The 48,205-nt window shown below is 69.9% G+C and carries 37 protein-coding genes, 1 tRNA gene and 1 pseudogene; 20 read left to right on the forward strand and 19 right to left on the reverse strand.

Annotated features, from left to right (window positions below; all coding sequences use genetic code 11):
- Positions 1-125: 125 nt before the first annotated feature.
- The 3 genes from VM681_04690 to VM681_04700 are packed head-to-tail and all read right to left on the reverse strand — an operon-like array spanning position 126 to position 2,826.
- A complete protein-coding gene (locus VM681_04690) occupies positions 126-1,091 on the reverse strand; it encodes a lysylphosphatidylglycerol synthase transmembrane domain-containing protein (GenBank protein ID HVL87294.1) in 966 nt (321 codons plus the stop codon).
- 26 nt (positions 1,092-1,117) lie between these two features.
- Entirely contained in the window at positions 1,118-1,897 is a 780-nt protein-coding gene (locus VM681_04695) for a glycosyltransferase family 2 protein (protein ID HVL87295.1), read from the reverse strand.
- Complete coding sequence (locus VM681_04700; GenBank protein HVL87296.1) at positions 1,894-2,826, reverse strand: GDP-mannose 4,6-dehydratase; 933 nt, start codon at positions 2,824-2,826, stop codon at positions 1,894-1,896. Before VM681_04700 ends, VM681_04695 begins: the two co-directional genes overlap by 4 nt.
- A 55-nt stretch (positions 2,827-2,881) precedes the next feature.
- On the opposite strand from VM681_04700, the gene VM681_04705 reads away from it, so the two are divergent.
- The 7 genes and pseudogenes from VM681_04705 (at position 2,882) to VM681_04735 (ending at position 10,155) form a co-directional block, all read left to right on the forward strand.
- Positions 2,882-4,039: a glycosyltransferase family 4 protein gene (locus tag VM681_04705; GenBank protein ID HVL87297.1), complete on the forward strand. Its 1,158-nt coding sequence runs from the start codon at positions 2,882-2,884 to the stop codon at positions 4,037-4,039.
- Positions 4,040-4,073: 34 nt separating this feature from the next.
- Positions 4,074-5,180: a glycosyltransferase family 4 protein gene (locus tag VM681_04710; protein HVL87298.1), complete on the forward strand. Its 1,107-nt coding sequence runs from the start codon at positions 4,074-4,076 to the stop codon at positions 5,178-5,180.
- A gap of 34 nt (positions 5,181-5,214) precedes the next feature.
- Positions 5,215-6,249, forward strand: coding sequence for a GHMP kinase (locus VM681_04715; protein HVL87299.1), 1,035 nt, complete (start codon positions 5,215-5,217; stop codon positions 6,247-6,249).
- Positions 6,242-6,814, forward strand: a complete 573-nt coding sequence (locus VM681_04720) for a D-sedoheptulose 7-phosphate isomerase (protein HVL87300.1) — start codon at positions 6,242-6,244, stop codon at positions 6,812-6,814. Before VM681_04715 ends, VM681_04720 begins: the two co-directional genes overlap by 8 nt.
- Positions 6,807-7,370, forward strand: a pseudogene (locus VM681_04725) (HAD family hydrolase). The gene VM681_04720 and the pseudogene VM681_04725 overlap by 8 nt, the downstream one beginning before the upstream one ends.
- Positions 7,349-8,560, forward strand: a complete 1,212-nt coding sequence (locus tag VM681_04730) for a glycosyltransferase family 4 protein (GenBank protein HVL87301.1) — start codon at positions 7,349-7,351, stop codon at positions 8,558-8,560. The pseudogene VM681_04725 and the gene VM681_04730 overlap by 22 nt, the downstream one beginning before the upstream one ends.
- Positions 8,557-10,155 carry an oligosaccharide flippase family protein gene (locus VM681_04735; GenBank protein HVL87302.1) on the forward strand — a complete coding sequence of 533 codons (1,599 nt, stop codon included), beginning with the start codon at positions 8,557-8,559 and terminating at the stop codon, positions 10,153-10,155. The genes VM681_04730 and VM681_04735 overlap by 4 nt, the downstream gene beginning before the upstream one ends.
- Positions 10,156-10,158: 3 nt before the next feature.
- Here the strand turns inward: VM681_04735 and asnB are convergent, their stop codons facing one another.
- Positions 10,159-12,087 carry an asparagine synthase (glutamine-hydrolyzing) gene (gene asnB / locus VM681_04740; GenBank protein ID HVL87303.1) on the reverse strand — a complete coding sequence of 643 codons (1,929 nt, stop codon included), beginning with the start codon at positions 12,085-12,087 and terminating at the stop codon, positions 10,159-10,161.
- 6 nt (positions 12,088-12,093) lie between these two features.
- The gene (locus VM681_04745) at positions 12,094-13,053 is read right to left on the reverse strand and encodes an NAD-dependent epimerase/dehydratase family protein (GenBank protein HVL87304.1); all 960 of its coding nucleotides are present in this window, start codon (positions 13,051-13,053) and stop codon (positions 12,094-12,096) included.
- A gap of 31 nt (positions 13,054-13,084) precedes the next feature.
- On the opposite strand from VM681_04745, the gene VM681_04750 reads away from it, so the two are divergent.
- The 7 genes from VM681_04750 to glmU all read left to right on the forward strand — a co-directional run bounded on the left by VM681_04750 (position 13,085) and on the right by glmU (position 21,352).
- Positions 13,085-14,149, forward strand: coding sequence for a glycosyltransferase (locus VM681_04750; GenBank protein ID HVL87305.1), 1,065 nt, complete (start codon positions 13,085-13,087; stop codon positions 14,147-14,149).
- 24 nt (positions 14,150-14,173) lie between these two features.
- Positions 14,174-15,046, forward strand: a complete 873-nt coding sequence (locus VM681_04755; GenBank protein ID HVL87306.1) for an SDR family oxidoreductase — start codon at positions 14,174-14,176, stop codon at positions 15,044-15,046.
- A 53-nt stretch (positions 15,047-15,099) separates the two neighbouring features.
- Positions 15,100-15,882, forward strand: a complete 783-nt coding sequence (locus VM681_04760) for a hypothetical protein (GenBank protein HVL87307.1) — start codon at positions 15,100-15,102, stop codon at positions 15,880-15,882.
- On the forward strand, positions 15,879-16,901 hold the full coding sequence (locus tag VM681_04765) for a formyltransferase family protein (GenBank protein ID HVL87308.1): 1,023 nt from the start codon (positions 15,879-15,881) through the stop codon (positions 16,899-16,901). Before VM681_04760 ends, VM681_04765 begins: the two co-directional genes overlap by 4 nt.
- Positions 16,902-16,999: 98 nt before the next feature.
- Positions 17,000-18,820: a glutamine--fructose-6-phosphate transaminase (isomerizing) gene (glmS, locus tag VM681_04770; protein ID HVL87309.1), complete on the forward strand. Its 1,821-nt coding sequence runs from the start codon at positions 17,000-17,002 to the stop codon at positions 18,818-18,820.
- Positions 18,817-20,118, forward strand: coding sequence for a phosphoglucosamine mutase (glmM, locus tag VM681_04775; GenBank protein ID HVL87310.1), 1,302 nt, complete (start codon positions 18,817-18,819; stop codon positions 20,116-20,118). The genes glmS and glmM overlap by 4 nt, the downstream gene beginning before the upstream one ends.
- 40 nt (positions 20,119-20,158) lie before the next feature.
- Entirely contained in the window at positions 20,159-21,352 is a 1,194-nt protein-coding gene (gene glmU, locus VM681_04780; GenBank protein HVL87311.1) for a bifunctional sugar-1-phosphate nucleotidylyltransferase/acetyltransferase, read from the forward strand.
- On the opposite strand, the gene VM681_04785 is transcribed toward glmU, so the two are convergent.
- Genes VM681_04785 through smc form a run of 5 tightly spaced genes read right to left on the reverse strand, consistent with a single transcriptional unit; the run spans position 21,349 to position 27,509 of the window.
- The gene (locus tag VM681_04785; protein ID HVL87312.1) at positions 21,349-21,573 is read right to left on the reverse strand and encodes a type II toxin-antitoxin system HicA family toxin; all 225 of its coding nucleotides are present in this window, start codon (positions 21,571-21,573) and stop codon (positions 21,349-21,351) included. The two genes, glmU and VM681_04785, sit on opposite strands and share 4 nt — an antisense overlap.
- Positions 21,570-21,782, reverse strand: a complete 213-nt coding sequence (locus VM681_04790; GenBank protein HVL87313.1) for a type II toxin-antitoxin system HicB family antitoxin — start codon at positions 21,780-21,782, stop codon at positions 21,570-21,572. Before VM681_04790 ends, VM681_04785 begins: the two co-directional genes overlap by 4 nt.
- 53 nt (positions 21,783-21,835) lie before the next feature.
- Positions 21,836-22,534 carry an SMC-Scp complex subunit ScpB gene (locus tag VM681_04795; GenBank protein ID HVL87314.1) on the reverse strand — a complete coding sequence of 233 codons (699 nt, stop codon included), beginning with the start codon at positions 22,532-22,534 and terminating at the stop codon, positions 21,836-21,838.
- Entirely contained in the window at positions 22,531-23,898 is a 1,368-nt protein-coding gene (locus tag VM681_04800) for a hypothetical protein (GenBank protein ID HVL87315.1), read from the reverse strand. Before VM681_04800 ends, VM681_04795 begins: the two co-directional genes overlap by 4 nt.
- Positions 23,895-27,509, reverse strand: a complete 3,615-nt coding sequence (smc, locus tag VM681_04805) for a chromosome segregation protein SMC (GenBank protein HVL87316.1) — start codon at positions 27,507-27,509, stop codon at positions 23,895-23,897. The genes VM681_04800 and smc overlap by 4 nt, the downstream gene beginning before the upstream one ends.
- Positions 27,510-28,000: 491 nt before the next feature.
- Between smc and VM681_04810 the strand changes: the two genes are divergently transcribed.
- Positions 28,001-29,173, forward strand: a complete 1,173-nt coding sequence (locus VM681_04810) for a helix-turn-helix domain-containing protein (protein ID HVL87317.1) — start codon at positions 28,001-28,003, stop codon at positions 29,171-29,173.
- Here VM681_04810 and VM681_04815 read toward each other — a convergent pair.
- The 5 genes from VM681_04815 to gatD form a co-directional block, all read right to left on the reverse strand.
- Positions 29,152-29,661, reverse strand: coding sequence for a hypothetical protein (locus VM681_04815; protein ID HVL87318.1), 510 nt, complete (start codon positions 29,659-29,661; stop codon positions 29,152-29,154). The two genes, VM681_04810 and VM681_04815, sit on opposite strands and share 22 nt — an antisense overlap.
- A 233-nt stretch (positions 29,662-29,894) precedes the next feature.
- Positions 29,895-29,968: transfer RNA gene (locus tag VM681_04820), tRNA-Phe, on the reverse strand.
- A gap of 63 nt (positions 29,969-30,031) precedes the next feature.
- Positions 30,032-30,478: a hypothetical protein gene (locus VM681_04825; protein ID HVL87319.1), complete on the reverse strand. Its 447-nt coding sequence runs from the start codon at positions 30,476-30,478 to the stop codon at positions 30,032-30,034.
- A 64-nt stretch (positions 30,479-30,542) separates the two neighbouring features.
- A complete protein-coding gene (gatE, locus tag VM681_04830) occupies positions 30,543-32,438 on the reverse strand; it encodes a Glu-tRNA(Gln) amidotransferase subunit GatE (protein ID HVL87320.1) in 1,896 nt (631 codons plus the stop codon).
- Positions 32,439-33,761, reverse strand: a complete 1,323-nt coding sequence (gene gatD, locus VM681_04835; protein HVL87321.1) for a Glu-tRNA(Gln) amidotransferase subunit GatD — start codon at positions 33,759-33,761, stop codon at positions 32,439-32,441.
- Between the two features lie 54 nt (positions 33,762-33,815).
- Between gatD and VM681_04840 the strand changes: the two genes are divergently transcribed.
- Together VM681_04840 and nth are read left to right on the forward strand one after the other, a co-directional pair.
- On the forward strand, positions 33,816-34,916 hold the full coding sequence (locus tag VM681_04840; GenBank protein ID HVL87322.1) for a hypothetical protein: 1,101 nt from the start codon (positions 33,816-33,818) through the stop codon (positions 34,914-34,916).
- Between the two features lie 5 nt (positions 34,917-34,921).
- The gene (gene nth / locus VM681_04845; GenBank protein HVL87323.1) at positions 34,922-35,608 is read left to right on the forward strand and encodes an endonuclease III; all 687 of its coding nucleotides are present in this window, start codon (positions 34,922-34,924) and stop codon (positions 35,606-35,608) included.
- A 114-nt stretch (positions 35,609-35,722) separates the two neighbouring features.
- On the opposite strand, the gene VM681_04850 is transcribed toward nth, so the two are convergent.
- Together VM681_04850 and VM681_04855 are read right to left on the reverse strand one after the other, a co-directional pair.
- Positions 35,723-37,066 (reverse strand): S8/S53 family peptidase, encoded by a 1,344-nt coding sequence (locus tag VM681_04850; protein ID HVL87324.1) that lies wholly within the window; start codon positions 37,064-37,066, stop codon positions 35,723-35,725.
- Between the two features lie 95 nt (positions 37,067-37,161).
- Positions 37,162-38,757 (reverse strand): tRNA uridine(34) 5-carboxymethylaminomethyl modification radical SAM/GNAT enzyme Elp3, encoded by a 1,596-nt coding sequence (locus VM681_04855; GenBank protein HVL87325.1) that lies wholly within the window; start codon positions 38,755-38,757, stop codon positions 37,162-37,164.
- 266 nt (positions 38,758-39,023) lie between these two features.
- Between VM681_04855 and VM681_04860 the strand changes: the two genes are divergently transcribed.
- Entirely contained in the window at positions 39,024-43,055 is a 4,032-nt protein-coding gene (locus tag VM681_04860; protein ID HVL87326.1) for an STT3 domain-containing protein, read from the forward strand.
- On the opposite strand, the gene VM681_04865 is transcribed toward VM681_04860, so the two are convergent.
- Together VM681_04865 and VM681_04870 are read right to left on the reverse strand one after the other, a co-directional pair.
- Entirely contained in the window at positions 43,052-44,218 is a 1,167-nt protein-coding gene (locus VM681_04865) for a glycosyltransferase family 4 protein (GenBank protein ID HVL87327.1), read from the reverse strand. The two genes, VM681_04860 and VM681_04865, sit on opposite strands and share 4 nt — an antisense overlap.
- A gap of 7 nt (positions 44,219-44,225) precedes the next feature.
- Entirely contained in the window at positions 44,226-45,350 is a 1,125-nt protein-coding gene (locus tag VM681_04870) for an aminotransferase class I/II-fold pyridoxal phosphate-dependent enzyme (protein ID HVL87328.1), read from the reverse strand.
- A 117-nt stretch (positions 45,351-45,467) separates the two neighbouring features.
- Between VM681_04870 and VM681_04875 the strand changes: the two genes are divergently transcribed.
- Together VM681_04875 and VM681_04880 are read left to right on the forward strand one after the other, a co-directional pair.
- Positions 45,468-46,016 (forward strand): NUDIX domain-containing protein, encoded by a 549-nt coding sequence (locus VM681_04875; GenBank protein HVL87329.1) that lies wholly within the window; start codon positions 45,468-45,470, stop codon positions 46,014-46,016.
- A 24-nt stretch (positions 46,017-46,040) separates the two neighbouring features.
- Positions 46,041-48,205: DNA polymerase domain-containing protein (locus VM681_04880; GenBank protein HVL87330.1), on the forward strand; the 2,165-nt coding region annotated here is incomplete at its 3' end.

Raw genomic sequence — 48,205 nt, forward strand, 5'->3', positions numbered from 1 at the left:
CCCGACGCGACCGAGGTCTACCCGTTCTGGGTCCAGCTCGCCTTCACGGCGGCCTTCGCGCTTCTTGCTTGGGAGGCGTACCGCGCGCTGCGGGAAGAGGAGCCGGCGAAGCCGGCAGCGACGCTTCAGGTTACCGCCGGCGCGTAGGAGCCCGCCGCGCGGTGCACGACGACGTAGGCGCCCGGAAGGTCTGCGAGAACGGTCGTCACGCGGGCCAACAGCGCAAAGGCGAGCGCAAGCGGCAGCGGGGCGCCCAGAAGCGCGAGCACGAGCGTAAGTCCGCTCTCCTGGATGCCAAGGCCGGCCACGCCGACGGGAACGAACGAGAGGGCCGTCACGAGCGGATGGAGGAGGACGAAGACGAGGAAGGGAAGCTCGAGACCCACGGCCTGCCCCACGAGCCACCATTGCGCGCCAGCCAAGAAAAGCCCCGCCACGGACACGGCGAAGATGAGCGGGATCTCCCGCCGGAGCGCGCGCGCCTCCGCCGACATGCCGGCGAAGCGCTCGGCAAGCCCGGAGCCAAGGGGCAGGAACGACAGCACGCGCTTGACCGTTGCCGTGCGGCCGCCCCAGACAAACGCCGTGCCCACGAGCGTCACCGAGGCCAACGCGAGGACGCCGGCCACAAGCGCGGTGCGAAGGCCCGGCTCGACGGGCAAGGTCCAGACTAGGAACGCAACGGCAAGCGCGCCCACCATGACCTTGAGGATGAGCTCGATGGCCTGCGTGCCCGCGACGATCGCAAAGGACTTCTTGGCCGGGACGCCCTCGCGCGCCAGAAGCGGCAGCACGGCGAAGTACCCCACGCGGCCGGGGGTCACGTCGGAGAGGATGAGGCCGGCGAGGTTCACGCCCACGGCGCGGGAAAGCGTGAGGCGGTGGCCCGCGCGGGCGAGCAGGTGCCAAAGCCGAGTCGCGAGCAGGAGACCCACGCACGCCCACGCGCCGATGGCCGCCAGCAGCGGCAGGCCCCTTGCGTCCCCGATCGTGGAGAGGACCTCGGCCGAGCCGATGAGAAGCGCGGCCCACGCCAGGACCACGACCCCAAGGGCCGCCTGCAAGCCCTTCCACAGGAGGTCGCGACGCACGCGGCGCCGAGCGCGCGCACCGGGCTTCAACCCTTCGGGGCGTCGCGGCGCGAGGAAGCGCCGGCGGGCGGGTCGAACTCGCCCGCCTGCATGGCACGGCGGATGCGCCACACGGCGGCAAGCATCCGCGGCCCGTCCCGAAGGACCGAGAAGCCCGAGTCGCGTCCGTGCCGGTAGCCGATGGGGATCTCGCGCAGCCGGAGACCCGCGCGGCGGGCCCGAGCCAGCATCTCGAGGTCCATCTCGTAGCCGAGGAACCGTCGGGGACGCACGAGGTCGAAAACGTCGCGCGGAAATCCCTTGACGCCGCACTGCGTGTCGGCGATGGAGAGCCCGAGGAGGAGATTCACGACGACGTTGAACAGCTTGCTCGGAAGGCGCCGGGTGACCGGAATCCGCTCCACCTGGCTTCGCGGATGCCGCCGCGAGGGAAGGACGACCTGGGTCCCCCCGTCGAGCTCCTTCAGGATCCGGGCGAGCGTGGAGGTGTCGAGGGGAACGTCTGCGTCCAGCATGACGAGGTACCGTCCGCGCGCGCTTGCCGCCGCGGCGGACAAGGCCCCTCCCTTGCCCTTGCGCGCGGGCTCGGCAAAGCCGCGCACGCGGGGGTCGGAGGCGGCAAAGTCCGCGATCACCGCGGGCGTCTCGTCCGTCGAGCCGTCGCCCTGAAGGATCGCTTCCGCGGGGTGACCTTCCTTGGCCGCGCGGTCCAGAAGCTCGAGCAGCCGGTCGCGGTTGTTGAGCAGGTTGCGGCCCTCGTTGCGGCACAGCACCAGCAGCGAGACGGAAGGCTCCCGAACCGTCATGGCGTCCGCGTCCGCTCGTACTCGAGGGTGTCCAGCGCGGTCTGCGCAAGCGGGATGCGGGGCGCGTACCCCGCGTCTCGCGCAAGCTTGCCTGGATCGCCCACGATCACCGACTCGTCGGCCGCGCGCAGGAGCGACGGGTCCTTGCGCGCGGCGATGGGAACGCGGGCTTCCTTGCAGAGAAGGTCCAGCACGTCGCCCACGCGGGTCGCGCGGCCCGTGCACACGTTGTACGCCTCGCCCGGGCGGCCCTTCTCCATCGCCAGGAAGAGCGCCCGCGCCGCGTCGCGCACGTCCGAGAAGTCGCGCCGCGCGTCGAGGTTGCCCACGGCAAGCTCGCCCCCTCCCTCGCGCTCCAGGGCCGCGATCCTCCGGGCGAACTCCGAGAAGACCTGCCAGGCGCCGCCGGGGCCGTTGGCGTTGAACACGCGCGCGCGCACGGTCTCGATGCGGTCCGTGCGCCAGGCCGCGTAGGCCAGGAGGTCCGCGGCGACCTTCGAGACGCCGTACGCCCGCACGGGCGTCTGCGGCCGGTCCTCGCGAAGCGGCATCTCCGACGCCGGCGCCTCGCCGTACTGTGCGCTCGATCCCGCGACGAGGACGCGGGCGGCAACGCCCGTCCGGCGCACCGCGTCGAGCACGTGGACGGTTCCCACGACGTTCACCTGCATCATGCGCGATGGATCCTGCGCCCAAAGCCGGGGGCTCGATTGTCCCGCCAGGTGGTAGATGCGTTCGGGCGCGATGCGGCCGACGAGCGTCTCCACGGCGCCGGCGTCGAGGATCTCCAACGGATGGACCGCGACGCGCGGATCGGGGGAGGGCTTGCTCGACGCCGAGGTCGCGTGGACCTCGTAGCCCTCTTCGGCGAGGCGGCGGCACAGGTGGCTCCCGACGAAACCCGTGCCGCCCGTCACGAGCGCCCGCATGCGGGCGTCGAACGACGGGGGACTTATAAAGGGTTGGCGGGGTAGTCCGGTCTTGATGCGCGTCGTGCACGTCGCCGCCCGATTTCCGCCCGCCGAAGGGGGCGGCGAGCGCCACGTTGCGCGGCTCACAAGCGAGCTTGCGAAGCTTGGCAACGACGTGACGGTCGTCACGACGAAGATGCGGACCGAGGTCCCGCAGGTCCTCGACCCTCGCCTGCCCGACGAGGAATCGGTGGAGGGCGTGCGCGTCGTGCGCGTGCCCATCCGGTCCACGGGAATCCCCGCGTGGGGGTACGGCTTCGAGATCCCGAACCTGCGCGCCCTCGTCGATCGCTTCGTACCCGACGTCGTGCATCTCCATGGCTATGGATACAAATCGTGGGATGCGCTCGTCCGCGATCGCGCCGGCGCGCGATGGAAGGTTGCGCTCACGTCCCACGGGTTCGTGGAGGGTCGGGGGGCGTTTCGCCCGCTCAAAGGACTGTACAACCTCCTCAAAGGACCCGGCACCGTCGGAGCCCTCGACGCGGCCATTGCGCTCACCCCCACGGACGCCGCCACGTTCACCGAGCTTGGCGCTCGCCGCGTCGAGGTGATTCCAAACGGGGTCGAATACGAGCGCTTCGCGCACGCCAAACCGGACCAGGACCTTCTTGCGAAGCTCCGGGTCGACGTCGGACGTTACGTGCTCAACGTGAGTCGGATCGAGAAGGTGAAAGGTCAGGACCTGCTGCTCGAGGCTTTCGCGCGCGCGGCAAGCCCGGAGTCGGGCATCGACCTCGTGCTCGCCGGCGAGGGGACCGCCTCCGACGAGGTACGGGACCTGGCGCGCTCGCTGGGCGTGGACGACCGCGTGCGGTTCGCCGGGCGCCTCTTGGATCCCCAGGTCGCAAGCCTCGTCAAGACGGCGCGCGTCTTCGCGCACACGCCGCGCGAGGAGCCCTTTGGCATCGTGTACCTCGAGGCCATGGCGGCCGAGGTGCCCACGCTTGGCACAAACGTCGGGGGCGTGCCGTTTGCGACGGGCGGCGCGGCGCTTCTCGTGGCGCCCTCGCCACCTGCCATCGCGGAGGGGCTGCACGATCTCCTGACGGACGAGCCGCACCGGGCGCGCCTGATCGGCCGCGGCCGGCACCACGCCAAGGCGCAGACGTGGACCTCCAACGCCGCTCGCGTTCACGCGCTCTACAAGGAGCTGGTCGCGGCTGGTTGATCTCGACATCCAGATCCCGTTCTTCCATCCCTCCGTGGGCGGCGTCGAGCATCGCGTACTCGAGACGGCCCGACTGCTCACCGCGCGCGGGCATCGCGTCGTCGTCCACACCGCCGCGGCTCTTCCGGACCGGCGCCCGCTGCCCGAGGGAGACGAGCCGTTCGGCGGCTTCGAGATCGTGCGCTACCGGCCGGAAGTCTTCCGTGGCACGTTCCGGCTGTTCTACCGCCCTCGGCCGCGTTTCCGCGAGGTGCTGGAGACGCAAGGCTACCCGAGCCCGGTTTCCGACTGGCTGGCCCGTCGCCACCGATCCACGCACGCCCTGACCACGGGGCTCATGGGATCCACGCTCTACCCCGGCCGCCTCACCCATTACCTGGCCCGCATCGCCTACGATCACCTGCGTGGGCTCCCGACGCTCCGCCGGATGGACGCGATCCAGGTGATGACGGCCGACGAGACCCGATGGGCGCGCTCGCACGGCGTTCGCGTGCCCATCGAGGAGATCCCAAGCCCGGCCGACGACAGCGCCTTCGAAGAGTACGACGCGGCTTCCGCCATGCAGAAGCACGGCCTTGCGCGCTACGTTCTCTTCCTCGGGCGCCTGTTCGAGGAGAAGAACCCGCGCCACCTCGTGCAAGCCTTCGAGCGCGTCGCGGCCCGGTTCCCGGAGGTGAAGCTCGTCTTTGTGGGCCCCGACCAAGGCGAGCGGGAGCCCGTGCTCGCGCTCGCGAAGGCCCTGGGCCTGGCGGACCGCGTGGTGACGACGGGCGCCGTGTCGCGCGAGGAGAAGTTCGCCCTCCTCCGCGGGTGCGAGTTCCTCGCGCTTCCAACCGACTACGAAGCGCAGGGCGTCGTCTTCCTCGAAGCCTGGGCGCAGGGCCGCCCGGTCGTCGCCACGCGCGTGGGCGGCGTGCCCTACGTCGTCGACGAGGGCGTGAACGGGCTGCTGCACGAACGGGGAGACATCGGGGGCATCACGCGCGCGATGGAGACGCTGCTTGCGGACCCGGCGCTCTGCCGTCGCATGGGCGAGGCCGGTCGCAAGAAGGCGCAGTCGCAGTACCGCTGGAGCGTCACGATCCCTCGCCTGGAGGCGCTCTACGAGCGCATTCTTGCCGCGCGGCCGGACGCGAGATAAACGGTTATATAACTCGGATCGGCATGGTCACCCGATGCCGCCGGAGGGCGCCCCCAAGCAGCTCATGATCCGGGCCAAGGCCCCTCTGCGGATCAGCTTCGGCGGCGGAGGCACGGACGTGTCGCCGTACATCGAGGAGCGCGGCGGCGTGGTCATCAGCGCGACCGTCAACAAGTACGCCTTCGGCACGCTGCGCCCTCGGCAGAGCGACCCCATCATCCAGATCAAGAGCCTGGATCTCGACGTGGAGGCCCGCTACGAGACGGCCGAGCAGTGGCGGTTCGACGGGAAGCTCGACCTCGTGAAGGCCGTGCTGCAGAACTTCACGCCAAAGCAGGGCTTCGACCTCTTTCTCCACTCGGATGCGCCGCCGGGCTCTGGGCTCGGCTCGTCCTCGACCGTGATGGTTGCGCTCATCGGGCTGTTCAAGCACTGGATGAAGCTCCCGCTCACGCAATACGACGTCGCCGACCTTGCCTACAAGCTCGAGCGCTTGGACCTTGGCATCGAGGGCGGCAAGCAGGACCAGTATGCGGCGGCCTTCGGCGGCTTCAACTTCATCGAGTTCCACAAGGACGCGACGATCGTGAACCCGCTCAAGGTGAGCCGGCAGGTCGTGAACGAGCTCGAGTACCGCTGCATGCTCGTGTACACCGGGCGCACGCGGCTGTCGGCCAACATCATCCGGGAGCAGAAGGAGCGCTTCTCGACCGGCAAGACGACCGACGTGCTCGACCAGACGAAGCAGTTGGCAGTCGACCTCAAGAACGCGCTCTTGCGCGGCAACCTCGACACCTTCGGCTCGTTGCTGCACCAGGGTTGGGAGCTCAAGAAGAACTTCGCGAGCAAGGTCTCAAGCCCGGAGATCGACAAGATGTACGAGGCCGCGCGCGCCACGGGCGCCGTCGGCGGCAAGATCCTCGGCGCCGGCGGCGGCGGGTACCTCCTGCTCTTCTGCGAGTTCGACCGCAAGCACGAGGTGGCCAAGGAGGTGCGATCGCTCGGAGGGGAGCCCACGGAGTTCGCCTTCGAGGAGTCGGGCCTCCAGACGTGGGAGGTCCATGGCTAGCGAAGCGGACGTGCTCGCGCAGATCCAGGCGAGCATCGACGCCAAGGAAGGGCTCAAGGCCAGCGCGCGGCAGATCCTGGCCGTGGCCGACGTCGTCACGCGGAGCCTTCGCAACGGCGGCAAGATGATCATCTTCGGAAACGGCGGGTCGGCCGCCGACGCGCAACACATCGCGGCCGAGCTTTCCGGCCAGTTCTACAACCGAAAGCGGCCGGGGGCGGCCGCTCTTGCAATCACCACGAACACGAGCGCGCTCACCGCGATCGCAAACGACTTCGACTTCGAGACGGTCTTCTCGCGCCAGCTCGAAGGCCTCACCCGGCCCGGCGACGTCGTGATCGGCATCTCCACGTCGGGCAACAGCCCCAACGTGGTGAAGGCCATGGAGACGGCGCGCAAGCTTGGCGCCGTCACCGTCGCCATGACCGGCGCCGGCGGCAAGCTTGCCGGCATGGTCGACCACGCCCTCGTCGTCCCTTCCACCGAGACCCCGCGCATCCAGGAAAGCCACATCCTCATGGGCCACATCCTCTGCCAGATCGTCGAGAAGGACCTGTTCGGTTGAGCACGCCATGACGCGACGTGCCGCCGTCTTTGTCGACCGCGACGACACCCTCATGCGCGACGTGCCCTACTGCTCGCGCCCCGAGGACGTGACGCTCCTTCCCGCGGCGGCGCAAGCCGTGCGCCGCTGGAACGAGGCGGGTCTTCCGGTCTTCCTGGTGACAAACCAGTCGGGCCTCGCCAGGGGCTACTTTGACCGCCCGACGCTCGAGCGGGTCCACGAGCGCCTTCGCGAGCTTCTGGGCAAGGAGGGCGCGCGGCTGGATGCGCTTTACGTCTGCCCGCACGCTCCCGCCGACGCCTGCCCCTGCCGCAAGCCGGAGCCCGGCATGGTCGAGCAGGCGGCGCGCGAGCATGGGATCGACCCTCGGCAAAGCGTGGTGGTGGGCGACCGCATGCTCGACGTGCTTCTTGCCAAGCGGGTGGGGGCGCGGGCCGTGATCGTTCCCTCCGAGCGCGGGCGAGCCGAGCTTGCCCTCGCGGGGCCGCAGGAGCAGCCCGATTTCGTCGCGCCTTCGCTCGCCGAAGCCGCGGAATGGGTCCTCCGGAGGCGATGATGGCGAGGCTTGCGCTTGCGATCCCCACCGATTTGTGGGAGCAGGAGTACGCAAAGATCCCGTACCTTCGCGCCATGCGCCAGGTCGAGCTCGCGCGCGAGGCGGGCCACGAGATCCGGGCGATCGAATGGATCCGCCGCCCGGTGGCGTTGCCCGAGCGGGAGACGCGCGAGGGCGTCGAGGTCGAGCGCCTGTACCTCCGGCCGCCGTCGACGGGCCTGCTCGCGCGCGTCGCGAGCTTTCGGGCGATCACGGATCGGGTCGCCGAGCGTCTCGCCGCGGCGCGGCCGGACGCGATCGTCTGCCACGATCCCGAGCTCCTTCCCGCCTCCGTGCGCGCCAGCCGCCGGACCGGGTCGTTGCTGTTCTACGACGCGCACGAGGACTTCCCCGCCATCGCCGCCGAGAAGAGCGCGCTTGAGGCGGCCGCCTTCCGCTGGATCGAGCGCCGCGCCAGCCGGCGGGCCGACCACGTCTACGTGGTCGCCGACGGCATCCGAGACCGGTTTGCCGCCTGGACCCCGCGCGTGACGACGATCCGCAACGCGAAGCCGCTCGCGCAGACGCGGGTCTCGACGCCCGCGGCCGCCGTGCGCTCCAAGCTCGGCTTTGCGCCGGACGATTTCGTCCTCGCCTTCACGGGAAGCTTCTCGCGCGAGCGGGGGATCGTGGAGGCGATGGAGGCGCTGCGGCACCTTCCGACCGACGTGAAGCTCCTTGCCATCGGCGGCCCGCAGGAGACGCTCGAGGAGCTCCGCGCGCGGGCGGCCTCGCTCGCCGTCGCCTCGCGGGTCGTCTTCACGGGACCCCTTCCGGTTTCCGGCATGTTCGAGGCCCTGCAGGTCGCCGACGCCGGACTCGTGGTCTACCCGCCGCAGATCGCAAAGTACGACCACCAGGCGCCCAACAAGCTCTTCGACTACATGGCCATGGGCCTGGCCATCGTGGCAAGCGACCGTCGGGAGATCCGGCGCACCGCGATCGATCCCGGCCTTGCGCTTGGCATCCCCGACATCGAGCCCCGCACGGTCGCAAACGCCGTGGCGCGTTTGCGCGACGACCCGGCGACGCGCCGCGACATGGGCCGCCGGGCGCGCCTTGCCTTCGAGCGCGAGCACTGCTGGGAGCGCCAGCGGGAGCGGCTGCTTGCCTCCCATCCGTTCTGGCGCGGCGAGGGGGCGCCCGCGTGATCGCGCGCAAGGCGATCGTGGTCTTCGCAAACACGATCCTCGGCGGCATCCTTGGCTACGTCGCGCTCAAGGTCGTGGCGCTGGAGATGGGCCCCGCGTTGATGGGGCAGGTCCTGTACGCCATGGGAATCCTCTACTTCATCCAGCTCCTCACCGACCTCGGCTTCCAGCCGGCGCACGTCAAGGCCGTTTCGTCGGGCGAGGACGTGGGCGACGCGCTGGCGACGTACTGGTGGGCGAAGCTCGCCCTCTCGCTTGTCGTCACGGCGGGCGCGCTGGCCTGGATCGCGTTCCAGACAAACGTCCTGTCGATCCCGTTCGTATCGACCTCCATCGGCGTCATCCTCGCCGTGCTCGTGCACGCGTTCTTCCAGAACCTCCGCCAGGCGTACATCGTCACCTTCGACGGCCTCCAGCGGACCGCCACCACGCAGACCATCATCTTCGCCGAGCACATCTCGCGGGTTCCGCTTGCCATCCTCGCGGCCCTGCTGTTCGCCGGCGCGCACGGTTCGGGGCCGCTCCTTGGCGTCGCGCAATCGCTACCCGAAGGCGTCGTGCGCTGGATCGCCGACAACGGAGCGCTGCTGTACGCGGGAAGTTTCGTCGGCGGCACGTTCGTCTCCTGGGCCCTTGCCGCCGCGTACCGCGAGCGCTCGCTTCCGCGCGGCCGCCCGCAGCGGCGGATCGTGCAGGACTACTGGCGCTTTGCCCGACCCATCCTGGCCGTGAGCCTCGTCGGCGCCGTCTCGTTCAGCACGGATCGCCTGATGCTCGGCTTCTTCTGGGGCGACGTGGACGTCGGGCAGTACGGCGCCGCCATCCAGGTCGCCGTGCTGCTCGTGAGCCTGGCCGCCGGCGTGGCGCTCCTCGTGTTCCCCGCCGTCTCGGCCGCCATCTCGGAGGGCGACTGGCCGCGCGTCACGCGGCTCTCGGCCGAATCCGTGCGGTACACGTCGATGGCGCTTGTGCTTCCCATCGTCTTCCTCGCCGTCTTCGCCCCGCACGTGATTCGTGTCGTCTTGAGCGACGCGTTCCTCGACGGCGGCCCCGCGCTCGTGGTCTTGGCGCTTACGCAGCTCGTCGTCGCCCTGGGTGGAATCTTCCTCTCGATCGGCCTTGGCCTCGGACGGCCCGGCCGCGTGAGCGCCGTCAACCTGTTCATCTTCACGTCGAACATCGTGCTCAACCTCGTGCTCATCCCCACGAGCCTGTTTGGCCTCCCGCTCCTTGGGCTCAAGGGGCTGGGCGCGGCGTACGCCACGTTCTCCGCCAACCTCGTGGGCATGTTCCTGTTCGCCTACGTCGCGCGCGACGCCGTGGGAACGGCGTGGATCCGCCCGATTGCCAAGCACGTAGCCGCCGGCGCCCTCGTCGGCGCGGGAGCGTGGCTTGCCCTTGGGTCGCTGGCAGCCGGATCGCTCGGGGCCCTTGCGTTGGCGGCGATCGCGCTTGCGATGCTCGGCGCCTACCTTGGCCTGCTTGCGCTCCTTCGCGAGTTCGGCCGGGCGGAGGCAGCGATGGTCGTCGCCACGCTCCACCCGCGCGCCCTTCGAAGCTACGTCTCCGGCGAGCTCGAGAGCGTGCGGCGCTGATCCTCAAGCGCCCGGGAAGAAGTGCCGCCCTTCGAGCCGGGGACGAACGACGTCGTCCTGCTCAAAGTAGATCTTGTGCCACACCTCGAAGGCGAGCATCTTCCATGCGAGGAGGTAGTGCGGCGAAAGCTCCGGCCGCAGGGGGATTCCAAGGAGCCGCTTCACGAACGAGCGGTCGAAGTAGCCGTCGCGGACCAGGGCGCCGCGCGGCAAGAGGTCCAAGGCCGCCGGCAGCACCTCGTCGCGGTACGAGGACAGGACGTTGGGCGAGAAACCCTGCTTGGGCTTGGCCAGCGTTTCCTTGGGAAGCCAGGGCGCGACCGCCTTCCGCAGCAGGTACTTGCCCTCGCCGTCGCGCCACTTGAGCGCGTGCGGCACCGTGAGCGCGAACTCCGCAAGCTCGGCGTCGAGGAAGGGCACGCGGTTCTCCAGCGAGAAGGCCATCCCCGTCGCGTCGTCCACGGGAAGGAAATCGTACACCATGCGAAGCTCGAGGTCCGTGCGCATGACCTGCGTCGTCGGACGCTCGCGCCGGGTGAAGTACGGCCGCAGGACCGAGAGGACCTCCTCCTGCGTCCTGCCGCGCAGGCGTGGACCGTACATGCGCGCCAGCATCTCGTCGTCGTACACTTCGTCGACGTTGTAGATGAGCGAGTACGCCGCCGCGGGATCGTCGATTGTGGCGTCGTGACGCGCGTTGCGGATGCGGTCGTACCCCTCGACCGGATCGGCGGCGATCAGCCGCGTCCTCAGCGCCGCCGCCTGCCGGGCGACGGCGTCCCGCGCCGCCGCCGAGAGCCGTCGCCGGCGCGCTGCGTGCTTCTCCATGAACTCGTAGCGGAACCCGTAGCCGCCGAAGAGCTCGTCCCCGCCCAGCCCGTTCTGCACGACCGTGACCGACCGCGCGGCCGCCTGCGCGAGGTAGAAGGGATACAGGTTGCGCCGCGGGGCGTCGAGATGCCAGACCATCCGCGGAAGGTCGCGAAGCAGGCTTGCGTGGACGAGCCGCTCCTCGTGCCGCGTGCCGAAGGCCTCCGCGACGCGCCGGGCGTCCGCGAACTCGTCGTTGGGCTCGCCAAAGCCCATGCTGAAGGTGTGGAGCGGCTCCTTGCTCTGCTGGGCGGCAAGCGCGACAAGCGTGCTCGAATCCAAGCCGCCGGAGAGGTAGAATCCGACGGGAACGTCCGCGATCCGGTGCCGGGCCACGGCGGCGCGCAGCAGGCGCCGGAGGATCGCAACGGCCGCGGACTCCGTGTAGGGGCGCGGACGATACGACGGTCTCCACCACCGCGTGACCGTGTGGCCGCGAGCGTTCACGCGGACGTAGGAGCCCGGCGGCACGGACCGGATGCCTGCAAACAGCGTGCGGTCGAGGGGCACGTACCGCAGGTTGAGGTACTGGTGAAGGGCCAGAGGGTCGATCTTCCGCTCCACCCCGGCCGCCAGGAGGGCCTTCACCTCGCTTGCGAACAGGAACGTGCCATCGGGGCGCCGCGCGTAGTACAGCGGCTTGATGCCGAAGCGGTCGCGCGCCAGGAGCAGCTCCTTGCGCTGCCGATCGTACAGCGCGTAGGCGAACATGCCGTTGAAGCGATGGAGCGCCCGCTCGCCCCATTCCTCGTGGCCGTGCAGGATGACCTCGGTGTCCGTGCGCGAGACGAATCGGTGGCCCGCCTTCTCGAGCGCGGGCCGAAGGTCCTGGAAGTTGTAGATCTCACCGTTGTGGACAAGGACGAGACGGCCCTCCTCGTCGAACATCGGGTTGCGGCCGGCCCGCGAGAGATCGATGATGGCAAGGCGACGGTGGGCAAGCCCCGCGCGGCCCTCCGTGAAGAAGCCGTCCCCGTCGGGCCCCCGGTGCGAGAGCGCCCGCGCCATGGTCGCAAGCGTTCCACGGTCGCCTTCGCCGAAGTATCCCGCGATCCCGCACATGCCGCCTCAGGGTTGCGCCGCCGCCGTCCTGCGGAGCCCCTCCTCCAACGGCAGGAAGGGAAGCTCCCCGAAGGTCTTGTGGAGCTTTCGCGTGTCGGCCGAGAAGTTCGTGATCTCCCCCGGTCGCGGCGGCTTGCGCTCGACGACGGCGGGACGGCCGGCGACCTTCGCGCACAGGTCCACGACCTCCTGCACCGTGGCAAGCCGCCCCGTCCCGAGGTTGTAGACGCCCGTGCGCGAGGGCCCGGTCGCGGCGCGGACCAGCATCTCGGCCACGTCCTCCACGAAGATGAAGTCGCGCGCGGCCGAACCGTCGCCGAAGATCGTCACCGGCTCGCCGCGACGCACCTTGTCGAGGACGACGGGAATGAGCGCGCCGCTCTGCGGCGTCTGTCCGGGGCCGTACACGTTGAAGAACCGGAAGACGACGGGCTCGATCTTGAAGAGCCGCTCGTAGACGCGAAGGTATTGCTCGACGGCAAACTTAGCCACGCCGTAGGGCGTCTGGGGGTCGACGGAGTGTTCCTCGTCGACGGGGTTGTAGCGTGGCGTCCCGTACAGCGACGAGGCCGACGAGAATACGATGCGGGAGATGCCCTGCGCGCGAGCCGCGTCGAAGATCGAAAGCGAACCCTCGACGTTGACCTTCGCGTTCGTCCGAGGATCGGCGAGGCTTGCCGTGAGGGAGTGCGCTGCGAGATGGACGACCGCGTTGCATCCGCGTAGGGCTTGCTCGATCCTCGGCCGGTCCAGCACGTCCGCCTGCACGTAGGGGCGCGAGCCCCCGAACGGGTCGGGCACCACGTCGATGGCCGTCGACGCGAGGCCCTGCTGATCCAGCCGACGGAGCAATGCGCGCCCGACGAAACCGGCGGCGCCGAATACGGCGACGTGCATGGTTTTGGCGTAGCCCGTTCCCGCAAATATAGCTGCTGGAGCCGGACGGAGCGCGGACGCTTTCTCCATAGGATTAAGCGGAGCAAGTCGATCCCCGCGCGTGCGGATCCTCCACGCGCCGGCGGTCGTCGGCGGCAACGCATGGACGCTTTCGCGCGCCGAGCGGCGGCTGGGCCTCGACAGCCGCGTCGCGCTGGCCGTGCCCAACGCGTTCGGCTACCGCCACGACGACCTCGTCGTGGCCGACGGTGACGGCGCGCTCGCCCGCCTGGCGAAGCTCTCCCGCTACGCGTGGCGCGCCGCCCGCACCTACGACGCCTTCCACTTCAACTATGGCCACACGTTGTTGGACTTTCCGCAGCGCGGGTTGGACCTCCTCGACCTTCCGCTGTTCCGGGCCACGGGAAAGCCCCTTGTCGTCACGTTCCAGGGATGCGACGTCCGTCCGGGCGTGCCGGACCTCTCGCACGGGCAGCGCGGATGCCCCGACTGCGACCCGCGCTGGAACGCCGGCAAGGCGCGGCGCGCCCGCCGGATCGCCAAAGCGGCCTCCACGATCTTCTGCCTCAACCCCGACCTCTTGACGCTCGTCCCCGGCGAATTCCTACCCTACACGGCCGTGGAGCCGTCCGAATGGACGCCCGCGCCGCCGCGCGAGGACGGCGGTCCCGTGCGCATCCTGCACGCGCCCAGCAACCGGGCCTTCAAGGGCAGCGACGTCATCGAGGCGGCCGTCCATCGCCTCGCCAAGCGGCGGCCCATCGAGTACGTGCTCGTCGAGAAGGTTCCCCACGCCCGCGTCCGCGCGCTCTACGAAAGCGCCGACATCGTCGTGGACCAAGTTCGCGTCGGCTGGTACGGCGGCCTTGCCGTGGAGGCCATGGCGCTCGGGAAGCCCGTGCTCGCCTACATCCGCGAGGCCGACCTCGAATTCGTCCCCGACGACTTCGCGCGCGACCTGCCGATCGTGCGCACGACGCCGGAATCGATCGAGCGCGACCTCGAACGGCTCGTCGACGCGCCCGACGAGCGCCGACGCGTTGGCGAGCGCTCGCGCCGCTTCGTCGAGCGCCACCACGATCCGACGCGGATCGCCCGCCGCGTCGCGAAGGCGTACGGCTTCTGGCCGCCGGCGGAAGCCGCGCCGCCTGCGCAAACGTTTTGAGCCGCCCGCGCCTTGGCGCGCGGCATGGAGACCGTCCTCGTCACGGGCGCCAACGGCCACCTTGGCCGATGGATCGCCGAGGACCTCGCGCGCGACTCGGACGTGCTCGCCCTCGTCCGCCGCCCGGAGCCCGCCCCCGGACGCGTCGTCCTCCACGATCTCGCTTCCGACGCTCCCGTCGAAGGCTCGTTCCACGCCGTCGTGCACGTCGGGGGCGAGACCGACGTGCGCCGGTGCCAGGAGCAGCCGCTCCTTGCGACGCGCGCCAACGTGGGCGGCACCGTGAAGCTGCTGGAGGCGGCGCGGGCGGCCGGCGCCCGGAAGTTCGTGTACGTCTCCACGGGCACGGTCTACGCTCCCACGGACGGCCCCGTTTCGGAAGACTTTCCCGTCCGGCCCCGCGACGTGTACTCGCTCACGAAGCTCCAAGCCGAGGAAGCGTGCCGGTACTACTCGCAGTTCTTCCCCGTCGTCGTGCTGCGCTATTTCTTTCCCTACGGTCCCCGGACGCATCCCGGCCGCCTTGTGAACGCGGTGCTCTCGCGCGTGCGCGAAGGCCGCGAGGTTCTTCTCCATCAGGAGGGCCGGCCGCGCGTGAATCCAATCTTCGTCGAGGACCTTGTCGCCGCCACGCGCTTTGCGCTCGAAAGCGACCTCCCCGGCTTCACGTTGCTGAACGTCGCCGGCGAGGAGCGCGTGGACATTCCCACGATCGCGCGCACGATCGGGGACCTGCTCGGGGTCGCACCCCGCTTCCGCGAGACAGGCGAGCGGCCGACGGACGTCCTCGCGGACGTTGCGCGGCTGCGAAAGCTCGGGTTCTCCCCGAAGTTCGACCTGCGCCGGGGTCTCGCGCGCACGCTTGCGCTCGACGCGGCCGGCGCCCCGCCTCGCTGAAGGCCGCCCGAACCGGGCCCCTTATATCGAAACCGGCGCTTCCCCGCCGCGAAATGACCGGCCCCTCGGCCAGCGCCGGCCCGAAATGGGAGTTCACCTACGCGGGGCTTCGCCGATTCCTTTCGCATCTCAAGGCGACCGCGCCGATGTCCACGTTCTCCGATTGGGACGGCGCAAACGTCGTCCTCCTTCGCCACGACGTGGACGCCGACCCGGTGCGCGCCGTTCCGGTGGCGCGCCTGGAGGCGGAGCTTGGCGTGCCGGCGACGTTCTTCTTCATGGTCTCGAACCCGGCCTACAACGTGATGAGCGCCGTCCACCGCGACGCGATCGCCGCCATCGCCGGCATGGGCTTCGAGATCGGCCTCCACTTCGACCCGTCGGCGTACCCCGACACGGGCGCCTCGCCCGTCCGCGCGCGCGCCGACGCCGAGGCCGCCGTGCTCGCGACGATCGGCGGGCGGCCGGTCCGCTCCATCAGCATCCACAACCCTTCCGTGCACGGGCGCTTCGACTCGATCGAGGGCTACCGCAACGCGTACGATCCCCGCATCTTCGCGCCGGACCGGTACGCCTCGGACTCGCGCATGATCTTGCGGCACGACCTGTACGAGTTCTCGCAGCGCGTCCGGGAGCATCCCGTCCAGATCCTGCTGCACCCGTTCCACTTCACGGACGCCGGCGATGAATATTCATCGCTGGCCTGCGGGCTTGCCTTGGACGTCTTGCGCCGCGTGGACGGCGCCTTCCGCGTGAACGGCGCGTGGGCCGAGGCGGTGAAGCCCGACCTGGTCGAGCACCTGCGACGCCGCTTGGGCGAGGGCAAGGCCCCATGAAGACGTACGCTCTCTGCACGCTCTCGACGGGGCTCGATCCCCTGCGCCAAATCGCCGGGCAGGTCCCGCTTGCCGGCGCGATCGGCCTCACGCGGCGCCCGCCGACGGACGCCATCTCCGGCTACACGTACGTGGGCGACGCGTGCGAAGGGCTGGGGCTGCCCTTCGTGCCCGTGGAGCGCTACGCGCTCGACGATGCCGAGGACCGACGCCGCCTCCTTTCGCTGGACGTGGACCTGCTCCTCGTCCTCGGCTGGCAGCGGCTCCTGCCGGACTGGCTCCTGCAGCATTGCCGCGTCGGCGCGATCGGCAACCACGGAAGCGCCTACGGGATCGCCGGGGGACGGGGGCGATCGCCCCAGAACTGGGCGCTGCTTCTCGGGGAGCGGCGCTTCGAGATTTCGATCTTCTTCCTCGAGCCGGCCGTCGACTCGGGCCGCGTGATCGACACGCGCTCGTTCGACCTCACCGAGCACGACGACATCCGCACGTCGTACCGGAAGGCCGGCCGTTGCGTGGCCGACATGATCGTGGACAATCTCAAGAACGGCAGGATCGCGGCCCGGGAGGGGCGCGCCCAGCACGGTCCGGCGCGGTACCTTCCGCAGCGCCTGCCGGAGGACGGCGAGATCGATTGGCGCCGAACCACGCGGGAGCTCCACGACTTCGTCCGCGCGCTCACGCGGCCGTATCCGGGCGCGTTCAGCCGCTTCGACGGCGGCACGGTCTCGATCTGGGGCGCGCAGCCGTTCTCGTCCGAGCGAGGCTCGGCGGAGCCGGGGCGCGTGGTCGAACGCTTCGAATCGGGCGAGCTCCTCGTCGCCACCGGCGACGGTCTCCTCCTCGTGACCGATTACACAGCGGAGCCCGCCGACGCTTCGACGCGCGTGCGGGCGGGGGTTCGTCTCGCCTCGTGCGATTTCCGAGCCCAGATGCGCGCCATCGTGGAGCGCCACCGCCGCAAGCATCCCGACCTGCCGCTTGCCGAGCCGATCCTCCGCCTGGCCGGCATGGCGTGACGGTCGCGGGCGCACGAGGACGCCGGCTTTATAATGGGCGATGGCCTCCTTTGACGCGCGGCGGCCGGACGTCGGCGTCGCGAGCGCTCGGGACGACCATGTGCGGAATCGTCGGCTACTGCGGGGCGCGGACGGCGGCCCCCATCCTCTATCGCGGCTTGCAGCGGCTGGAGTACCGCGGCTACGATTCGGCCGGCGTCGCCGTGGCCACCGACGACGGCTTCCGCGTCGCCCGGGCCAAGGGACACGTCTCGGGGCTCTCGGCCAAGCTCCCGCCGGAAGGGAACTGGGGACTTGGCCACACGCGCTGGGCTTGCCGTGCGTCGCCCAGCGAGCACAACGCGCACCCGATCGCCTCGTGCGACGGCCGCGTGGTCGTCGTCCACAACGGCATCATCGAGAACCACGACCGGCTGCGCCGCGAGCTGTCGGGCCGCGGGCACCGTTTCGCGACGGAGACCGACACGGAGGTCGTCGCCCACCTCCTCGAGGAGGAGGTCAGGCGCGCCAAGCTCGCCGAGGCGCTTCTCGCGACCGTCGAGCGGCTGGAGGGCAGCTACGCCCTCGTGGCCGCAAGCGCGCGCGAGCCGGGCACGCTCGCCTGCGCCCGCATCGCCTCGCCTCTCGTGCTGGGCCTGGGCGAGGGCGAGAACTTCGTGGCAAGCGACGTGGCGGCCTTCCTCGACTCGACGCGGCGGGTGGCGTACCTGGGGGAGGGCGAGCTTGCGACGGTGACGCGGGATTCTGTCCGCGTGTTCGACCGCAAGGGCCGCCCCGTGTCGCCGGCCGTGGAGACGGTGGCTTGGTCGCTCGCCGACGCCGAGAAGGGCGGGTTCGAGCACTTCATGCTCAAGGAGATCCACGAAACGCCCCGCGCCATCGCCGACGCCCTGCTCGGCCGCGCGAGCCTGCTTGCCGAGGGCCGCCTTGCGGCCGACGCGGGACAGCTTCTCGACTGGTACGAGTACGATCGCCTGCTCATGGTCGCCTGCGGAACGAGCTACCACGCGGGTCTCGTCGGCCGGCGGTTCTTCGAGACGATCGCCAAGCTTCCCGTCGACGTTGAGCTTGCAAGCGAGTTCCGGCTGCGCCCCGACATCCCGGTTCCCCGCTGGGGGGCCATCGCCATCACGCAAAGCGGCGAGACCGCCGACACGCTTGCCGCCATGAAGAAGGCCCGAACGGAGGGGTACCGCATCCTCACGCTTGCCAACGTCGTCGGCTCCACGGCGACGCGGCTCTCCGAGGGGACCTTCCTCACGCGCGCGGGACCCGAGGTCTCCGTCGCCGCCACGAAGTCGTTCACGAACCAGATCGTGAGCCTGGCGCTCCTTGCCGTCCACGCCGGCCACGCGCGGGGCCGCCTGGGTCCCTCGGAGGTTCGCCGGCTCTCGTCCGAGCTTGCGGCCCTCCCGCGCTTTGTGCAATCGGTCATCGACGCGGCCCCGGGCATCCGGGACCACGCGTCGCTCGTCGCGCAGGCGCAAAGCTGCTTCTTCATCGGCCGCGGCTCGTGCCACGCGATCGCGCTCGAAGGCGCCCTCAAGCTCAAGGAGATCAGCTATGTGCACGCGGAAGGCTTCGCCGCCGGCGAGCTCAAGCACGGGCCGCTTGCGCTCCTCGACGAGCGCACGCCCGTCGTGGCGCTTGTTCCGCCCGACGCGACGCGCTCGCTCGTTCTTGCCAACGTCGGCGAGATCCGCGCCCGCGACGCGCCGGTCCTCGTGGTGTGCGAGGAGGGCGACCGCGAGGCGGCCGACGCCGGCGACCGCGTCCTCACCGTGCCCGCGGCCGACCCGGCCGTGTTCCCGGTGACGGCCAACGTGGCGCTTCAGCTTCTCGCCTACCACGCCGCGCGCGCGCTCTCGCGACCCATCGATCGCCCGCGGAACCTGGCGAAGTCGGTGACGGTCGAATGAGGTTCGGATCGAGCGGGATCCGGGGTGCGGTGGGACGCGAGATCACGCCCGAGCTTGCCCTTCGGCTGGGCCGGGCCGTGGGAACGCTGCACCGACGGATCCTCGTGGCGCGCGACACGCGCACCTCCGGGCCCATGCTCTCGCAGGCGCTTGCCGCCGGCGCACTTTCCTCGGGAGCCACCGTCGCGGATGCGGGCGTCGTTCCGACGCCAAGCCTCGCCTTCGGCACGTCCGGCTACGACGCAGGCGTCATGGTGACGGCAAGCCACAATCCGGCGACGGACAACGGATTCAAGGTCTGGCTCCCCGGCGGACGCGCCGCCGACGCCGCGCGGCGGCACGAGATCGAAACCTTGCTTCCCTCGCCGGCCGGCAGCGTCCCATGGATGCGCGTGGGCCAGCTTCACCTGGACCCCTCCTGCCACGAGCGGCATCTTGGGGCCCTCGTGGATCGCGTGCGGCCCGCGCGGCACGTCAAGGTCGTCGTCGATTGCGCCAACGGGGCGGCGCACGCCTTCACGCCCGAGCTGCTGCGCCGCATGGGCTGCGAGGTCGTCGCCTTGAACGCGCAGCCCGACGGGGCCTTTCCCGGCCGCGAGCCCGAGCCGCTGCCGGAGCACCTCTCGGACCTTCGCAAGGCCGTCGTCGCGACGGGCGCGGCCTGCGGCGTCGCGCACGACGGGGACGCCGACCGCGCCGTCGCCGTCACGGAGAGAGGCGACGTCGTGCCCGGCGACGCGCTCCTTGCCCTCCTCGCCCGTCGGTCCGGCGCGCGGTCCGTCGTGGTCCCCGTGGACACGAGCCTCGCCGTGGACGACGCGCTGCCAGGCGCGACGATCCACCGCACCCGCGTGGGCGACGCGTTTGTCTCGGAGGAGATGACGCGTACGGGATCGGGATTCGGAGGCGAGCCGTCGGGCGCCTACATCTTTCCCGAGATCTCCTTGTGTCCCGACGGGCCGCACGCGGCGGCGCTTGTGTCCGCGATCGCAAGCGAGGGCTCGCTTGCGCAAGCCGTCGCGGAGCTCCCCTCCCACCCGGTCCACCGGATCTCCATCCGCGCGCCCCGCGAGCGGATCGCCGCCGCCCTGCCGACGCTGGCGGCGGAGCTTTCGACGTGGGGAACGACGTCCACGGTGGACGGCGTCCGCGTCGAGACGAAGGACGGCTGGGTGCTCGTCCGGGAGAGCGGAACCGAGCCCAAGGTCCGAATCACGAGCGAAGCCCGAAGCGACGAGGCCGCGCGGGCGCAGCTCGACCGCGCCGCCACGCTTGTGCGCCGGATCCTTGGCGCCTAGCGGGCGACCGTTTATTAGGCCCGGCGGCCCTGCGAAGCCGATGCCTCCGCGCGCCGTCGTCATCGCCGCCGGCGAGGGAAAGCGCATGCGCCCCCTCACGGCCACGCGGCCCAAGTGCATGCTGCCCGTAGCCAATCGCCCGTTGCTCGAATTTCCGATCGCCGTGCTCGCGAGCGCGGGCGTGCGCGACGTCACCATCGTCGTGGGCTACCAGGCGCACGTGGTGCGGCAGCGCATCGGCAGCGGCAAGGCCCTCGGGATCGACGTGATCTACGCCGAGCAGGCGGAGGCGCTTGGGACCGGCGACGCCGTGCGCGCGGCCGCGCCCTTTGCCGGCGAAACGATCGTGGCAAACGGGGACGTCATCCTGCCGCACGACGCCGTGGAGCGCCTGCTGCGCGCCAAGGGCAACGCGATCGCGGCGGTCGAAGTGCCCGACGCGCGACCGTACGGCGCGCTCCGGGTCTCGGGCGGCACCCTGCGAGGCATCGAGGAGAAGTCGCCGGATCCCCCCTCGAATCTGGTGAACGCGGGCCTCTACAAGCTCACGCCCTCGGCGCTCTCGCATCTCGACCGGATCGGCCGCAGCCCGCGCGGCGAGCTTGAGCTCACGTCGGCGGTGAACGCCGCCGTCGAGGCGGGGGAACCCGTCCACGTCGTGCGCCTCCAAGGCCCCTGGATGGACCTCGGGCGGCCGTGGGACCTCCTGTCGGCCAACGAGCGGCTTCTTGCAAACCTCCGCGACGACCGCGCGCAGGCCACGATCGAGCCTGGCGTGACGATCCACGGCAACGTCCAGATCGGCAAGGGAACCATCCTTCGCGCGGGAACCTACGTGCAGGGCCCCGTCGTGATCGGGGACGAATGCGACATCGGGCCCAACTGCTACCTTCGCGCCTCGACCGTGATCGGCAACCGCTGCCGCGTGGGGAACGGCGTCGAGATCAAGAACTCGCTCCTCATGGACGGCACGCACGTGGGCCACCTCTCGTACGTGGGCGACTCGGTGCTCGGCCACGACGTGAACTTCGGCGCCGGCACGATCACGGCCAACCTGCGCCACGACGGCCACACCATCGCAGCCAGCCATCCCGACGGCCGCGTCGACACCGGGCGGCGCAAGTTCGGCTGCGTCTGCGGCGACGGAGTCCACACGGGAATCAAGACGGCCCTGAACGTCGGCGCGGTGCTGCAGGCCGGGGCTACGACGAAGCCGGGAGAGGTCGTGGGCTAGAGGGTTTGAAGGAACTCGTCGGACGATATCCCTGCATCGTCCAAGATACGGCGCAGAAGACCGACTTTGATGTCCCGGCTCGGATGAACTGGAACGATGACGGTTCGGCCGTTTGCGTGGCGAAGCTTGACGTGGCTTCCCCGCTGCGAGACGAGGTGAAAGCCGAATCCGCCCAGAGCGCGCAGCGGCTTCCGCGCCGGAACCGGGCGAAGCCCTGTCAAACCGAGACCTCGACGTCTTCGACCGCAACGAACTGGGGTAGACGATCGGGCACTTCCTCGTCTTCGAGGTAGAGCGCGATCGCTTCCTTCACGTTGCTTCGAAGCTCGTCGAGCGTTTCGCCTTGCGTGTGGCAGCCTGGAAGACCGGCTACGGACGCGACGTATCCGCCGTCCGGATCCTGCTCGATGATGACCTTGAACCGGCGCATCATCGGAGCAAGAGTGGACTCCGCGCTATAAAGGGTTTCCCGGATTCACGACGCTAAGCCGTCGGCGCCGTTTCCTTGGCCGTCTCGACCGTCGTCTCGACGGGCTCTTCCTTCGCATGCTCGACCGCCACGGCCTCCGCGATGGCGGCGGCTTCGGCAATGGCGTTGCGCTCCTCGGGGCTCTTCTTGGGCGAGGGCGTGATGCCGACCTTCTGCGCAAGAAAGGTTCGGATCTGCTCGTAGTCGGTCGCCGGGATGCCGAAGTACTCGGGGAAGGCGGGGCTTGTCGTGAGGAGCTTGCTGACACCTTGGTCCCGCGCGAGCACGAGCCCGCGGGCGACAAGCTCGCCCACGTGGTCGTAGACCTTCGTGCCGATCATGTCCTTGAGCTCGCTTTGGAGGAGCGGCTGATGGTACGCGATGAGGGCGAGCGTCTTGAGCACCCGGTTGGGAATCTCCATGGGAGCAAGCTTGGCCGCGTGCGGGGCCCAGCGGGCCTTCAGCTGCATGGCCCACTTGTCACCCGCGCGCCCCACTTCGAGCGCCGTGTCCTCGCGCGCGAACTCCTCGTGCAAGCGCTTCAAGGCCCGGCGCACGTCGTCCTTGGGAACGCCGGTCGTCTCGGAGATCTCGTCGACGGCAAGCGGCCGCCCCGCGCTGAAGAGGGCAGACTCGACCACGCGTGCGTTGCGCGTCTCCTCGGACTCGGAGTCGGTCGTCGGTCCGTGCGCGCCGTCGGCGTGCTTCTTCATGGCGGATCACCGTGGGAGGGCGAGCTTGCGGGGGCGTCCTCGTCGGAGGGCGGGACGCGGGGAACGTTCGTGCGCCGGCTCCGGCGGTCGCTGCGCGCCGGGCCGGCGTCCGGCACGGCGGCCATCGCCGTTTGTGAAGGCGCCGGCATGGCTTCGAGCGCCATCGCGGGTTCGGCAGGTTCCGGAGGCGGCGCTTCCGTGGCGGGCGCCGCAGCGGCGGGGGAAGGCCGCGCGGCGCGCTTGCGGGCGCCCGAGTTGCGGAGCTTGATCCCTTGCGTGGGGAGGGGTCCCTCGTGCAGCAGGACGGTGCCGGGCGCGATGGGGGACTCGGCGCGCATCGGCTCGGTCGCGTGGCCGTCTCCCTTGGCGCGCTCGAGGTTCTTGAGGAAGATGGGGCCGTAGGGGAAGTTCTCCTGCCACAGCCGGATGCGCTTTCCCGCCGCGAGGAACAGGACGCTGATGAAGGAGCGCACGAGGTCGTCGCGCGTGTTGAGGTGGAGCGAGTCGAACCGGATGGGTCCGCCGTTCTGGCGGTTGATGCGCTCCCAGACGAGCGCGATCTCCTTTTCGAGGTCCTCCTTGTGGACCTTCTCCTTCACGTCCTGGCGCGAGTAGAGCTTCCACCGCTCCTTCTCCTTCTCGCGCTCGGCCACGAGCACCTGCCGGGTCTCCGCTTCGCGCTTGGCCTCCTCGAAGGCCTCGACGAGCTCGATGAGCGTCACCTTCCGGTCGCCCTTGTGCCGGATCTTCTCGTCGATGGGCGCGTGCTTGGTGCCAAGCACGGTCGTCGTGTAGGCGTAGTCGGCGTCGTCGGTGAGCCAGTCGCCGTCGGGGATCGCGTCCCACGCGTTCTCGGCCTGCTCCTCCTGCGCCTGCTTGACCGTCTCCGCCTTCGAGACGGCCGCGTCGCTTTGGAGCTTCAGGACGGACCAGGCGAGGAAGATGAGCCGGCCGGCCGTGATGAGGTCCATGTCCTTCTTCTCGCGCACGCGCTCGAGGTAGAGCTTCGAGAAGGCGAGGAGGTCGATGTCCCACGGGTTGAGGTGCTCGCGGATGACGAGCTGGAAGGCGATGGCGATGGCGCGGTCGAACGGGTGGGGAATGACGAGATGCTCGCCCTCGTTGCTCGCCTTCACCATCTCGATGTACTCGTTCACGCGTTGGTTCCCGCTCTCCTCCGAGATGAGCGCTTTGTGGAAGAGTAGGTGATTGATGACGGCGCGCTCGGCCGGGGGCGTGGCCGGAGCCGGCGGAAGCGAGGCGGGGTCGATGGGGGCGTTCACGGGGATGGTCTCGGGCGCGGCGTCGACCGAAAGCTCGGCGTCCTCGGCGGGTGGGGACTCGTCGTGGGCCTTGCGGCTCACGCGGTCACCTCGGACGTCGCCGCTTTGGGCTTGTCTTCCGGCTCGACGAGATCCTCGAGCTTCACCTCGCCCACGATGTCCGTGAATCCGGTCTCCTGCATGGTCACGCCGTAGACGTGGTCGGCCTCCTTGAGCGTGACCTTGCGGAGCGAGATCTGGAGGAACTGCGCCTTCGTGCTGTTCTCCTTCACCATCTTCGCGATGAGCTCCGCGTTGATGCCGTCGAGGTTCTGATCGACCTCGTCAAGCACGTAGAAGGGCGAGGGCGCGTACCGCTGGATGGCGAAGATGAAGGCCATGGAGGTGAGGCCCTTCTCGCCTCCCGACAGAAGGTCGAGGCGGTAGACCTTCTTGCCCTTGGGCTGGGCCCGGATGACGAGGCCGCCCTCGAACGGCCGCGCCTCGTTCTCGAGGCGAAGCTCGGCCGTGCCGCCGTCGGACAGACGGGAGAAGATGTCGGAGAAGTTCCGGTTGATCTCCTCGAAGACCTTCATAAGGCCCTCCTTCTTCTTGACGTTGATCTCCTCGACGAGCGCGAGGAGCTCCTCCTTCTGCTGGGAGAGACGCGCCGTCTCGTCCTCGAGCTCCTTCTTGCGCGCGAGGCTTGCGTCGTGGTCCTCGAGCGCGCGCATGTTGATGGGGCCGATGCGCGCAAGCGCCTGCTCGATCTCCTTGTTGCGAGGCTTGAGCTCGTCGAGCGTCTCGCCGATCTCGGCGGGAAGCTCCACGTGCGCGTACGCCGCCCGCTCGGACTCCGCCTCGGCGAGGTCGGCCTCGAACTCGGGGATCTTGGCCTGCTGGTGGATCACGAGGTCGCCCGTGGCGTCGATCTTCTCGGCGAGCTTGGCGATCTTTCCCGCAAGGTCGACCTTGCGCTCGTAGGTGCGGTCGCGCTCCTCCTGGAGCTTTCGCGCTTCGCCGCTTTGCTGCTGCTCGACCTTGAGCAGGACCGAAAGCTCCTCGCCCTTGTCGCGGGCAAGCTTCGTCTGCGCCTCCGCCGTGCGATGGTTCTCCTCGATCGCCGCCTCGGTCGCCGCGAGGCGCTCCGTGAGCTCCCGGATGCGCTCGCCCACGATCTGGGCCTGCTTGGCGCCGGTGTCGAGCTGGCTTGCGAGCGCGCGGACGTCGTCGTTGAGCGCGAGGAGCTCATCCTGGTAGGTCGTGAGCTTCTCGGCGAGATCCTTGGCGGTGCTCTTCAGCAGGAGCTTGCCGGTGTCCTCGCGCGACGCGTCCATGGCGGCGAGCTTCTCCTCCCCGGCTCGGATGCGCGCCTCGTGCTTCTCGAGGTCGCGCCGGCTCGTCGCGAGGTCCTTCTCGAGCTTCTCGACGAGGCCCCTCTGGGCGGAGAGCTTGGCCTCGTACTCCTTGCGCCGCGCCTCGAGGTCGGTGAGTCGCGCTGCCTTTCCGGCCGTGTCGACGCCCATGCCGCGCATGGCGTCCTCGATCTTCACGATGGCCTCGCGAAGCTCCAGCAGGCGCTGCGAGAGGTGCTCCTGCTGCTCGACGGCCGCGCGCAGGCGCTTTGCGACCTTGTCGAGGTCCTCGCGGGAGGGCGCGCCGAACTTGAGCTTCGTCTGCGTGGTCTCCGTGCCGCCGGTCATGGCCCCGCCGGCGTCGATGATGTCGCCGTCGAGCGTGACGAGCCGGACGCCGCCCATGTGACGCCGCGCGACGTCGAGGTTCTTCACGACGATCGTGTCGCGGAAGACGTACCACATGGCCGCCTTGTGCTTGGCGTCGTACTGCATGAGGTCGATCGCAAAGCCGATCGCGCCCTCCTCGCGCACGGTCATGAGCGGCTTGCCCGACGGCCGGCCGGCGACCATCTTGCTGAGCGGCAGGAACGTGGCGCGCCCGAGGCGGTGCTTCTTCAGAAGCTCGATCGCCGCGGCGGCGTCGGCGTCGGTCTCCGTCACGATGGACATGAGGCGCCCGCCCGCGGCCGTCTCGAGCGCCGTCTCGTACTTCTTGTCGACCTTGCCAAGTTCGGCGATCGTGCCGCAGATGCCCTTCAGGCGACCCTCGTCGCGCGCCGCGAGGATGGCCTCGACGGCGCGCGTGTAGCCCTTCTGGAAGGACTCGGCGGCGTCGGCTTCGGCCTTGAGCTGGCTGTACTCGGTGCGGAGCTTGCGCACGACGGGCTCAAGCTCGGCCATCTGACGCGAGATCTCGCCCTCCTCCTTCTTCTGCGCAAAGTGCTCGCGCCGGAGGCTCTCGAGCTTGTCGCTTGCCCCCTTGTCCTCCTTGCGGAGCTCCTTCAGGTTCCAGTCCACGTCCTTGATCTCGAATTCGCAGGTCTTGACGAGCTCCTGCGCGTGGCCAAGCTCCGTCGAGGCCCGCTCCACGGCCGCCGCGAGGCGGTCGCGCGCAAGCTCGGACTCGTGCACGTCGGCCTGCAGGCGCTCGTAGTCGACCTTCATGCGGGCGAGCTCGCGCTGGAGGTCGCTTGCCGTGCTGTTCGACCGCGAGACGAGGCCGCGGACCCCTTCGAGCGCGGCGCTCTTCTCCTCGGCCGCCCGCCTCGCCTTGGCGAGCTTGGCCTCGGCCTCGGCCCGCTCCTTGTCGAGCCGCTTGCGCTCCTTCTCGGTCGTGGCAAGGGCCGCCTTGGTGCTTGCGGCCTCGGCCTTGCGCTCCTGGATCTCGAGCTTGCAGTGGTTCGCGAGCTCCTCGGCCTTGGCGATCTCGACGCGCATGGCCTCGACCTTGCCCCGAAGCTCGCGCGCCTCCTCGCCGCCGGTCGCCGCGAAGCGTTGGTCGATCTCGGCCAGGCGCGCCTCCACCGTCCCCAGCTCCTCGCGCAGCTGCGCGAGCTTTCCCTCGAGGTCGCGCTTGTCCTGCTCGTGGCGCGCGATGGCCTCGCGCGCGGCAAGGATGCCGCGGCGAGCGGCTTCGGCGCGCTTCACCGCGAGCTTCGCGCGGACGAGGTCCTGCTCGGTCTTGAGGTTCCGGTACTTCTCGGCGCCTTCGCGGTCCTTCTCCAGCAGGCGAAGCTGCTGGTCGATCTCGCGGAGGATGATGCCGATGCGCTCCAGGTTCTGCTCGACCTCGACGCGCTTCTTCTCGGCGCGCACGATGTCGTCGTCGAACTTCGTGATGCCGGCGATGTCGTCGAGCAGGCGGCGGCGTTCGAGCGGGCTCATCTCGACGATGCGCGTGACGTCGCCTTGCTTCACGATGTTGTAGCCGTCGGCGCTGATGCGCGCGTGCGCGAGCAGGTTCTCGAACTCGGTGAGGTTGCTCGCGCGGCCGTTCACGTAGAAGTAGCTGTAGTAGTTGTCCTTGCTCGTCTTCGAATACTTGACAAGGCGCGTGAGCGTGACCTCGTCGCCGTCGATGGGGATCGTGCGGTCGGTGTTGTCGAAGGTGAGGCTCACCTTGCAGAACTTCGCGCCTTGCTTCGTCTTCCCGCCGTTGAAGATGAGGTCGGTGAGCTTGCCGGCGCGGATGGCGCGCGGCGAGTTTGGGCCAAGGACGAACAGGATCGCGTCGGAGATGTTGGACTTGCCCGAGCCGTTGGGCCCGGTGATCGCCGTGAAGCCGGGAAGGAACGGGATCACGACGTGTCGCCCGAAGCTCTTGAAGTTCTCGAGCTCGATGCTCTTTAAGTGCATCAGGCGGCCCCCGCAAGCAGCGTGCTGGGGGCTACGCTCGAACCTCGTGGCTGCGGCATTCCCATCCCTGCCGCGGTCCTACCGGCCGTGGCAAGCATAACTGTTTTGAATTGAAATGAGAAGCCGATCCGCAGGAAAGCCATGGCTTTTCGGCCGGCCAGGCCGTAAGGACACGATGAAAGTTTCGGCTTATAGGTCACCCTGGAACCCTGCCCGAGCGGCCGCCCGCCAAGGCGGGCGACCGCGTCGAAGCGAAGGTCGGAAAGCGACGGCTTTACGATTGGGGCGCTTGCGTCGAAGAATGCCTTGGCCTCCGCCGTCTGGCGCCCAGGTGCAACGGAGGGCGCGTGCTGGCGGCATCTCCTTTTCCCCCGAAATCCCGTACTCTTGAGCCGCCGTCACGGCAATCTTTACGACCTGCGAGGCCGACGGGAGCGCGGGAGAGGAGCCGGACGAGAAGCGTTCTACGTTGGACGGTCGTGCTCCTGGCGGTGGTCCTGTCAAGCGCGCCGTCGTGCGTGCAGGCCCTCGGATCCAAGGACGGGCCCGGGCAGGGAGCCAGCCTTCCGGGCCGACCCCCCCTTCCGCCCCTGCCCAAGCCGATCCTACCCACCGCGCCCACTCTTCCGGCCGACACCGCCGACGCGCCATCGTCGCTTGACGCCCTGCCGGCGGCACCCGATCCTGCGCCCACGGCCTCGCAGGCGCGCGCCTACGCCCACGCCGCCCGCGCGTACGCCGAGGGCACGAGTGCGCAAGCGGCGTCCGATCCCGCGCCGCTCGAAACCGACGATGACGTGCGGCCGTGCGACGCCCCTGGAGACCTGGAACAGCAGCTCGTGCGCCGGGCGGAGGCGCTCGCACGGAGGGTCGGCGTCCAGTTCCGCATGTCCCAGGAGAGGAGCGTCGCGGACCTTTGCGGCGAGGCGCGCGAGCCGGGCTCGACCGAAAAGGCTCCCGACGCAAGCGACGAGCTGGCGACCGCGGCGGAAACGTCCCCGACGGTTGGCCTCGCACCGCTTGCATCGCCCTCGCCCGCGTCGCAAGCCGACCGGAACGCCGCCCCCGGAGGGCCCGACGCGGATCGCGCCGCCGGACCGACCTTCCTTCCCAGCGCCGCGTCGCCGGCCCCGCCGCTTGCCGGACCGCTGCCCATCTTGGTCCTGCTGGGCGCGCTCCTCCTGCCCGCGTGGCTCCTCTACCGGCGCCTCTGCCGCAACCGCGCGCTCGATCAGCCCACACGACGCCGGATCCTCGAACGCCTCGACGAAAGCCCGGGCGCCACGGCGGGCGCCCTCGCCGCCGCGCTTGCGATCGACCGCGACACGGCCGAGCACCACCTGCGCGTCTTGCGGCAGTTCCGCGAGGTCGAAGAGCGGCGCGTGGGCGCGCGCCTGCGGTACTTCCGGACCGGGCGCATGGGCTCCGAGGCCGAGCGCATGGCGCGCCTGGCGACGGCCAACCCGTCCACGCGCCGCGTGCTCTCCGTCCTCGCGCGCGACCCGTCCGCGCCGCTTGCCGTGGTCGCGCAGCGGGCCGGGCTTCCCAAGAGCACGGCAAGGGACCACCTGCGCCGACTCGAGACGCTGGGCCTGCGGACGCAGGGCCGGCTTTCGCCCGAGGCGATCGACGCCCTCGCGGCTCACTCGAAGGCGAACTGGTAGACGGCGCCCGTGGGCTCGCCCGGGATCGCGTCGAAGCGGTACTCCAGACGGTTCACGCCAAGCGTCGCGAAGTCCCAGCGCGAGCGGTCGCAATCGGCACGCTCGCCGCAAAGGGCGGGCTCGCACATCCGCTTGACGCTGCGGCCAAGCTCGAAACCGCTCGCGGCGTCGTACACGACGACCGACGCGTCGAAGCAGCCCACCCACGCCCAGAACGCGGCGCGGACGCCCATCGCGTTGTGCCAGCCCGGAAGCGGAGCGTACGAATCGCGGTCGCCCTCGCGGTCGAGGATCCCGGTGTAGCAGCCGAGCACGACGGGGACGGCCAGGCGATCCGGAGCGTCGCCCACCCAGGGGCCGTCGCCCACGAGCGGCTGCGGGCCCACGGCGTCGCGCACGGGCTGCGCGCAGCCGGTCCACACGTCGGCGGAGGCGGGAAGGGCGATCAACAGCATGCACGCGGCAACCGACAACGCGAGAGCGCGCATGGACAAGCACCCGGCCGCGGGGGAGATGGCGTTTGTTCCGACTCCCTCGCACGCCCAGGTTTTAGGGTCATAAAATCGGCGAGGCGCGCGACGGCATTCCGCGCGACAGGTGCCCGGCGCCGCTGCGCGGCGCCGACCTGTCGCTTGGCGCTCGTGGACTTCGCTCTCGCGCGGCTGCGCCGCGCGAGTCGCTCGTCCACGGCGCACTTCGCGGCGCCTTTGGCGCCGCTCAGTGGGACGCGCCGGATTTGAACCGGCGACCTTCTGATCTTCAGTCAGACGATCTCCCAGACTGATCTAGCGTCCCGGAAACGGCCGGTAACTTTGGCGCCCATGCATAAACGTTCCGGCCGTTCCGGGACGCGTCGGGCTACAGCTCCTGAACCCGAAGCGTCGTCTGCGCGCCGCCGACGAACCCCGTGAGGCCGACGACGACGCAGAAGTCCGTGTGGCCGCGGCCGCGCCAGTGCTCGTCGGCGATGGGCACGGTCACGATCTCGCGAGCGTTGAATCGGCCCTGCGCCTCGCCCACGAGCGTGCCGCACGGGCCGCGCGGGCCCGGCCCGAAGACCAAAAGCGTGCAGGCGATGGCGGCCGAGTTCGAGCAGGCGATCTTGGCCGAGACCTCGCCCGCGTCGGTCACGGCGCCGCTTGCGTGGGCGATGGCGATCATCTTGGTCGAGGCGACGACGGCGCCCACGTAGCCGCTCGAGGGCGCGGGTGGGACGTCGAGCTCTGCTGCCGCCTGCGACGAGGCGGCGGGGAGCAGGAGAGGGGCGGTCAACAGCACGCAGGCGAGGATTCCAAGCGGATGCACGATTCGTCCTCCGCCGTCCCCTCGTCGGCGGCGGGCATAAGCTCCTTCCCCGCTTGCCCGCACGCTAGCGCCGCGCGCGCGCGGCGATCTCCTCGCGCACCACGCGGCTCACGAGCGCGCCGTCGGCGCGGCCGCGCAGGGCTTTCATGGCGTCGCCCATGAGCGCCGAGACGGCGCGCTCGCCGCGCTCGGCGAGGAGCTTTGCCTCGCGGTCGAGCAGGCTTCGCACCTCGCGGCGCACGTCCTCCTCCGTGAGGGTGCCGCCCAGCGACGCGGCGGCCTCGTCGGCGCCCTTGCCGGAGAGCGCCATCGTTCGCAGGACCGTGGGGAGCGCTTCCTTGGCAAAGCGTCCGGCCGAGAGCGCGGCGAAGGCCTGGGCAACGAGGGCGGGCGTGATGCGATCCTCCGGCACGCCGGCCTTCCCAAGCTCGGGGATCGTCTGCAGGAACGCGCGCGCGGCGAGCTTCTGACGTTCGGGCGGCGCCTCCGGCGTCGCGACGGACTCGAACGCGTCGGCCCAGCCAAGCGCGACGAGTTGGCGAATCTCCTCGTCCCCGACCGCGCGGTAGGTGGCGGCAAGGCGCCGGATCTTCGCTTCGGGAAGCTCGGGCAGGCTCGCCTCGATCTGCGCAAGCGTGGCGCGCGAGACGGGAAACGGCGGCACGTCGGTCTCTGGGTACATGCGCGCGCGGCCGGGCAGGGGGCGGCTGTAGACGTTGGTGCCGTCGTCCTGCATCTCGCGGGTCTCCTCGGGCACGCCAAGGAGCGCGCCGATGGCGCGCTCGCGGACGGCTTCGAGCGCGGCGGCGGCGCGGGAGCGCTCGTCGGCGACGAGGGCAAAGGCGTCCTCCGGACCGCATTGTAGCGCGCTTCGTACCGCGTTCACCTCTTCAGCCGAGATGCCGTAGTCCGGCAGTTCATCGGTGTGGAAGATGCCCTTGACGCCCGCGCGCGCCTTCGCGTGCGCGGCAAGCTCGGACCCCAGGCGGGGCCAGCCTTCCTTCTTGCTGCCAAGCAGGCCGGCGAACCCGTGGAGCCGAAGCGCCAGCACGACGCCGCCCTTTCCCGTGGCGCTTTGCACGACCTTGGCGCTCGTCTTTGCGAACAGGTGCGTCGCGTCCACCTGCAGGTCGCGCAAGCTCGATTCGAGCACCTTTCGCTCGGCCAGGCGGCCGCGGATCTCGAGGAGCTTGCGCTGGCGCTCGACCTCCCTCTCGACGGCGACGGGCAGGAGGTTCAGCTCCTGCACACCCTTGATCTCGACGCGCGCGCCGCCCTCGATGGAGACGTTCAGGTCCTGCCGGATCGTGCCGAGGCCGCGTTTCACCTTGCCCGTCGCGCGGAGCGCCTGGCCGATGGCAAGGGCCACCTCGCGCGCCTGCTCGGGCGTGCGGATGTCCGGGCCCGTTGCGATCTCCAGGAGCGGGATGCCCAGGCGATCGAGCTTGTAGGTGATCCCCCGCTCGTCCGTCGACACCTTGCGGCAGGCGTCCTCCTCGAGGCAGATCGCATCGATCGACGCGCCGCCGGAGGGGGCCTCCACGCGGCCGGCCTGCGCCAAGAGCGCGGTGCGCTGGAAGCCCGTCGTGTTGGAGCCGTCGACGACGATCTTGCGCATGACGTGCACTTCGTCGACGGGTCGCGCGGAAAGAAGGCGCGCGACCGTGAGGCCCACGCGCACGGCGCGCTCGCTGATGGCGTGGGGCGGCTCCTCGTCCAGCTCCACGAGGCAACTCGATCCGCGCGAGGCCTGGTACCGGTACGTGAGCCGCTTCCGCGCCTGCTCGAGCGCCGCGCGGTCGACCTCGCCAAGCTCGGATTGGGTCGGACGCAGCCGCCGCGTGAACTCGAGGTCGTGCGTCTCCTCGAGGACCGAGGGGCAGCGGCAAAAGAGCTTGTCCGTGTCGAGCTGCTGGTGGATCTCGAGTCCCACCTTGAGGCCGACGGCGCGCCAGTCCACCTACGCGCCCCCGAACTCGCCGATGTCGCTTCGCTCGTCCATCTCGCCGGCCATCGGCGTCGCGAAGAGCTTCGCGGCCTCTTCGGGCGTGCGCGCGCGACCCAGCGCCCACATGAGTTTCACGTACGCCGTCTCCGGCAGCATGTCGCCGGCCGAAACGACGCCTGCCTTGAGGAGATCGCGTCCGGTCGAGTAGACGGCGAGGTTCGCGCGCCCGTGCAGGCACTGCGTCGCCATGGCGACAAGCGTGCCGCGGTCGCGCAGGCGCGCGATCTCGGGGACGAGCCGATTGGCGACGTGCCCGAGGCCCGTGCCCGCCAGCACGACGCCTTTTCGCGCAAGGTGCAGCGCCTCGGGCTTCAAGCCGGGGTGGCTCCACACGAGCGCCACGTCCTCCTCGAGCCCGTCGCGAAGCTCGACCTCGCCGCCGGAGCGGGGCGCGTGCGAATCGGAAAGCTCCACGGCGCCGTCGCGCACGACGCCAAGGGGCCGCGCGTTTGGGGATTGGAAGGCGTCGCGGCGCGAGCTGTGCATCTTCCGCACGCGGTTTCCCCGGTGGATGGCCGCCACGCCGTCCGAGACGCCGCGATGCATCACCACGACCACCTCGCCCAGCTCCGCGCCAGCCGCGACGGCGACGGCGTCCTGCAGGTTCGACGACGCATCGCTGCTCGGACGGTCGGAGGACCGCTGCGCGCCCACGAGCACGACGGGGCCCGGCAGGTTGCCAAGGAGGAACGAGAGAGCGGCGCCCGTGAAGCCAAGCGTGTCGGTGCCGTGCGGCACCACCACGCCGCGCGCGCCGGCACGGAACTCGGCGGCGATCTCGCGCGCGAGGGTTCGCCAGTTGGCGGGGACGAGGTCCTCGCTGAAGACCTGGAAGACGACGCGCGCGGAGACGTCGGCGAGATCGAAGATCTCCGGCGTCGCAAACGCGAGCTCGCCGGCCGTCGTGGCCGGATGCACGGCGCCCGTTCGGTAGTCGACGTAGCTTGCGATCGTGCCGCCCGTGCCGAGAATGGAGACCTTCGGCAGGCCTTTGCCGGCGGGCAGCCTCCGCTCCGGCCGCGCCGGCGGCTCGCGCGGCTCGACGAGGTCCACCTCCGTGTCGTCGTCGACGCGGATGCCCACGTTGTAGCCGGAGGGAAGCTTGACCGTGAGCACGTCGGGCTCGGAGAAACCGTGGTGCGGCAGGAGGACGCCTTGCCAGCGACGGCCGTCCTTCTGCACGAGCACGACGTCGCCGTCGTTGGCGCCCGCGTCGCGCACGCGCTTCTCCGCAAGACCGGGAGGTCGGGGAGCGTTCCGGGGCGCCGCGGGCATGGCAGAGGCAAAGCACGGGGAAGGGTGATAAGGCTTGCTTGCCATCGGCCGAGCGTGCGCGGCGAAGTCGTGTGGTACTTCGTGTACGACGCGGGCGGCCGCATCGATCTCGACCGCCTGCCCGACGTGCTGGGCGGCGAGAAAGGGTTGCCCGCCGTCGAGCTTGCCAAGGCCGCGCCCAAGTACGTGACGCTGCCGCGGCCCGTGCTGCTTTCCTTTCCCGAGCTTCCCATCGTGACGACGCTTGGGGCGCCCATGTTCGTGGTCGTCAAGCTCTACGACGTCGGCGCGGTGAGCCTTGCCTTCCGCATGCCCTTCGCGGAGACGGGCCTTGCCGACCTTGCCAAGTTCGCGACCGTGCGCGTGATCCACGAGGGCTCCACGGTGACGCTTCCCGAGTTCGCCCGCTCGTTCTTCGAGCGCATCCTCGCCTCGCTGCAATCCGTGCTCCTGGACCGCTACGAGATCCGAACGGGGCCGGAGGAGTACACGGTATTCTGCGTCAAGGAGCACGAGATCCCCGCCTCGCAGCTCCTGCGGGATCCGCACCACCGCGCGCGCTTGGCCGCGCTCCTGGCCGACGAACCGCGCGCCGATCGCCTGGCCAAGAACGAGGTGGACGACAACCTGTCGGCCTGGTTCACGTACTACGAGGACGACCTCGTGGTGCTCGACTGGGACAACGCGTTCGTGTACGATCCGAGCGGGCGCTACGACGACGTGCTGCTCGTGATCGAGCTTGCCAACGTGCAGCTCCTGGAGCTTCGCGTGTACGACCGATACCTCGACCGCATCCTGGAGAAGGCCTACGACGACCTTGGCCGCTACTTCGAAGGAAGCCTCCTTGCAACCCCCCGCCCCGTGCTGAAGGACCTCGCCGACTCGCGCGTGGACCTCACGCGCATGATCGACCTCGTCGAGAACATCGGCAAGCTCTTTGGCGACTACTACCTCGCCAAGATCTACCGCTCGCTCACCGAGCGATTCCACATCCCCAAGTGGCAGACGGTCGTCGAGTCGAAGCTCAACACGCTCAACGAGCTCTACCTCATGGCAAGCCAGGAGGTTCAGGGCCGCCGAACGATCGCGCTCGAGGCGGCCATCGTGCTCCTCTTCGTCCTCGACCTCATCCTCATCCTTCTCACGCTGCACTGATCCGCATGCCCCGAGAAACCAAGGAAACGAAGCGAGCCCGCGCGCGGCGCATCGTCCGCGCGCTGCGCGCGCTCTACCCCGACTCGCGCTGCTCGCTCGACTTCCGAAACCCCTTCGAGCTCGTGATCGCCGTCATCCTCTCGGCGCAGTGCACGGACGCGACCGTGAACAAGGTCACCCCGGGCCTGTTCGCGCGCTGGCCCACGCCCCAGGCGCTCGCCGACGCTCCGCAGGCGGAGGTCGAGCGGGTCGTCCGCCCCACCGGGTACTACTCGGCCAAGGCGCGCAACATCCGCGGGGCCGCCGCCATGATCGCGGAGCGCCACGGCGGACGCGTGCCGGAGACGATGGAGGAGCTCGTCGAGCTTCCGGGCGTGGGGCGCAAGACGGCCAACGTCGTGCTCTGGAACGCGCACGGCAAGAACGAGGGAATCGCCGTCGACACGCACGTGCTGCGCATCGCCAAGCGGCTCGCGCTTGCCACCACGGAGCGGCCCGAGAAGACCGAACGCGAGCTTGCGGACCTCGTGCCCCGGAACGAATGGGGGCACCTCACGCACCTCCTGATCGACCACGGCCGCGCCGTCTGCGTTGCGCGCTCACCGCGGTGCGAGTCGTGCCGGATCGCGGCCCTCTGCCCGACGGGGCCCCGCGTCTTGGCCGCCCGCGCGGCGGCGCGGACGCGCAGCTAGAGGAGTGGGATACCGCCGGTCCAATTGGGAGAGTGGCGGGAAAGTGAGGGCCGGCGGGATGGTCCCCCGGAGGCTCCAAAGGACGTAAACCGATCCCTGTCACCGCGGTGACAATCAGGGCCACAGCGCCTGGCGGATGGACTGGAGGAGGTTCATGTGGCTCTCCGCCTGCGAGGGCTTCGAGGGGTACTGGCCCGAGAAGAGGCTCTCGACGATGGCGGGCGCCTGCTCGCCCGTGACGTAGCCCCAGCCCATCTGCAGCCAGGGCGCCAGCGGGTTGATCGGGACGCCCGCGTGCGTCGCGCTGCCGCTTGGGTGCGTCGCAAGCGGGCTGTAGTCCGTCGTGGTCCAATAGACCGCGTTGCGGTGGAGCGCGTTGCGGAAGTCCTCGTTCGTGAAGGACGCGTCCTCGCCCGCGACGAGCTTGCCCTCGACGATGCCGCCCACGTGCCCCACGCGCTCGCGCGCCTCGAGGATCGCGCGAGCAAAGGTGCCCGCGACCGTCGGGCAGGCAAAGCTCGTGCCGCCGATGGCGCGCATCTCCGTCGGGTGGTTGTGGCGCGGAGCCATGACGGTGAAGTTGGAGACGACCTCGGCGCCCTTGGCCGCGATCCACGCCTCGCCGCGGCGGTACGGGTCTGCGCCGCCTGCGGCCACGACCCACGGCGGTCCGTCGCGCGAGTCCGTCCAATGCGGCGTCGGATCGTTGCCGGCGCTGTTCACGACGATCTTGCCCGCGGCGTGCGCCTCGCGCGTGATGCGCGCCGACTCGTCGGCGAGCAATCCTGCGCGTTCGGCCGGATAGGACCACGCGCAGTTGGCAAGGCAGCCCCACGACACACTGATCACGTCGATCCACGGCTGCGCGGCGGCCCACGCGACCGCGCGGTCGAGGTTTCCGCCGTCGGTCTGGACCATGACGACGATGGCTTGCGGAAGCTCGTGGGCGACCGTGCCGGCCGTGGCGGTGCCGTGGCCGTTGTAGTCGGCGGCGGTGACGTCGTCGAGCATGCTGTAGAAGAGGAGGTTCGTTCCGGCGAAGCGATACAGGCGCTCGGGCTCGAGAATGTCGGCGAGCCAGTCGCCCTCGGCCATTTCCGCGATGGGACGGATCGGGACGTACCGGGCCGCCTGGCCCGTGACCGCGTCCACGGCGCGAAGCGGAAGCGCGCCGGGGGCCAGAAGCTCGGGCCGCGCGAAGAACTCGTGGAACGGGTTCACGCCCGTGTCCACGACGGCCACGACCACCCGCGGAGTCTCGGCGGCGGGGTCGTCCAGGATCTCCGGCTGCGCCGCTTCGGCGTCGCCTTGCGCGAGGAAGGCGTCCCAGGCGGCGACCGCCTGCTCGGCCGTGGGAAGCGCGGTTCCGGCGCTCGTCTCGATGGGAGCGCTCTGCTCGACGCCGCCGATGCAGCCGGCAAGCGCGAGCGCGGGAATCGCGATGAGCCAACCGGCCATGCGCGCGAAACGACCCGATCTTTGGGACATTAGGGATCGTGCGTCCGTTCGCCGGCCGGCGTTAAAAGCTTTGTTGGACTTGCAGCCCCCGCCTTTCAAAGGTCCTTGACCATGTAGGGGCCCTCGCGCCGGTATCCGAGCTTGGCATAGTACAACCGTACCCCAACCCCGCTTGTCACGGCCACGCGCCGGTGCCCGCGCTTCCGCGCCAAGGCCTCCGCCTCCTCCATGAGCGCGCGGCCAAGCCCACGATGCTGCAAGGCCCCCGACGAGGAAGCTTCCGTGCCGATGGGCACCTCCTGCCCCACGACCCGAAGCTCGCGCACGATGGCCGCCCCGCGCACCTCCTCGCGATGCGCCTGGCCGGAGGGCTCGCGCACTCGCACGAAGGCCGCCAGCACGTCGCGCTTTGGATCCTCCATCGAGAGGAAATGCTCCGTGCCGCGCGAGCTCTCATACGCGAGCCGGAGCAACTCCAAGCGCTCCGCCATCACGCCCTCGCGAGCGCGCAGGCCCGCCTCGCGGCAGCGGATGCAGCGGCACCGGCCGCCCGCGCGGGAAAGCTCGGCGGCCACCATCTGGCGCAGGTTCGTGTGCGTGACGCCGTCGGCGATCATGGGCGTCGGGATGTCGCGGTCCACGCGCATGACGCGGACCCACGGCGGAACGAACGTCTTCACGCGCGCAAGAAGCCGCGCCGTCTCCTCCTCGCGCATGGGCACGAAATCGCCGCGCTTCCACAGCGCGTGGAGCGGCGTGCCGGGCACGACGAGCGTCGGGTAGATCTTGAGCATGTCCGGCCGCAGCGCCGGATCGTCGAAGAGGCGCCGGAACGATTCGAGGTCCTTCTCGGCCGTCGAGCCCGGCAGCCCCGGCATCATGTGGTAGCACAGCTTGAGGCCCGCGTCCTTCACGACGCGCGAGGCTTCGATCGTCTCGGCCATGCCGTGGCCGCGGTTCGCGCGCGCCAGAAGCTCGTCGTGCGTCGTCTGCACGCCAAGCTCGATGCGCGTTGCGCCTAGCTCCAGGCACCGGTCGACGTGCGGGGCCAGGCACCAATCGGGCTTCGTCTCGATCGTGAGGCCGATGCAGCGCGCGGCGGCCGATTCGTTGGCCGCGTGGGCCAACGCGAGGTCGCCCGCGTTGCGATGAACATTCATCGCAGCCGGGTGGTCGTTCATGGCGGCAAAGCAGCCTTCGACGAACCCCCGCTGGTACTGCCAGTCGAGCGCCGGGAACGTGCCGCCTTGGACGATGAGCTCGATCTTGTCGACCGGGTGCCCGTTTGCTTCGAGCGCGCGAAGGCGTCCGGCCACTTGCCCGTACGCGTCGAAGCCGTGGCGGGCGGCCCGCAGCGCGGCGGGCTCGCGGCCCGTGTACGCCTTCGCCGTTCCCCAGGCCTCGCCGCCCGGACAGAAGACGCACGTGCCGTGCGGGCAGTCGGCCGGCGCCGTCTGGACGGTGACGATGGCGACGCCCGAGAGGCTGCGCGTGGGCTTCACGCGAAGGTGAGGAAGGAGCCGCTGGCGCTCGTCCTCGTCGCGCGCGTGGGCGAGGATCTCCCCGTCGGAGGGGATGCCCGCGAGGCCAAGCGTGCCGGCGAGGTGAACCTTGAGCTTGTGGATCTCGCGCTTTCCGCGGACCTTGTCGGCGAGGATCGCTTCGATGACCTCGCGCGCAAGCGCCTGCACGCGCGGCAAGCCGCGGGGCCGCGAAAAGGGTTTGCGGTGGGGGCAGCGGGGGTCAGGTCGGTCGGACGGCCGGGGATCGGATCATCGTTTTCCCCGCCATGGACCCGACGGGCTTGCGCAGCTTTCCGTACTTGCGTCGCGGCAATGGCTTCCCCGTTCCCGCGGACGGATACGCGGGCGCAAAAGCGTGCCGCTTCGATTCCCCACTCTAAAAAGGTTAAATACGGGCATCCGAATCCCCGCCAGACTCCCAAGGGTGGACCTCGATGGCTTCCTTTGCCCGCTCCAACCGTTCCCTGGCGTGGATCGCCGCCGTCGCGGGCGTCGTCCTCCTGGCGTTCTTCGTTCGCACGTACTTCTCGGTCGACGCGGCCGCCGCCGGCAACGAGTTCCGGATGTCGGAAAGCGACGCGTACTTCATGAAGCACACCGTCGACCGGATCCAGGGCGAAGGCTTCCGCCACCCCACCTTCGAGCCGCTTCTCAACTATCCGATCGGCAGCGTCAATCCGAACCCCCCGCTCTGGACATGGTGGATCGCCACGTGGGGCGCAACCTTGGCCCCGTTGTTCCCGGGCGAAGCCGTCGGCGTGTGCGCCGGCGCGGCCGACGCCAAGCTCTGCGAGAGCACGTGGTGGGTCGCGCTTCTGTCGCCGGCGCTCTTTGGCGCGGGCATCGTGCTCCTCATCTACCTCATCGGCGCCGCCGTCTTCGACCGGCGCGTCGGATTGTTCGCCGCCTTCTTCCTGGCGACGTCCACGGGCTCCATCGGCCGCAGCGTGCTCGGCTTTGCCGACCACGACGCGATCGCCCTCTTCTTCATCGTCGCGGCGCTGTACTTCTTCGTCCTCACGCTGCGCGCGCTGCGCGAGGCGGGCGAATCCGAGCGCCCGGACGGCTTCGTCGCGTCCATCGCGCACGCCATCCGCACGAATTCGCACGCGCTTGCGCTTGCCGGCCTTGCCGGCGCGGCCATCGGCGCGACGGCGCTCGTCTGGAAGGGACAGCCCTACATCGTGGGCATCCTCGTCGTCTTCGGCGTGCTGCAGCTCCTGCTCAACCACTGGCGCAACCGGGACGCCTCGGCGCTGTGGATCGTCACGCTCGTTGCGCTCGTCGTGGGCATGGCGATCCCGACGCCCACGTACCTTGCCATCGGCGAGGGCTTCCTTGGGAACATCAGCGCCGGGTTCTACCTCACGGCCATCTTCGCGCTCGTGGGCGGCCTGTTCGTCGCCGCGCGCGACTACCCGTTCGTCCTCGTCTTCCCGGCGTTTGTGGCCTCCGGCGTGCTCGCCGTGGCGGCGATCGTGATGTTCGCCCCCTCGATCGCGCACGTTCTCTTCGACCCCATCTTCTACTTCAAGAGCGGCGCGCTCTACCAGACGATCGCCGAGGCGCAGGCGGCGGACTTCAACTTCCTCGTGTTCAACACGGGCGTGGTCGCAAGCTTCCTTGCCCTCGTTGCGATCCCGTGGATCCTGTACCGGCACTGGCGGAGCCTCTCGGGTCCCGTGCTGCTTGTCCTCGCCTGGTCCGGGATTGCCATCTGGATGGCCTACACGACCGTCCGCTTCACGTTCAACGCGACGCCGGCGTTTGCCCTTCTTGGCGGCTGGGCGACGGCGGCGCTCGTGGGGATGCTGCGCTACGAGCAGATCAGCAAGACGATGTCGGGCCTGCGCGGCGACTTCGTCTACAACCTCAAGCGCTCGGTGCAGTTCCGTCACGTGATGGGCGCCATCGTGCTCACCTTCGGCCTCATCCTGCCCAACGTCTGGCTCGCCGTGGACGCGGGCATGGCGCCGGAGACGGCCAACAAGCTTGCGCGCGCGGAGGCGGAGGCCTCCGGCAAGGGCATTCAGGACACGTTTGTGGCCAAGCGCTTTGGCGCGTTTGGCCAGAGCCTCATCCCGCCCTATTGGCACTCCTTGAACACGTGGCTTGCCCAGCAGGATCCGCATCTTGCCCCGCACGAGCGTCCCGCCTACCTTTCGTGGTGGGACTATGGTCACTGGGCCGCCTCGATCGGCAAGCACCCCGCCGTGGCGGACAACTTCCAGAACGGCGTGTTCTTCTCGGGCAACTTCATCACGTCGCAGGACGAGACGCACGCGGTGCAGCTGCTCTCCGCCCGCCTCATGGAGCTTGCCGACAGCGCCCGGCACCCGGCCACGCGCGCCGACTTCGAGCGGCTTCTTGTCGCAGCCGGCGTCCCCGCGGCCGACGCGCCCCGGGTGTACGACGACCTCCGCGCGCTCAAGCCCGTGCCCGAGCTTCCCAAGGACAGGGCCCTGGCGTTCCTGCTTGCCGCCGAGGCGCTCACGGGCAAGAGCATCCGGTACTTCGCCGTGGACGCCCGCATGTTCCCGTTCGACGTCCCGGACTGCAACCCGCAGAGCTCCGGGTACTCGCCGACGATCGACCACGGCAGCATCTTCTACGCGCCGGTCATCCTGTCGGAGCACGCTCCCGACGACTACGTCGGCCGCGTGGTGACGTACCGCGAGACGGCCCCCACGAGCCAGGGCCGCACGATCACCGTCCCCGCCGAGGAGTGGCAGCGCCTCCAGCAGGACGTCCGCAACTTCGGAAGCATCGAGTTCGTGTGCGAGAAGTTCCGTTTCAAGGCGCCCTACTACAACAGCATGTTCCACCGGGCGTGGGTCGGAACCCCCGTCACGGCAAGCGCCCTTGGGGACTCTCCTCTGCGCAAGGTCCCCACGACCTTCCCGCAGGAGACCCGCGAGATCGAGGGCTTCGCGCTCCTCGAATCGTCCCTCTTCGTGCTGCCGGGCTACGGCCTCGAGCACTTCCGCGTGGTGTTCGCCAACGACGGCGCCCGCGTGCTCCGCTTCTACCAGGGCGCCGAGCTCTCGGGCCGCGTGCAGTCGGGCGGCGCCCCCATGCAGGGCGTCCACGTCGTCGCCTTCGACGACGCGGGAGCCGACCTGTGGCCGCTCCTGGGCAACCTCGGCATCGCGTCCTACCGCCCCGACTTCGCGCGCGTGGCGGCGCTCGAAATCGTTTCGGGCGAGCTTCCGGCCTCGGTTCGGGCCGACCTTGCCCGGATCCTTGGCGTGGAAGAGGCCGACCTCGAGCAGGCTCTCGCGCGCAACAAGGGCCGCCTCACCGAGCAGGTGTTCGACGACGCCGGGCGCATTCGCGCCTCCGACGCCCGCAACAACTTGACGAAGATCTCCGAGCACCTCGCGCGCCTGGACGCGGGCTCCGAGGCGTTCCGCATCCTGACGAGCGCCCTCGACGTGCCCCACGCCACGCGCGTGACCGACGAGGAAGGCCGCTACACGATCCCGCTGCCGTTTGGCACGCGCGGGCCCGTGACCGTCCGGTTCTTCAAGGACGGCGTGGAGATCGCAAGCCTCGCGCGCGCGGTCACGCCCGAGCAGGCCGAGACCGGCGCGCGCCTCTCCGAGCCCGGCGACGTCGAGGTGGTTCCCGGGCACGCGGCCGGCGTGGTCTTCCTCGACTCGAACCAGAACGGCGTGCTCGACGACGGCGAGTCCCCGCTGGGCGGCATCGACCTTCGGATCGGGCGCGCCGACGTGCGGGCCAACGACGAGGGCGCCTACGCGGTGCAGAACCTGCCGCCGGGCGGCGCCAACGTGACCCTCGTCTCCGATCGCTACGTGCTCTCCCCGCCGGCCCCCACCTTCGTGGGCATCGAGCCGGGCCAGACGGCGCGCCACGACATCGCGCTCGTCCTCAAGCCGGTGACCGCGCGCGGCACGCTCTGGGCGGACGAGAACGGCAACGACCAGCTGGACGAGGGCGAGGAGGTCGTCACGGAGATCCGCTTCGTGCCCGACCCGAGCAATCCGGGAGGCGCCCGCGTGGCCGGCGTCGTGGCGGGGGCCAACGGAACCTGGACGGTCGACCTCGCGCCCGGACGGTACGTCGCGCGCGCCGACGCAGGCGGCTCGACGCTTGCGCTGCCGATCGAGGTGGCCGAGGGCGAAGGCGTCCTCGAAGTGGGGCTGGCGACCCGCATGGTGCCGGCCGCCCCCGTGGTCGGGACGCTCGCGATGGAAGGCGGCACGGCCGACCCGAGCGGCTTCGCGCTCACCTTCACGGCGACCGAAGGGGGCCTCGACAGCCTCCTCCACGACCGCCAGCCCGTGCGCTTCGACGGCAATTTCGCACTGTGGCTCGTCCCGGGAACCTACCTCGTCGAGGGCCAAAAGACCACGGCCGACGGCGTGTACCGGATCCGTGAGACGCTCGAGGTCACCGACGAAGGCGCGCGCCCCTCCTGGACCGCGCGGCGCGACGGCTAGCGAAGGTCGGCGAGCACGCGCTCGGTCCGCTCCACGATCCGGCTCCAGTCGAAGCCTTCCGCCTTCGCGCGCCCCGCGCGCGCCATCGCCTCGGCCCGCGGCCGGTCGGAGAGCAGGCGCGCGATCGCTTCGGCAAGCGCCGACGGCTCGCCGGGGGGAACGAGCAGCCCGTCGCGCCCGTCGACCACCACCTCGGGCACGCCCCCCACGCGCGTGGCGACGACGGGCGTCCCCACGGCCATGGCTTCCAGGAGCACGATGCCAAAGGCCTCGTACTCGCTTGGCAGCACGAAAACGTCCGCGGCCGAAAGCGCGGAGACGTAGACCTCGTACGGAAGCTCGCCCGCGAACAGCACGCGATCCGACACGAGAAGCTCCCGCGCCCGGGCCGACAGGAACGCGCGCGCGCCCGCGTCGGGTCCCACAAGGGCCACGCGCGCGTCGGGCAGTTTTGCGGCCCCAGCCAAGAGGTCCTCGACGCGCTTGTTCTGCGCAAGCCGGCCGGCGAACACGATGAGCGGTTCCTTCCCGCGAAGACCGACGCGTTCACGGAAGCGCGCGCCGCCGTCGTCGGCCCTTCGCAGCGCGGCGACGTCGATGCCGTTTGGGATCACGACGGACCGCCCGGGCGCAAGGCCCAGCGGGGCCATGGCCTCGCGCTCCGCGCGGGAGACGTGGATGACCCGGTCCGCACGCGAGACGTGCCAGGGGCCCACCGCTTGGTCGAAGAGCCCACGGAGGCGCCGGCGGCGTGCGCCGCCCATGACGCTCCAGGGGGGATGGTAGTGGGGCGTGAGGACGAAGGGCACGCCGCGCGCCGGGGCGGCAAGGGCCGCAGCGACGGAATGGTAGTAGCCGTAGCTGTGCGCATGCACGACGTCGAAACCGCGCACGCGCGCGAGAAGCTCGCGAAGGAGGCCGTCCCACCAGACGTAGTGGGCTTCGCCGGGCAGCGCGTGCGCCCGGAAGCGCCGCACGCGGAACGGAGCGGTCGGCTCGTCGGCGGCGGGCAGGCGCTGCAGCGGACGCTCGCTGCGCAGGTCCGTCGTCCAGACCTCGACCTCGTGCCCGCGCGCCGCAAGGCCCGAGGCGACGGCGTGCGCGTGGGTCTCCGCCCCCCCGGTCGCGGGCGGGAACCGCACCGCCAGCGTGAGGACGCGCACGGCCCACCTACAAGGAACGGATCACGCGCTCCACGATGTCGAGGCCCGCGCGCAGCTTGTCCATCGCGGTTGCGTACGACAGGCGAAGATGGCCGCGGCCGCCGGCCCCAAACGCCCGCCCGGGCGAGGTCACGACGCCGGCCTTGAGAAGCTCGAGCGCGAACTGCTCGTCGTCGATAGGAACGTCCACGCGGGGGAACGCGTAGAAGGCGCCCGTGGGCTTGACGCAGGCCACCCGCGGCAGCGCGTCCAGACGCCCGACCATGTAGTCGCGCCGACGGCGGTACTCCTCGACCGCGCCGCGGACGAAGTCCTGGGGGCCCTGGAGGGCGGCAAGCGCTGCGTGCTGCGCGGGCGTGGGCGGCGAGGCGATGAGGTGGTAGTTCACGCGCTTGAGCGGGACGGCGATCTCCGGCGGCGCCACGGCGTAGCCCAGGCGCCAGCCTGTCATGGCGTAGCACTTCGAGAACGTGTTGAGGTAGACGAGCTTGTCGTAGCGCCCAAGCGCCGTCTCGTGCGGGCCGTCGTACACGAAGTCCTCGTACGCCTCGTCCGAGACGACCAGGAGATCGTGGCGTTCCGCGATCGCAAGGACCTCCTCGAGGCGGCTCCGCGTGATCGCCGCGCCGGTCGGATTCGACGGCGAGTTCAGGACGAGCATGCGCGTGCGCGGGCCGATGCGGTTCTCGAGGTCGCCCGGATCCGGCAGGAACCCTTGCTTGGCCGTGAGCGGATAGGGCACGGCCGTGGCGCCGGCCAGGCGCGCGTGAGGGGCGTAGAGGACGAACCCTGGATCGGGCACGAGCGCCTCGTCGCCGGGATCGAGGAACGCCTGCGCGATGCCGTAGAGCAGTGTCGTGCTGCCCGTGGAGACGACAACGTGCTCCGCCGTGGCCGAGGGCAGGTGCGGCCGGACCTTCTGGGCGATTGCGGCGCGAAGCTCCGGGATGCCCGCCGAGGGGCAATACTTGTTGTGGCCGGCGCGAAGGGCCGCGACGTAGGCGTCGACCACGTGCGAGGGAGGCTGGAAGTCGGGCTCCCCGATGCCAAGGTGGATCGCGTCCTTGCCCGCAAGCTCGAAGAGCTTGCGGATCCCCGACATGTCGATCCCGTCCATGCGGCGCGCCGGCATCGCTTGCCGTTAGGTCCCGTTCCGACATAAAGGGTTCGAGGCGGGCGCGCGCCGCGCGGCCGTTCCGTGTGCGACGCCCTCGCACGCCTTGATAAGGCGGCGCGCCATCCTCCGCCGATGACGGCCCGCGAGCCCCTGGACGTGGTCGACGAGGAGGACCGCGTGGTGGGTTCCGTTCCGCGCGCCGAGGTCCACCGGCGTGGGCTTCTCCACCGCAGCGTGCACGTCTTCCTGCTCGACCGGTCGGGCCGCCTGTTCGTCCAGCGGCGGGCCCCCACGGTCGTCGTGCACCCGAACCGTTGGACTTCAAGCGCCTCGGGACACGTCGACGCGGGCGAGAGCTACGAGGACGCGGCGGTTCGCGAGCTTTCCGAGGAGATCGGCGTGTGCGCGGACGTGCGGCTGCGGGGGCGTTTCCGATACCGCGACGCCGTCGAGAACGAGTGGTCCGCCCTGTTCGAAGCGCACTACGACGGCGAGGTCGCCCTCGATGCAGCCGAGGTCGCCGAGGGCCGATTCGTGACGCTCGACGAGCTCGCGCGGTGGATCGCCAAGGACGCGTTCGCGTTCTCGCCAAGCTTCCTGACCGCGTTGGCGTGCTGGCGGCAGGCGGGGGGAAAAGGAGGACGCGCCCTGGCCGGGGCGCCCCCCGCCGACACGGTCTAATGCCATGACGGCCTTCGGGCGGGCGTGCAGGTTCCCCTGGCGGCCCACCGGGTGGTCGTCGACGACGAGCAGTGGGTCGACGTCTGGACGAACGGGAAGCTCAAGCGCGTCCGCGCCCCGTTCCTGCCCTACTGCTACCTCAAGGAACCCGTGGCCACCGGCTTTGCCGCGCACGAGACGGTCGAGGTCCGCCCGCTCTCGAAGCTCAAGCCCGAGCGTTGGCACAAGTACTCCTTCCCGACCATCTTTGGCGTCTCGGACACCTCGAAGGAGGTCACGGGCCTTGGCATCGCGGAGAACCACGTCCCCTTCGTCGAGCGCGTGCTCGTGGACCTGCCCGACTGGTTCCGGCAGTTTGCCAACACGGACGAGCTTCGGGTTCTGTTCCTGGACGTCGAGCAGTACACCGAGGGCAAATTCCCGACAGAGCGCGATCCGTTGCTCTCCATCGGCTGGGCGCTCAACGACGAGCCGCCCCGCTGCGCGCTTGCCACCGAGAAGGACGACGCGGCGATCCTGCGCGCCTTCCTGCGCGCCTTCCGCGAGATGGATCCCGACATCGTCGTCGGCTACAACGTGGCCGACTACGACCTGTCGATGATCGCGCGCCGCTGCCGTCTCCAGGGGATCGACGCCTCGCTGCTGGGACGCGAGCCGAGGGGCGAATGGAGGCTCTCGCCCGGCGACATGGAGCACCTGAACGGCCGCATCGTCTACGACGTCTTCGACTCGGTGCGGCTCGACCAGACCCTCTACGGCATCAAGAACCTGCAGCTCAAGACCGTGGGCGAGTGGCTGGGCCTTCCCATCATCCGCGAGGACACGAAGAACACAGCCGCGCTCCTTGGAACCGAGCGGCTTGCCACCTACAACAAGAACGACGTCGAGCTCACGCGCCGGCTCTTCCGCATCTACTTCCCGAACTTCGTCGAGCTCGCCGAGTTCTACGGCGCGCCGCTCAACGTCGTGCTGCGGGCGACCTCGAACTTCCACACGAACACGCTGCAGGGACGCATCTTCCACAAGCTCGGGATCGTAAGCGACGGGCGCAACGACGAGCGGTACCAGAAGTTCTACCAGACCGCCGAGGACCAGAACCCTTACGAGAGCGCCGTCGTGGAGATCTACCAGCGCGGCCTCTTCAAGCCGTGCTACAAGCTCGACTTCAGCTCGATGTTCCCGAGCATCATGACGAGCCTTGGCGTCGGGTCCGACAACACGACGCTCGTCGGAACCGAGCCGTACTCGACGTTCCGGGTCGAGAAGCAAGGAAGCGCGCGCATCTACCACATCCCCGACCGCAACCGCAACTGGAACGTCGTCCTCCGCGTCGACGGGCGCAGCGAGATGGCCGGGCTCGTGGGCGACCTCATCACCCGGCGTCTTGCGCTCAAGGCGGAGGCCAAGCGCGTGGCCGATCCCAAGGAGCGCGAGCGCCTGCACGCGAGGCAGAACGCCGTCAAGGTCATCCTGAACTCCATCTACGGCGTGAACGCAAGCCGCCACGCGCGCTACGGCTCGCTGCCCGTGGCGATTGCCATCGTCGGCGTGGGACGGCAGCTCATCCGCTTCGTCGAGGACTACCTCGGCGACGCGAAGATCGAGACGGACACGGACGGCGTGTACTGCACGCGCGAGGTGAACCTCGACGAGCTCAACGCCAAGCTCGACGCCTACGTCTCAGACTCGCTCGAGATGGAAAACCGCCTCCGCATCGAGGCCGACAGCTACGCCGCGGCGTACTTCAAGGAGCGCAAGACGTACCTTCTCCTCCACCACGACGGGCGCCTGGAGAAGCACGGCCAGGCGTTCAAGTCGAGCGCGCTCTGCGGCGTCTACGACAAGACGCTCGACAAGCTCGCCTGGTCGCTCCTCTCGGGCAAAGGCGACGAGAAGGACATCGCCAAGGCCTGCCTCTCCCTCGACGGCTTTGCGCCCGAGGACTTCGTGATGCGGATCAAGCTTGGCAAGGACGTCGAGGGGTACGCGAGCCAAAACGCGCTTGGCGCGCAAGTCGCGCGCAAAGCCAAGGAGCGATTGGGGATCGAGCCATCCCAAGGCATGCAGATCGAGTACGTGAAGACGCAGGGCGGCTACGACGTCGTGACGCCCGAGACGCTGCGGCAGCTCGACATGAAGTACTACAAGGAGATGGTGGGCGGCATCCTGGAGAAGCTCGGGATCGACCT

It is taken from the genome of Candidatus Thermoplasmatota archaeon, from assembly GCA_035541015.1.
GTDB lineage: Archaea > Thermoplasmatota > SW-10-69-26 > JACQPN01 > JAIVGT01 > DATLFM01.

Excerpts from the sequence above, each read along its gene's own strand:
- VM681_04695 (HVL87295.1), bottom strand. The coding sequence starts at position 1,897 with ATGACGGTTCGGGAGCCTTCCGTCTCGCTGCTGGTGCTGTGCCGCAAC.
- glmM (HVL87310.1), top strand. The coding sequence starts at position 18,817 with ATGAGGTTCGGATCGAGCGGGATCCGGGGTGCGGTGGGACGCGAGATC.
- VM681_04700 (HVL87296.1), bottom strand. The coding sequence starts at position 2,826 with ATGCGGGCGCTCGTGACGGGCGGCACGGGTTTCGTCGGGAGCCACCTG.
- asnB (HVL87303.1), bottom strand. The coding sequence starts at position 12,087 with ATGTGCGGGATCGCGGGATACTTCGGCGAAGGCGACCGTGGAACGCTT.
- glmS (HVL87309.1), top strand. The coding sequence starts at position 17,000 with ATGTGCGGAATCGTCGGCTACTGCGGGGCGCGGACGGCGGCCCCCATC.
- VM681_04715 (HVL87299.1), top strand. The coding sequence starts at position 5,215 with ATGCCGCCGGAGGGCGCCCCCAAGCAGCTCATGATCCGGGCCAAGGCC.
- smc (HVL87316.1), bottom strand. The coding sequence starts at position 27,509 with ATGCACTTAAAGAGCATCGAGCTCGAGAACTTCAAGAGCTTCGGGCGA.
- VM681_04765 (HVL87308.1), top strand. The coding sequence starts at position 15,879 with ATGAAGACGTACGCTCTCTGCACGCTCTCGACGGGGCTCGATCCCCTG.
- VM681_04850 (HVL87324.1), bottom strand. The coding sequence starts at position 37,066 with ATGGCCGGTTGGCTCATCGCGATTCCCGCGCTCGCGCTTGCCGGCTGC.
- VM681_04815 (HVL87318.1), bottom strand. The coding sequence starts at position 29,661 with ATGCGCGCTCTCGCGTTGTCGGTTGCCGCGTGCATGCTGTTGATCGCC.
- VM681_04760 (HVL87307.1), top strand. The coding sequence starts at position 15,100 with ATGACCGGCCCCTCGGCCAGCGCCGGCCCGAAATGGGAGTTCACCTAC.
- VM681_04870 (HVL87328.1), bottom strand. The coding sequence starts at position 45,350 with ATGCCGGCGCGCCGCATGGACGGGATCGACATGTCGGGGATCCGCAAG.
- VM681_04745 (HVL87304.1), bottom strand. The coding sequence starts at position 13,053 with ATGGAGAAAGCGTCCGCGCTCCGTCCGGCTCCAGCAGCTATATTTGCG.
- VM681_04755 (HVL87306.1), top strand. The coding sequence starts at position 14,174 with ATGGAGACCGTCCTCGTCACGGGCGCCAACGGCCACCTTGGCCGATGG.
- VM681_04860 (HVL87326.1), top strand. The coding sequence starts at position 39,024 with ATGGCTTCCTTTGCCCGCTCCAACCGTTCCCTGGCGTGGATCGCCGCC.
- VM681_04730 (HVL87301.1), top strand. The coding sequence starts at position 7,349 with ATGGGTCCTCCGGAGGCGATGATGGCGAGGCTTGCGCTTGCGATCCCC.
- glmU (HVL87311.1), top strand. The coding sequence starts at position 20,159 with ATGCCTCCGCGCGCCGTCGTCATCGCCGCCGGCGAGGGAAAGCGCATG.
- nth (HVL87323.1), top strand. The coding sequence starts at position 34,922 with ATGCCCCGAGAAACCAAGGAAACGAAGCGAGCCCGCGCGCGGCGCATC.
- VM681_04720 (HVL87300.1), top strand. The coding sequence starts at position 6,242 with ATGGCTAGCGAAGCGGACGTGCTCGCGCAGATCCAGGCGAGCATCGAC.
- VM681_04705 (HVL87297.1), top strand. The coding sequence starts at position 2,882 with ATGCGCGTCGTGCACGTCGCCGCCCGATTTCCGCCCGCCGAAGGGGGC.
- gatD (HVL87321.1), bottom strand. The coding sequence starts at position 33,761 with ATGCCCGCGGCGCCCCGGAACGCTCCCCGACCTCCCGGTCTTGCGGAG.
- VM681_04795 (HVL87314.1), bottom strand. The coding sequence starts at position 22,534 with ATGAAGAAGCACGCCGACGGCGCGCACGGACCGACGACCGACTCCGAG.
- VM681_04790 (HVL87313.1), bottom strand. The coding sequence starts at position 21,782 with ATGCGCCGGTTCAAGGTCATCATCGAGCAGGATCCGGACGGCGGATAC.
- VM681_04875 (HVL87329.1), top strand. The coding sequence starts at position 45,468 with ATGACGGCCCGCGAGCCCCTGGACGTGGTCGACGAGGAGGACCGCGTG.